The sequence below is a fragment of the Mesorhizobium waimense genome (assembly GCF_003601975.1).
In the GTDB taxonomy this organism is placed as follows: Bacteria; Pseudomonadota; Alphaproteobacteria; order Rhizobiales; family Rhizobiaceae; genus Mesorhizobium; species Mesorhizobium waimense.
In genome coordinates this window covers 1-57,625 of record NZ_QZWZ01000037.1, presented here as the reverse complement: position 1 = coordinate 57,625, position 57,625 = coordinate 1, and the positions used below count along the sequence as shown (strand labels likewise).

The 57,625-nt window shown below is 62.4% G+C and carries 43 protein-coding genes and 4 pseudogenes; 23 read left to right on the top strand and 24 right to left on the bottom strand.

Annotated elements, in window-relative coordinates; translation table 11 throughout:
• Nucleotides 1–239: 239 nt before the first annotated feature.
• Both D3227_RS30830 and D3227_RS43070 read left to right on the top strand, forming a co-directional pair.
• Nucleotides 240–2,243 (top strand): PhoX family protein, encoded by a 2,004-nt coding sequence (locus D3227_RS30830; protein WP_120017978.1) that lies wholly within the window; start codon nucleotides 240–242, stop codon nucleotides 2,241–2,243.
• Between the two features lie 19 nt (nucleotides 2,244–2,262).
• Nucleotides 2,263–2,613, top strand: a complete 351-nt coding sequence (locus D3227_RS43070) for a hypothetical protein (protein WP_245451937.1) — start codon at nucleotides 2,263–2,265, stop codon at nucleotides 2,611–2,613.
• A gap of 19 nt (nucleotides 2,614–2,632) precedes the next feature.
• Here D3227_RS43070 and D3227_RS30820 read toward each other — a convergent pair whose 3' ends face one another.
• Both D3227_RS30820 and D3227_RS30815 read right to left on the bottom strand, forming a co-directional pair.
• Nucleotides 2,633–3,322 (bottom strand): GNAT family N-acetyltransferase, encoded by a 690-nt coding sequence (locus D3227_RS30820; protein ID WP_120017976.1) that lies wholly within the window; start codon nucleotides 3,320–3,322, stop codon nucleotides 2,633–2,635.
• Nucleotides 3,319–3,810 (bottom strand): MarR family winged helix-turn-helix transcriptional regulator, encoded by a 492-nt coding sequence (locus tag D3227_RS30815; protein WP_120017983.1) that lies wholly within the window; start codon nucleotides 3,808–3,810, stop codon nucleotides 3,319–3,321. Before D3227_RS30815 ends, D3227_RS30820 begins: the two co-directional genes overlap by 4 nt.
• A gap of 272 nt (nucleotides 3,811–4,082) precedes the next feature.
• On the opposite strand from D3227_RS30815, the gene D3227_RS30810 reads away from it, so the two are divergent.
• Entirely contained in the window at nucleotides 4,083–5,120 is a 1,038-nt protein-coding gene (locus D3227_RS30810; protein ID WP_120017975.1) for a phosphatidylglycerol lysyltransferase domain-containing protein, read from the top strand.
• A 13-nt stretch (nucleotides 5,121–5,133) separates the two neighbouring features.
• On the opposite strand, the gene D3227_RS30805 is transcribed toward D3227_RS30810, so the two are convergent.
• Nucleotides 5,134–5,895 (bottom strand): ABC transporter permease, encoded by a 762-nt coding sequence (locus tag D3227_RS30805; protein WP_120017974.1) that lies wholly within the window; start codon nucleotides 5,893–5,895, stop codon nucleotides 5,134–5,136.
• Complete coding sequence (locus D3227_RS30800; protein WP_120017973.1) at nucleotides 5,892–6,818, bottom strand: ABC transporter ATP-binding protein; 927 nt, start codon at nucleotides 6,816–6,818, stop codon at nucleotides 5,892–5,894. Before D3227_RS30800 ends, D3227_RS30805 begins: the two co-directional genes overlap by 4 nt.
• A 228-nt stretch (nucleotides 6,819–7,046) precedes the next feature.
• On the opposite strand from D3227_RS30800, the gene D3227_RS30795 reads away from it, so the two are divergent.
• Both D3227_RS30795 and D3227_RS30790 read left to right on the top strand, forming a co-directional pair.
• Nucleotides 7,047–8,408: a cytochrome ubiquinol oxidase subunit I gene (locus tag D3227_RS30795; protein WP_120017972.1), complete on the top strand. Its 1,362-nt coding sequence runs from the start codon at nucleotides 7,047–7,049 to the stop codon at nucleotides 8,406–8,408.
• A 12-nt stretch (nucleotides 8,409–8,420) separates the two neighbouring features.
• On the top strand, nucleotides 8,421–9,425 hold the full coding sequence (locus tag D3227_RS30790; protein WP_120017971.1) for a cytochrome d ubiquinol oxidase subunit II: 1,005 nt from the start codon (nucleotides 8,421–8,423) through the stop codon (nucleotides 9,423–9,425).
• A gap of 95 nt (nucleotides 9,426–9,520) precedes the next feature.
• Here D3227_RS30790 and msrA read toward each other — a convergent pair whose 3' ends face one another.
• The 4 genes from msrA to D3227_RS30770 all read right to left on the bottom strand — a co-directional run bounded on the left by msrA (nucleotide 9,521) and on the right by D3227_RS30770 (nucleotide 13,039).
• Entirely contained in the window at nucleotides 9,521–10,261 is a 741-nt protein-coding gene (msrA, locus tag D3227_RS30785) for a peptide-methionine (S)-S-oxide reductase MsrA (protein WP_120017970.1), read from the bottom strand.
• A 159-nt stretch (nucleotides 10,262–10,420) separates the two neighbouring features.
• On the bottom strand, nucleotides 10,421–10,765 hold the full coding sequence (locus tag D3227_RS30780) for a hypothetical protein (RefSeq protein ID WP_120017969.1): 345 nt from the start codon (nucleotides 10,763–10,765) through the stop codon (nucleotides 10,421–10,423).
• An 83-nt stretch (nucleotides 10,766–10,848) separates the two neighbouring features.
• Entirely contained in the window at nucleotides 10,849–11,556 is a 708-nt protein-coding gene (locus D3227_RS30775; protein ID WP_120017968.1) for a DUF1223 domain-containing protein, read from the bottom strand.
• Between the two features lie 394 nt (nucleotides 11,557–11,950).
• Nucleotides 11,951–13,039, bottom strand: a complete 1,089-nt coding sequence (locus tag D3227_RS30770) for a TadE/TadG family type IV pilus assembly protein (protein ID WP_120017967.1) — start codon at nucleotides 13,037–13,039, stop codon at nucleotides 11,951–11,953.
• A gap of 285 nt (nucleotides 13,040–13,324) precedes the next feature.
• Between D3227_RS30770 and lepA the strand changes: the two genes are divergently transcribed.
• The 8 genes from lepA (at nucleotide 13,325) to D3227_RS30725 (ending at nucleotide 24,054) form a co-directional block, all read left to right on the top strand.
• Nucleotides 13,325–15,130, top strand: a complete 1,806-nt coding sequence (gene lepA, locus D3227_RS30765) for a translation elongation factor 4 (protein WP_120017966.1) — start codon at nucleotides 13,325–13,327, stop codon at nucleotides 15,128–15,130.
• 403 nt (nucleotides 15,131–15,533) lie between these two features.
• Nucleotides 15,534–16,049, top strand: a complete 516-nt coding sequence (locus D3227_RS41880; RefSeq protein ID WP_167480923.1) for a hypothetical protein — start codon at nucleotides 15,534–15,536, stop codon at nucleotides 16,047–16,049.
• Between the two features lie 10 nt (nucleotides 16,050–16,059).
• Nucleotides 16,060–16,569 (top strand): hypothetical protein, encoded by a 510-nt coding sequence (locus D3227_RS30750; RefSeq protein ID WP_120017965.1) that lies wholly within the window; start codon nucleotides 16,060–16,062, stop codon nucleotides 16,567–16,569.
• 69 nt (nucleotides 16,570–16,638) lie between these two features.
• Complete coding sequence (locus D3227_RS30745) at nucleotides 16,639–16,986, top strand: hypothetical protein (RefSeq protein ID WP_120017964.1); 348 nt, start codon at nucleotides 16,639–16,641, stop codon at nucleotides 16,984–16,986.
• A 123-nt stretch (nucleotides 16,987–17,109) separates the two neighbouring features.
• Nucleotides 17,110–17,481, top strand: coding sequence for a hypothetical protein (locus tag D3227_RS30740; protein WP_120017963.1), 372 nt, complete (start codon nucleotides 17,110–17,112; stop codon nucleotides 17,479–17,481).
• A gap of 353 nt (nucleotides 17,482–17,834) precedes the next feature.
• Nucleotides 17,835–19,862 carry a hydantoinase/oxoprolinase family protein gene (locus D3227_RS30735; RefSeq protein ID WP_120017962.1) on the top strand — a complete coding sequence of 676 codons (2,028 nt, stop codon included), beginning with the start codon at nucleotides 17,835–17,837 and terminating at the stop codon, nucleotides 19,860–19,862.
• 223 nt (nucleotides 19,863–20,085) lie between these two features.
• Entirely contained in the window at nucleotides 20,086–22,260 is a 2,175-nt protein-coding gene (locus tag D3227_RS30730; protein WP_120017961.1) for a malate synthase G, read from the top strand.
• Nucleotides 22,261–22,593: 333 nt separating this feature from the next.
• Nucleotides 22,594–24,054 carry an FAD-dependent monooxygenase gene (locus D3227_RS30725; protein WP_208646491.1) on the top strand — a complete coding sequence of 487 codons (1,461 nt, stop codon included), beginning with the start codon at nucleotides 22,594–22,596 and terminating at the stop codon, nucleotides 24,052–24,054.
• Between the two features lie 88 nt (nucleotides 24,055–24,142).
• Here the strand turns inward: D3227_RS30725 and D3227_RS30720 are convergent.
• From D3227_RS30720 to D3227_RS30690, 7 genes and pseudogenes are all read right to left on the bottom strand, one after another.
• Nucleotides 24,143–24,714 (bottom strand): annotated as a pseudogene (locus D3227_RS30720) (magnesium chelatase subunit ChlI family protein); the annotation flags it as partial.
• A pseudogene (locus D3227_RS30715) lies at nucleotides 24,701–24,880 on the bottom strand (adenylate/guanylate cyclase domain-containing protein); the annotation flags it as partial. The pseudogenes D3227_RS30715 and D3227_RS30720, both read right to left, overlap by 14 nt.
• A 113-nt stretch (nucleotides 24,881–24,993) precedes the next feature.
• Entirely contained in the window at nucleotides 24,994–25,803 is an 810-nt protein-coding gene (locus D3227_RS30710) for a DUF2182 domain-containing protein (protein WP_245451936.1), read from the bottom strand.
• A 60-nt stretch (nucleotides 25,804–25,863) separates the two neighbouring features.
• Nucleotides 25,864–26,502 carry a DUF1326 domain-containing protein gene (locus tag D3227_RS30705; protein ID WP_120017959.1) on the bottom strand — a complete coding sequence of 213 codons (639 nt, stop codon included), beginning with the start codon at nucleotides 26,500–26,502 and terminating at the stop codon, nucleotides 25,864–25,866.
• A 416-nt stretch (nucleotides 26,503–26,918) separates the two neighbouring features.
• Nucleotides 26,919–28,172 carry an adenylate/guanylate cyclase domain-containing protein gene (locus tag D3227_RS30700; protein WP_120017958.1) on the bottom strand — a complete coding sequence of 418 codons (1,254 nt, stop codon included), beginning with the start codon at nucleotides 28,170–28,172 and terminating at the stop codon, nucleotides 26,919–26,921.
• Nucleotides 28,169–28,558, bottom strand: a complete 390-nt coding sequence (locus D3227_RS30695) for a response regulator (RefSeq protein WP_120017957.1) — start codon at nucleotides 28,556–28,558, stop codon at nucleotides 28,169–28,171. The genes D3227_RS30700 and D3227_RS30695 overlap by 4 nt, the downstream gene beginning before the upstream one ends.
• Entirely contained in the window at nucleotides 28,555–33,756 is a 5,202-nt protein-coding gene (locus D3227_RS30690; protein ID WP_167480922.1) for a GAF domain-containing protein, read from the bottom strand. The genes D3227_RS30695 and D3227_RS30690 overlap by 4 nt, the downstream gene beginning before the upstream one ends.
• 607 nt (nucleotides 33,757–34,363) lie before the next feature.
• Here D3227_RS30690 and D3227_RS30685 point away from each other — a divergent pair.
• The 3 genes from D3227_RS30685 (at nucleotide 34,364) to D3227_RS30675 (ending at nucleotide 38,513) form a co-directional block, all read left to right on the top strand.
• Complete coding sequence (locus D3227_RS30685) at nucleotides 34,364–35,785, top strand: alpha/beta fold hydrolase (RefSeq protein WP_120017955.1); 1,422 nt, start codon at nucleotides 34,364–34,366, stop codon at nucleotides 35,783–35,785.
• A gap of 403 nt (nucleotides 35,786–36,188) precedes the next feature.
• Nucleotides 36,189–36,737 carry a dihydrofolate reductase family protein gene (locus tag D3227_RS30680; protein WP_120017954.1) on the top strand — a complete coding sequence of 183 codons (549 nt, stop codon included), beginning with the start codon at nucleotides 36,189–36,191 and terminating at the stop codon, nucleotides 36,735–36,737.
• Nucleotides 36,738–37,604: 867 nt separating this feature from the next.
• On the top strand, nucleotides 37,605–38,513 hold the full coding sequence (locus D3227_RS30675) for a LysR family transcriptional regulator (RefSeq protein ID WP_120017953.1): 909 nt from the start codon (nucleotides 37,605–37,607) through the stop codon (nucleotides 38,511–38,513).
• Between the two features lie 494 nt (nucleotides 38,514–39,007).
• Here D3227_RS30675 and D3227_RS30670 read toward each other — a convergent pair whose 3' ends face one another.
• The 4 genes from D3227_RS30670 to D3227_RS30655 all read right to left on the bottom strand — a co-directional run bounded on the left by D3227_RS30670 (nucleotide 39,008) and on the right by D3227_RS30655 (nucleotide 46,033).
• Nucleotides 39,008–41,056 (bottom strand): family 16 glycosylhydrolase, encoded by a 2,049-nt coding sequence (locus tag D3227_RS30670; protein WP_167480921.1) that lies wholly within the window; start codon nucleotides 41,054–41,056, stop codon nucleotides 39,008–39,010.
• A gap of 867 nt (nucleotides 41,057–41,923) precedes the next feature.
• Nucleotides 41,924–42,979, bottom strand: a complete 1,056-nt coding sequence (locus tag D3227_RS30665; RefSeq protein WP_120017951.1) for a lipocalin-like domain-containing protein — start codon at nucleotides 42,977–42,979, stop codon at nucleotides 41,924–41,926.
• Nucleotides 42,969–45,377: an ABC transporter permease gene (locus tag D3227_RS30660; protein WP_208646493.1), complete on the bottom strand. Its 2,409-nt coding sequence runs from the start codon at nucleotides 45,375–45,377 to the stop codon at nucleotides 42,969–42,971. The genes D3227_RS30665 and D3227_RS30660 overlap by 11 nt, the downstream gene beginning before the upstream one ends.
• The gene (locus tag D3227_RS30655) at nucleotides 45,377–46,033 is read right to left on the bottom strand and encodes an ABC transporter ATP-binding protein (RefSeq protein ID WP_120017950.1); all 657 of its coding nucleotides are present in this window, start codon (nucleotides 46,031–46,033) and stop codon (nucleotides 45,377–45,379) included. The genes D3227_RS30660 and D3227_RS30655 overlap by 1 nt, the downstream gene beginning before the upstream one ends.
• Nucleotides 46,034–46,184: 151 nt before the next feature.
• On the opposite strand from D3227_RS30655, the pseudogene D3227_RS43065 reads away from it, so the two are divergent.
• Nucleotides 46,185–46,343 (top strand): annotated as a pseudogene (locus tag D3227_RS43065) (protein-L-isoaspartate(D-aspartate) O-methyltransferase); the annotation flags it as partial.
• 168 nt (nucleotides 46,344–46,511) lie between these two features.
• Here D3227_RS43065 and D3227_RS30645 read toward each other — a convergent pair.
• A pseudogene (locus D3227_RS30645) lies at nucleotides 46,512–46,699 on the bottom strand (IS110 family transposase); the annotation flags it as partial.
• 45 nt (nucleotides 46,700–46,744) lie between these two features.
• Nucleotides 46,745–47,113 (bottom strand): DNA-binding transcriptional response regulator, encoded by a 369-nt coding sequence (locus tag D3227_RS41875; RefSeq protein ID WP_167480919.1) that lies wholly within the window; start codon nucleotides 47,111–47,113, stop codon nucleotides 46,745–46,747.
• Nucleotides 47,114–47,604: 491 nt separating this feature from the next.
• Here D3227_RS41875 and D3227_RS43060 point away from each other — a divergent pair, with 491 nt between their 5' ends.
• From D3227_RS43060 to D3227_RS30630, 4 genes are all read left to right on the top strand, one after another.
• A complete protein-coding gene (locus D3227_RS43060; RefSeq protein WP_245451935.1) occupies nucleotides 47,605–47,811 on the top strand; it encodes a recombinase zinc ribbon domain-containing protein in 207 nt (68 codons plus the stop codon).
• Nucleotides 47,812–47,813: 2 nt separating this feature from the next.
• Nucleotides 47,814–48,053: a hypothetical protein gene (locus D3227_RS43055; protein ID WP_245451934.1), complete on the top strand. Its 240-nt coding sequence runs from the start codon at nucleotides 47,814–47,816 to the stop codon at nucleotides 48,051–48,053.
• Complete coding sequence (locus tag D3227_RS30635; RefSeq protein WP_120017949.1) at nucleotides 48,053–48,469, top strand: hypothetical protein; 417 nt, start codon at nucleotides 48,053–48,055, stop codon at nucleotides 48,467–48,469. Before D3227_RS43055 ends, D3227_RS30635 begins: the two co-directional genes overlap by 1 nt.
• Nucleotides 48,470–48,912: 443 nt before the next feature.
• On the top strand, nucleotides 48,913–49,557 hold the full coding sequence (locus tag D3227_RS30630) for a peroxiredoxin-like family protein (protein WP_120017948.1): 645 nt from the start codon (nucleotides 48,913–48,915) through the stop codon (nucleotides 49,555–49,557).
• A 971-nt stretch (nucleotides 49,558–50,528) separates the two neighbouring features.
• Here D3227_RS30630 and D3227_RS30625 read toward each other — a convergent pair.
• Both D3227_RS30625 and D3227_RS30620 read right to left on the bottom strand, forming a co-directional pair.
• Nucleotides 50,529–50,945 (bottom strand): DsrE family protein, encoded by a 417-nt coding sequence (locus D3227_RS30625; RefSeq protein ID WP_095494527.1) that lies wholly within the window; start codon nucleotides 50,943–50,945, stop codon nucleotides 50,529–50,531.
• Nucleotides 50,946–51,052: 107 nt separating this feature from the next.
• Nucleotides 51,053–52,390: a tetratricopeptide repeat protein gene (locus D3227_RS30620; RefSeq protein ID WP_120017947.1), complete on the bottom strand. Its 1,338-nt coding sequence runs from the start codon at nucleotides 52,388–52,390 to the stop codon at nucleotides 51,053–51,055.
• Between the two features lie 192 nt (nucleotides 52,391–52,582).
• On the opposite strand from D3227_RS30620, the gene D3227_RS30615 reads away from it, so the two are divergent.
• Complete coding sequence (locus D3227_RS30615; protein WP_120017980.1) at nucleotides 52,583–53,524, top strand: AraC family transcriptional regulator; 942 nt, start codon at nucleotides 52,583–52,585, stop codon at nucleotides 53,522–53,524.
• 513 nt (nucleotides 53,525–54,037) lie between these two features.
• On the opposite strand, the gene D3227_RS30610 is transcribed toward D3227_RS30615, so the two are convergent.
• A complete protein-coding gene (locus D3227_RS30610) occupies nucleotides 54,038–54,817 on the bottom strand; it encodes a transporter substrate-binding domain-containing protein (RefSeq protein ID WP_167480920.1) in 780 nt (259 codons plus the stop codon).
• A gap of 198 nt (nucleotides 54,818–55,015) precedes the next feature.
• Here D3227_RS30610 and D3227_RS43050 point away from each other — a divergent pair, with 198 nt between their 5' ends.
• Nucleotides 55,016–57,415, top strand: coding sequence for an adenylate/guanylate cyclase domain-containing protein (locus tag D3227_RS43050; RefSeq protein WP_245451933.1), 2,400 nt, complete (start codon nucleotides 55,016–55,018; stop codon nucleotides 57,413–57,415).
• The last annotated feature ends 210 nt before the right edge of the window (nucleotides 57,416–57,625 follow it).

Here is a 57,625-nt window from a genome sequence, read left to right as displayed (position 1 = left end):
CGAGATAATCCTGCTCGTCTGCGCTCAGAACCAACGGCGCGGTTGGGCGGCCATTCGCGTTCGCCATAATGCGCTCCTCTCCAGAAGCGACGTAGCATACAATGTAACGAACTTCAGTTCCAGATGACTAGGTCCAGGTCGTGATTGAAACCGGCTTACAATGTCACGAAAGTGTGATCAGCCGACTGTAAGGGTCGAGTACCCGCTCCAGCCACTCCAAGAAGCCAGAGGCAAGTCCCATGACCGACCATCGCTCCCCCGACGCCCGTTTCCGCACCAGCCTGCTCGAGGAAAATGACGGCCCGGCCACCAATCCCACCGACAACCGCACCATGGGCGAGATCATCGCCTCGCGCTTCTCGCGCCGCGGTTTTCTGAAAGGTTCGCTCGCCGTCTCGGCCATCGCCGCCACCGTCAGCCCGCTGGCATTGGTCAGCGCCGACAATGCCCGCGCCGCCGAGGGTTCGGCCTTCTCCTTCGACGAGCTTGAAGCCGGCATCGACGACAAGCATCACGTCGCACCCGGTTACGATGCCGATGTGCTGTTGCGCTGGGGCGATCCGCTGTTTGCCGATTCGCCTGAATTCGACCCGACGAAACAGTCGGCCGAGGCCCAGCTGAAACAGTTCGGCTACAACAACGACTATGTCGGCTATATCCCGATCGACGGCTCTGCCGAGCACGGCCTGCTGGTCGTCAACCACGAATACACCAACTCGCACCTGATGTTTCCGGGCATCGTGAAAATCGTCGACAAGGACGGCAAGAAGGCGCTCGAAGTCGCACCGCTGAGCAAAGAACAGGTCGATGTCGAGATGGCAGCACACGGCGGCACCATCGTCGAGATCCGCAAGGACGGCGGCAAATGGCAGGTCGTGCGCGACGGCAAGCTCAACCGCCGCATCAGCTCCAACACCGAAATGGCACTGTCCGGCCCTGTTGCCGGCCATGACCGCCTCAAGACCAGCGCCGACCCGTCCGGCACCAAGGTCATCGGCACCCTCAACAATTGTGCCGGCGGCGTCACGCCCTGGGGCACCTATGTCATGGCCGAGGAGAACATCCACGGCTATTTCTCCGGCGAACTGCCGGCCGACCACAAGGAAGCCGCCAACTACAAGCGCCTCGGCATTCCCGAAGGTGCCTATGAATGGGGTGCGCACTACGACCGTTTCGATCTCGCCAAGGAGCCGAACGAGGCCAATCGCTTCGGCTGGATCGTCGAGGTCGACGTCAACGATCCGACCTCAACGCCGCGGAAGCGCACCGCCATGGGCCGCTTCAAGCATGAGGGTGCCGAATCGATCGTCGCCAAGGATGGCCGCGTCGTCTTCTATCTCGGCGACGACGAGCGCTTCGACTATGTCTACAAATTCGCCACCAAAGGCACGTTCAACCCGAACGACCGCGCCGCCAACATGAACCTGCTCGACGACGGCACGCTGCATGTCGCCAAGTTCGCCGAGGACGGCTCGGTCGAATGGCTGCCGATCGTCTTTGGCCAGGGCCCGTTGACCGCCGAGAACGGTTTTGCCGATCAGGCCGACGTGCTGATCGAGACGCGCCGCGCCGCCGACCTGCTCGGCGCCACCAAGATGGACCGCCCCGAGGACATCCAGCCCAATGCCGGCAACGGCAAGGTCTATGTCATGCTGACCAACAATTCCAAGCGCAAGGCCGAGCAGGTCGACGCTGCCAACCCGCGCGCGGAGAATGCCTTCGGCCACATCATCGAGATCGTCGAGGACGGCGGCGATTTCACTGCCACCAAGGGCAAGTGGGAAGTGCTGCTGAAGTGCGGCGATCCCTCGGTGGCCGAAGTCGGCGCCACCTTCTCGACGGCGACGACAGCCAATGGCTGGTTCGGCATGCCGGACAATTGCGCCGTCGATTCAGCCGGGCGCCTGTGGGTCGCCACCGATGGCCAGGGCCCGAAGGCCACCGGCCGCACCGATGGCCTGTGGGCGGTCGACACCGAAGGCTCGGCACGGGCGACGTCAAAGCTGTTCTTCCGCGTGCCGATCGGCGCCGAAATGTGCGGCCCGCTGTTTGCGCCGGACGACCAGACCGCTTTCGTCGCCGTCCAGCATCCGGGCGACGGTGGCGAGGACTGGGAGCCCTTCGGCCGGCCCTCCTACTATGAGGACCTGTCGACCCGCTGGCCCGATTTCAAGCCCGACATGCCGGTACGCCCGTCGGTGGTCGCCATCACCAAGCAGGGCGGCGGCAAGATCGCGGTCTGACACGGCCAGTCTGGAGAGATTGAACAATCGCAGGAGGGATTTCGGCAACCCGAAATCCCTCCTTTTTCTATTCAGGAATCTATCAAGCCTCGGGAAAGATTGGCAATTTAAGCGTGGCGCCCTAGGTCTTTATCAGGAGATCGCCATGCCGAAATCCATTTATGATCGTGGCCTGCTCAAGCCTCCTGATATCGCCAGGCTGCAGCGCGTCTTTGATGAAGCCTGCCAGCGGCGCGAAGCGCATCCCGAGTCAGCCGAGGCGCGGGAAATCGCCCTGACCCTGCTTGCACTGCATAATGCCGGCATGGTCGAGGAGGACATGCTAATGGAAGCCGTTGGTTTCCGACGGCTTGATTCAAAGTCGGCTTGATGTCCACGGGAACAGCCGCTCACGCGCCCCTATGAGCATGTTGGACCACGGCCATATTCAGCGTGCTTCTCAGCTTGAAGCCAATGGACTCGTACAGTCCTATGGCCGCGGAGTTGCTGGCGTAGGCGTGAAGGTAGGGTATTTCGCCGCGCGCCTCTATCTGGTTTGCCACGAACAGGGTCAGCAGCCTGCCCAGGCCGCGGCCGCGAAAGTCCGGATGCGAGCACACCCCGCTGAGTTCGGCATAGCCAGGTTGCTTCATGCGCTCGCCAGCCATCGCCGCAAGTCGGCCGTCGATCTTCACGCCCCAGAAATCGCCGAGGCTCAACGCCTCCAGCGTGAACGGGCCAGGCTTGGTGACCGATGCCAGGGCGAGCATGTCGGCCGCATCGTTTCGCGTCAGACGTTGCACGCGCTCGTCGGACACGATCAGCAACGGCTGTTCGGCTGTCATCTGTACCAGGCACGCGGTCGAAATCGTTGAAAGCTCCGCAGGCAAGACGATTGCATCCGCCTGGACCAGGATGGTGCTCTCGAGTGGGGGAATGAGACGACTGAGCGCCTGCAAGCTTTGCGCGTCGTCCGCGGCTGTGGCGGCGAAAGGAACGATCGACGATCGGTATCGCTTGGCGAGGTTGTCACCTTGCGCGAACATCCGATGGCGCGTCGCTAGTGCGCTCCAAATGGGACGGTCAAGCAGGTGCTTCATTGCACGACTGCCCCAGCCTTCTCGACACGACGGTCGATGGGAGCCGCCGCAAGGCCGTCCTCGATTGCGGCCAGTTGATCCAGAAGCGGCCCCGAAAGGTCTGCGCACAAATCCGCGACGGCTTTCTCGATGCGTGGCCAGACGTCGCGCTTGGCAACATCGACCAGCCGTCGACCGTTCCGGGTGAGCGAGACAATCCTGCGTCGCTGGTCATTGTTTGACTGGCTGACTTCGACCAGTCCCAGTTCGGCCAGAAGCGCCACGCTTCGCGTGACGCCCGGCTGCGCAATCCCAAGAGCCTGCGCCAGTTCACCGACCGGCAGGGCGCCGAGCCTGTCGAGCGCGGCAAGGAGCGGATACTGGCTCGACTGAACCGGCACATCCAGGCGATCGAGCACGCGCTGCGTATCCGCCTGCAACTGCTCGCCTATACGCTTCAACCTGCTGCCCAGGCACAAGAAGCCAAGAGATCGAATGACGTCTTCCATGATCAACCGGTCTACACGAAACAATAACATGATATATAACAATGCATGGAAAGTCAAAGGCCACTGCCGTAAGGCGCAACTCGAGCGAGTGATGACCCAGGGAATAGGGCCGCTGCCATCCGCCGCCTTTTGGCCGAGATTCCCCTGCAGATGGCGCCGATAGCGCCCTCTATGGCGCATGCGCGATATGATCGATAAATCAGGTCGCGTCAGTGCGACTGATTCGAGGCCCGTGGGCTGGCGGGTCTCCCTTTTCGACACGCGGATCGGCCATGCCCTCCTTGCGCATCACCATCGACAGGCTTCTTGAAGGCGCAGCACCCAAGGTTCCGCGCCAGGAGTTGTCGCATGTCGAGCGCCTGGCGCTGGTTCGCCGATATGGCGATTTCTCGCTCGCCTACTCGACCGCCGTGCAGCAGAAACTGTCCTATTTCGGTGACAGCGACGGCTACATCGCCTTCGGTACCAAGATGAAGCACCATTTCGCGCTCGGCGACCCGGTGGTGCATCCGCCTGAACGGCCCGCCTACATCAGACGTTTCGTCGAAGCCGCCGGCGGCCCATGGTTCGTGCAGATCGGCGCCGAGACCGCGCGCGTGCTGGCCTCGCTCGGCTATCAGGTCAACCGCCTGGGCATCGACACCAGGCTGCCGCTGCCCGATCATGATTTCTCCGGCAAGCGCAACGAAACGGTGCGCTATTCCGAGCGTTGGTTGCTGAAAAAGGGCTATTCCTTCGAGGAAGACAAGCGCAGCATCTTCCTCGACGAGATTGCCAGGCTCTCCGAGAACTGGCGCAGCGAGCGCATCGTCAAGCGCTGGGAGATGGGCTTCCTCAACCGGCCCTTCGCCGACCATCTCGGCGCCGACATGCGCCGTTTCGTGCTGCGCGGCCCCGATGGCGAGCTGGTCGCCCTGCTCGACTTCGATCCCCTGTTCAGCGACGGAAAGGTCATCGGCTACACCACGGCCTTCAAGCGCAAGCATGTCGACGTCACCCCGCATGCCGAGATCGGCCTGACCAAATTCGCCGTCGACCGCTTTCGCGAGGAAGGCATTTCCGTCGTCACGCTGGGTCTGTCGCCGCTGGTCGACATCGAAGCCAGCGGCTTTGCCGAATCGAGTTTTTGGCGCGGCACCTTCCAGCGCGCCTATGGTTCCGCATGGGTCAATCGCTCGAAGTTCAATTTGCAGGGCCAGGCGGCATTCAAGCGCCGCTTCCACGGCCAGGAGCAGCCGACCTATATCGCCTTCCGCAAGGGGACGCTGGTCGAGATGCTCGGCCTGCTGCGGCTGGTGAAGGCGATCTGAAGCGGCCGCCCGCTCAGTTGCGCAGCCGGTAGCCCGTCCTGAAGATCCAGGCGACGATCGCGATGCAGATCAGCAGAAAGACGACCGTCATGCCGAGGCTGATGCCGACCGAGACATCCGACTTGCCGTAAAAGCTCCAGCGGAAACCGCTGATCAGATAGACGACCGGGTTGAACAGCGTCACCGTGCGCCAGATGTCGGGCAACATGTTGATCGAATAGAAGCTGCCGCCCAGGAAGGTCAGCGGCGTGATGATCAGCAGAGGCACCAGCTGCAGTTGCTCGAAGCTCTTGGCCCAGATGCCGATGATGAAGCCGAACAGGCTGAAGGTCACGGCAGTCAGCACCAGGAAGGCGAGCATCCAGATCGGATGCTCGATGTGAAGCGGCACGAACAGCGATGCCGTTGCCAGGATGATCAGGCCGAGGATGATCGACTTGGTCGCCGCTCCACCGACATAGGCGATGACGATCTCGAGATAGGAGACCGGCGCCGACAGCAGCTCGTAGATCGAGCCGACGAATTTCGGGAAATAGATGGCGAAGGAGGCATTCGAGATCGACTGAGTCAAAAGCGACAGCATGATCAGCCCGGGCACGATGAAAGCGCCGTAGCTGATGCCGTCGATCTCGGTGATGCGCGAGCCGATGGCCGAGCCGAAGACGACGAAATAGAGCGATGTCGAGATGACCGGCGAAATGATGCTCTGCAGCGCTGTGCGAAAGGCGCGCGCCATTTCCACCCGGTAGATTGCCCAGACGGCGCGCAGGTTCATGGCTCTTGCCTCAAAAGATTGACGAAGATCTCCTCGAGCGAGCTGTTTTCCGTGTCCATGTCGCGGAAATGGATGCCGGCGGTCTCGAGGTCGCGCAGCAGCGAGGCGACGCCTGGTCGGTCGCTCTGGTTGTCATAGGTGTAGGTCAGTTGCTGGCCGTCCGGCGACAGCTCGAGCGCGTAGCGCGACAGTTTCTCGGGGATGGTGTCGAGCGGATTGCGCAGTTCCACCAACAGACGCTTGCGGCCGAGCTTGCGCATCAATTCGGCCTTGTCGTCGACCAGTATGATCTCGCCGCGGTTGATGACGCCGACACGGTCGGCCATCGCCTCGGCCTCCTCGATGTAATGCGTGGTCAGGATAATGGTGACGCCGTCCTCGCGCAGCCGCCGCACCATCTCCCACATGTCCTGCCGCAGCTCGACGTCGACGCCGGCCGTCGGCTCGTCGAGGAACAGCACGCGCGGCTCGTGCGACAGCGCCTTGGCGATCATCAGCCGGCGCTTCATGCCGCCCGACAGCGTGATCGCCTTGGCATCCTTCTTGTCCCACAGCGAGAGGTCGCGCAGCACCTTCTCGACAAATGCCGGGTTGGCCGGCTTGCCGAACAGGCCGCGGCTGTAATTCACCGTCGCCCACACGCTCTCGAAGGCGTCGATGGTCAGCTCCTGCGGCACCAGCCCGATCAGGCTGCGCGCGGCGCGATAGTCCCGGTTGATATCGTTCCCGTCGACTGTGACGGTACCGGACGAGCGGTTGACGATGCCGCAGACGATTGAGATCAGCGTCGTCTTGCCGGCACCGTTCGGCCCGAGCAGCGCGAAGATTTCGCCGCGCTTGATGTGGAGGTTGATTTCCTTGAGCGCCTGGAAACCGGTGGCGTAGGTCTTGGTGACCCCAGAAATCGATATGATTGATGGCATGGCTGAAAACGGCTGCCTGAAACGCGTTGTTGAGCGGAATCCGGTGAATGTCGGTGCGCGCGACCGGAAGTCAATGCCGCTCCTGACAGTTCTGGCCATTGCCAGTGTGTACAACTGACGATTTGCAGCCGGATGCTGCAACAACGCGCCCCGCGTGACGCCAAGCCGCTTTGACCCAGTCGGGCTTGCGCCTTATTCTCTGACAATAAGCAGCAGCCGGAGCCCGCCATGGACCCGCTCATTCTGTCGCGCATCCAGTTCGGCGCGAATATTTCGTTCCATATCCTGTTTCCGGCGATCACCATCGCGCTTGGCTGGGTGCTCTTGTTCTTCAAGCTGCGTTACAATGCGACCGGCGATTCCGCGTGGATGCGGGCCTATTTCACCTGGGTGAAGGTGTTCGCACTGTCCTTCGCCATGGGCGTGGTCTCCGGCGTCACCATGAGCTTCCAGTTCGGCACCAACTGGCCGGGCTACATGAAAACTGTCGGCAACATCGCCGGCCCGCTGCTCGCCTATGAGATCCTGACCGCCTTCTTCCTCGAGGCGGCCTTCCTCGGCATCATGCTGTTCGGCTTCCGCCGCGTCTCCAACCGCATCCATACGCTGGCAACGGTGCTGGTGGCCGGCGGCACCACGGTCTCCGCCTTCTGGATCATCGCGCTGAATTCCTGGATGCAGACGCCAGCCGGCTTCGAGATGCGCGACGGCGTCGCGCACGCCGTCGACTGGTGGGCGATCGTCTTCAATCCGTCCATGCCGTACCGGCTCGTCCACATGCTGTTAGCCTCCGGCCTGACGGTGTCCTTCCTGATCGCCGGCCTGTCGGCGCTGCGCTATCTCTACGGCGACCGTTCCGAATCGATGTGGAAGGCGCTGCGCACCGGCGTCTTCACCGCCGCGATGCTCATTCCGATCCAGATCTTCGCCGGCGACCAGCACGGCCTCAACACGCTGGAGCACCAGCCGCAGAAGATAGCCGCCATGGAGGCCAACTGGAACACCGGCCCCAACGTGCCGCTGGTCCTGTTCGCGCTCCCCGACGAAGCGGCCAGGGAAAACAGGTTCGAGATCGCCATCCCCGACGGCGCCAGCCTTGTCCTCCGCCACAGCACCAGTGGCGTGGTGCCGGGCCTCAACGACTATCCCGGCAACCATCCGCCGGTCTTCCCGGTGTTCTGGGGCTTTCGCATCATGGTCGGCACCGGCGTCCTGATGCTGATCGTCTCCTGGTCGGCCGCCTTCTTCCTCAAGCGCCGTCACAGCCTGCCGAAGCCGCTGGCCCTGATCATGGTGCCGATGGGGCTGTCCGGCTGGTTGGCCACACTTGCCGGCTGGTACACGACCGAGATCGGCCGCCAGCCCTGGCTGGTCACCGGAGTCCTGAAGACCGCCGACGCCGTCGGCCCGGTCGCCGGCAGCCATGTCGCGCTGACGCTGGCCGTCTATCTCATCCTCTATGTGCTGCTTCTGATCGCCTATCTCGGCGTGCTGGTGCACCTGGCGCTGAAGGCGGCCAAGGATGGCGACGCCTCGCCGCTGCCCGGCGTCATGAATGCGGCATTGTCGCAACCGGCAGTCAGTGAATAAGGGGACAGACCAATGACCTTCGACTGGCCAACCGCGCTCCCCCTGATCTTCGCCAGCCTGATGGGCCTCGCCATCCTGATCTACGTCATCCTTGACGGCTTCGACCTCGGCATCGGCATTCTGTTCGCGGCCGCCGAGGATGCCGAGCAGGACACGATGATCGCCGCCATCGGTCCGTTCTGGGACGCCAACGAGACCTGGCTGGTGCTGGCCGTCGGCCTGCTGCTGGTCGCCTTCCCGCTGGCGCACGGCACCATCCTCACCGCGCTCTACATTCCGGTGTTCCTGCTGCTTCTCGGCCTCATCCTGCGCGGCGTCGCCTTCGATTTCCGCGCCAAGGTGCCGGCCGGCAGGAAGCACCGCTGGAACCGCATCTTCTTCCTCGGCTCGATCATCGCCTCGCTGGCGCAGGGCTATATGCTGGGCGTCTATGTGCTCGGCCTCGATGTCGGCTTTGGCGGCATGGCCTTCGGCGCGCTGGTCGCGCTCTGCCTCGCCGCCGCCTATGCCGCGATGGGCGCCGCCTGGCTGATCTACAAGACCGAAGGCGAATTGCAGAAGAAGGCGGTGGTCTGGCTGCGCACCGCACTTGTGCTGGCGGCGCTCGGCATGCTTGCGGTGTCGCTGGCGACGCCCTTCGCCAGCCCGCGCATCTTCGACAAATGGTTCGTCTGGCCGCAAATGCTCTATCTGTCGCCGCTGCCGATCCTGTCGGCGCTGCTGTTCGTCTGGCTGTGGCGGCAGACCTTCCATCTGCCCAGGCCCGACGACCGCCACGCGCTGACGCCGTTCCTGACTCTGGCCGCCATCTTCGCGCTCGGCTTTGCCGGGCTTGCCTGGTCGTTCTACCCCTTCGTCGTGCCCGACAAGCTGACCATCTGGCAGGCGGCGTCCGCGCCCGAAAGCCTCGCCATCATCCTCGCCGGCACCGTCGTCGTGCTGCCGATCATCATCTTCTATTCTTTCTATGCGTACCGCGTGTTTGGCGGCAAGGCGACGGATTTGACGTATGATTGAGAGGGTCGGTTACTGACAGTAGTTGGCGCTAGGCCGGGAGATGTTGGCGATCCTTCGCGCCGACATCTCTAAGCGAGCATCGCCCACCTCTAACCTCAGCTCTTGCTGCTTGCCAGCACCAGCACCGGCTTCTCGCTGTACAGCGCCGGGAACAGCGCCTTCAAATTCGCCACCTTGGGCAGGTCGTTGTAGACGATGTAGGGATAGGTCGGGTTCAGCGTCAAAAAATCCTGGTGGTAGGTCTCGGCCGGATAGAAGGCCTTGCCGGTCTCCAGCGTGGTGACGATCGGCTTCGAAAACACCTTGGCCTTGTCGAGCTGGGCGATGTAGCTTTCGGCGATCCTCTTCTGCGCGTCGTTCTCGGCAAAGATGGTCGAGCGGTACTGGGTGCCGCTGTCCGGGCCCTGGTAGTTCAGCTGCGTCGGATTGTGCGCCACCGAGAAATACACCTGCAGCAGCTGGCCATAGGTCACCTTGGACGGATCGTAGGTGATCTCGACCGATTCCGCGTGGCCGGTGCGGCCAGTGCCGACCGTCTCGTAGACGGCGTTCTCCTGACTGCCGCCGGCATAGCCGGAGACGGCGCTGCTGACACCTTTGACGTGCTGGAACACACCCTGCACGCCCCAGAAGCAGCCGCCGGCGAAGACCGCCTTCTCACTGCCTGCCGATGCCTTCTCGTCTAGCGCCGGCGGCGGGATCACCACCGCGTCCTCGGCCGAGACGGCCGGGCTCTGCCACAGCGCGGCACCCGCCGCCGCCAGGATGAGGGCGGCCAGCGCGCCCCTGGCGAAATTGGCCGATCGCCGCGCGGTTTTTTCGTGAATGCCGGTCATGTCTGATCTCCCATGATGGTGTCCTATTATATGGCGGATGGTCCGCCCTTGTCTCACATTGCCGTGCGCGGTGCGCGTTCCAGCTCGGGGCCGGACCAAAAGGACCGTCCCTGACCTGGACAGGGAACGGCCATGGCCAGGGGCGGAGGCGAGCCGAAGCTAGTTGGCTGCCCCCATCGCGTCGCAGGCCTTGGTCGCCTCGTCCTTCTTCATGGCGTCGGTTGCCATGGCTGCCTTGTCCATGCAGTCCTTCTTCATCGCATCGGTCGCTATCGCCGGCTTCATCGCATTTGTGCTCATCGCATCCGGCGCCATGGCGTCCGCGGGCTTCATGGCATCGGTCGCCGGTTTCATTGCGTCCGTCGCCGGCTTCATGGCGTCGGTCGCCATGGCGTTGGCCGGCTTCATCGCATCCTCGGCGCGCGCGATGCCGCCGGCAAACAGCGTCGTCGAGCAGAGCGCGAAGGCGAGCGCCGGCAGCGTCAGGCGAGAGAAATAGGTCATGATGGTCTCCTCTGGAGGGTTGATGGCACTCGGGCCGGGAAGTGCGCCGCCGCTCCATGCGGCGCCGCGAAACTTTTGAACGGTTAATTGGTGACGGCGGCCAGGATTGGCCCGCCGCCGGGGGATTGCACCAGCACCGCGGTGCTGAGGCCGCCTGAATCGGCGGGCAGGGAAATCGTCGTCGCCTCGCCGGTCCAGCTGCCGAGCTTCTTCAGCGCATGCACGACATTGGCGTGCGGCAAGGTGCGGCCGGTGTTTTCGCCTCGAGCCACCGGCACCTCGACGACGCCCTGGCGGTAGCGCACCAGCCAGACATCGGCGCGGCCGGCAGGCGCCTTGCCGGCGCCGATGGCGATCTTGCCGTCGTCGAGCGACAGCGACGGGCCCTTTATGCGGCCGCTGCGGGCAATCAGCTGTTCGATCTCGCCGGGACGGGCGCCGACCGTGTCGGCATCGCCATTGACCACCACTTGCGGCGTGAACGGGCCGGAGCGGCCGAGCGCCGGCTCATAGTTCACCTGGCGCTGCGTGAATTCTTCTCTGCCGAACGTGTCCTTCCAGCCGAGATAGTCCCAGTAGGTGACGTTGAACGACAGCGCCAAGACGCCGGAACGGTCCTTGACCTTGATCAGATTGGCGTTGGCCGGCGGGCATGACGAGCAGCCCTGGCTGGTGAACAGCTCGACCACGGTGAGCGGTTGGGCAGAGGCGGCACCCGTTGCGGCGAGAGCCAGCAGCGCCGCACCGGCGCCAAGCCGCATCGCGCCCCTTTTCGCCTTTGATCCAGTCATTTTGGGTCTCCGTTGCAAGCTGGGGCCATGACAACGGTTTCGCCGGCGCGCGGAGCTTCGTTACATCGTTCACCGCTTCGTGATTGAGTGCGTTCTTACGTGTGCAACGCTGGAGGTTGGCGAAAGCCGAGGCGACATCCGATCTCCCCACCTGTAGGGGAGATGTCCGGCAGGACAGAGGGAGGCGCCGTAGAGCGCCAACCGCCGCACGATTGAACGACCGTGATCGTGCAACGGTGGAAGGATTTTCAGATGGTCGAAGAAACTTTGGGCCTCCGGATATCGAAGGCGGAGATCATGGACACTGGCAAAGTCGGCGGGACGGCGCCCCCCTCTGGCCTGCCGGCCATCTCCCCCACGAGGGGGGAGATCGGCAGTTCAGGCAGCCGCCCCCCTACTGCGTCAGCACCGTATCCGAAGGTCGCTGGTTGAAGTCGCACTTGCCGGTCACGGTGTAGAAGAAGTCGGCGTTGCTGACCGGTGCCGGAACCGTGTTGCCGCCGTCCTCCCAGGCCTGGTAGCCCGGCTGGCCGCAGGGCACGGCGGTGAAGATGTCGACGGTCTTGCCGGTTGCGATCTCGGGCATGTCGGTCGGGCTTGTGCCGATATAGAGCCGGTTGGAGGTGGCCGGATCGTTCGACTTCAGGATCTTCGGCGAGCCGGACGGCACGTCCATCTGCAGATAGAGGCTGCTCATCTGGCTGACGTCGACCACGGCGCCGGCGCCATTGGCGGGATACATGGTATCGACACAGCCATATTTGGTGCCGCTCGAATCCGTCTGGATGGCCGTTCCGGCGGGCAGGGTCTTCTGGAGGTCCTTCGTCTTGCCGACCACGCAGACCTGTTTCTGGACCGTCGTGGTGATGTCGGCGCCGCCTGAGTTGGTGATGGTGTCCACGATGGTCGTGCCGTAGCCTTTGGGATCGCCGGTCTTGTCATAGGTATAGGTGATCGTCATCAGCGGCTTGGCGTCGGTCGCACCGAACTTCGTGCCGTAGAGCGTCATTGTCTTGTTCCAGTAGCCCGACACCTTTGTGACCTTGAACGTGGTCTGCACCAGCGCCGGCCGCTTGCGCACCGCCGCCCCGACGGCGACCGGCACCGTGTCGATCCTGGCGATCTGCATGAAGTTGGTCGGCATCGGATAGCTGGCCGACGCCCTGGCGGTGGCGGTGCCGTTGGCGGCGATGTCGAAGCTGTCGAGCTTGGCGGTGCCTTGGCCGCCATTGGCGGCGAAGGCCTGCTCCAGCGCCGTCTGGCGATCGCCATTAGAGGTGCCGGACGGCATCGTGATGATCGACAGGATCGCCGCATCCAGCGCGTTCTGCATGTTGCCCCGTGTCTGCACGGCCGAGGTGTAGTCGACCGAAAAGCCGACAGCGAGCGCCAGCGGGATCAAGGCCATGATGAAGACGGGCACGAGCGAGCCGCTGGTCGAGCGGAAAAAGCGTATTGCTGATCTGAATGGGTGGACGAACATTTGAAGGCCCCCGAAACCACGGCAGCATGCCGGGCTGTCACGCAAGGCGCGGATCATGCCCTAAAGGAGTGGATTAAAGTTTAAGCAGTTCCGCATGTTCGCAGCGGGCGCATTGCTGGTAGCGTCGGCGATCCGTCCAACACCCCTCATCCGTCTCGGCGCTGCGCGCCGACCCACCGCCCTGGGCGAGTCACGGGCCGCGCCCGCCCTTCGGGCCCCACAAGGGGAGAAGGGAAAGGGCCGCCCCGCTTGCCCCTGCAACCCGCCCCTGCTAAAGGCCGCCGCATGACCACCCCTCTCGACCACATCCGCAATTTCTCCATCGTCGCCCACATCGACCATGGCAAATCCACGCTTGCCGACCGGCTGATCCAGTCCACCGGCGGGCTGGAGCTGCGCGACATGAAGGAGCAGGTGCTGGACTCGATGGACATCGAGCGCGAGCGCGGCATCACCATCAAGGCGCAGACGGTGCGGCTGAAATACCGCGCCAACAATGGCGAGGACTATATCCTCAACCTGATCGACACGCCCGGCCATGTCGACTTCGCCTATGAAGTGTCGCGTTCGCTGGCCGCCTGCGAGGGCTCGCTGCTGGTGGTTGACGCGAGCCAAGGCGTCGAGGCGCAGACGCTGGCCAATGTCTATCAGGCGATCGACAACAACCACGAGATCGTCGTGGTGCTGAACAAGGTCGACCTGCCGGCCGCCGAGCCCGAGCGCATCCGCGAGCAGGTCGAGGAGGTGATCGGCATCGACGCCTCCAACGCCGTGCTGATCTCGGCCAAGACCGGGCTGGGCATTCCCGACGTGCTCGAGGCCATCGTCCACCAATTGCCGCCTCCGCGCGAAGGCGATGTTGCCGCACCGCTGAAGGCGATGCTGGTCGACAGCTGGTACGACGCCTATCTCGGCGTCATCGTGCTGGTGCGCATCATCGACGGCGTGCTGAAGAAGGGCCAGACCATCCGCATGATGGGCACCGGCGCGAAATACCTGGTCGAGCGCACCGGCGTCTTCACCCCTGCCCGCATCAATGTCGACGAGCTCGGCCCCGGCGAGTTCGGCTTCTTCACCGGCTCGATCAAGGAAGTGGCCGACACCCGCGTCGGCGACACCATCACCGAGGACAGGCGCTCCACAGCGCAGGCGCTGCCCGGCTTCAAGCCGGCGCAGCCGGTGGTGTTCTGCGGCCTGTTCCCGGTCGACGCCGCCGATTTCGAGGATCTGCGCGCCGCCGTCGGCAAGCTGCGCCTCAACGACGCCTCCTTCTCCTACGAAATGGAAACCAGCGCCGCGCTCGGCTTCGGCTATCGCTGCGGCTTCCTTGGCCTATTGCATCTCGAGATCATCCAGGAGCGGCTGGAGCGCGAGTTCAACCTCGACCTCATCGCCACCGCGCCGAGCGTCGTCTACCGCCTGGCTCTCAATGACGGTTCGGTCAAGGAACTGCACAACCCGGCCGACATGCCCGACGTGGTGAAAATCTCGGCCATCGAGGAGCCGTGGATCCGCGCCACCATTTTGACGCCCGACGATTATCTCGGCGGCATTCTAAAGCTCTGCCAGGACCGGCGCGGCATCCAGGCCGACCTATCTTATGTCGGCAAGCGCGCCATGCTGACCTACGACCTGCCGCTCAACGAAGTCGTGTTCGATTTCTATGACCGGCTGAAGTCGATCTCCAAGGGCTACGCCTCCTTCGACTATCATTTGACCGACTACAAGGAAGGCGACCTGGTGAAAATGTCGATCCTGGTCAATGAGGAGCCGGTCGACGCGCTGTCCATGCTGGTCCACCGCACGGCGGCGGAAAAGCGCGGCCGCCAGATGTGCGAGAAGCTGAAGGAGCTGATCCCGCACCATTTGTTCAAGATCCCGATCCAGGCCGCAATAGGCGGCAAGGTCATCGCCCGCGAAACCATCTCGGCGTTGCGCAAGGATGTCACCGCCAAGTGCTACGGCGGCGACGTCTCGCGCAAGCGCAAGCTGCTCGACAAGCAGAAAGAGGGCAAGAAGCGCATGCGCCAGTTCGGCAAGGTGGATATCCCGCAGGAGGCGTTTATCCAGGCGCTGAAGATGGGGGATTGAGAAGCCGGTTGGCGCGCGCAGCGCGCCAAGCCATCGATCCAGTGAATCGATAGCAGGCTTCGAAAGCGGGGAAGCTGCCGGAGGCAGCGGGCCCCCCCGCCAGCGCGGCGCTGACGCTGCACGGTGGAGATTAGCCGCTCGGCTGTCGTTCCACGTCATTCGGACGAAGCTTCCGAGGACTTGCGTTCCATGTACTGGTCGGTTCGCTCGTCACAGTTTTGCCAGACCCGGGCGAACCCGTAGCGGCTCGGTAGGTCACTGTCCCCGTTCCGTGCCACATAATGAACGGCGCATCCCTGACGGTGATGTCCTTCACCGTCTTCAAAAATGATCTGGACGACGACCCACCCTTGGAGAACACCGCACGTTGGCGTATCCTCGCCCCGGCTTGGGGAGACATCAAATGCGCTCCAATCCTCTGGATACAGTTGCCGCGATTGGCCTCGCCATCGGCGGCGCTTTTGGCCTTGCCGGCACCTTCGTGGAAAGTGCTCCGCTGCGCGAAACACTCTGGACGATCGACGGCGTGGCGCTCGTGGTGGCGACGGCACTGCTGACGATGAAATACCAGCGGCTGAGCAATGACCTCGTCGCGGCCGGCTTCCTGACCTTCGTCGCCGGCGAGAGCCTGCTGCTGGCAGGCAATGCGGCGGGCCTCCAGGCCAGCGTTCCTTCCTATGTCGGCGGCATCTCGCTCTGGGCGGCCGCCCTCGTCTTGATCAGCGCGCCGAAGACCTTTGCCCTGTGGATGCGTCTCACCGGCTTTATTGCCGCCATTCTGTTTGCCGTGACTGTGGGCATGGTCCTCTGGGGCGCGCCCTTGCTGCCGACCTCGTCACCCCTGCCCGCCGCCGGCTATCCGTTCTTGGTGCTGACCTTCATCGGCTGGATCTTGACGCTGATGAAGACTGAGCGGTGAGCGGCAAAAAATGTCCGCGCCGCTCGAACTCCGCAACAGCGTAACGGGAAAGATCTTTCCTGCCATCGGGCCGTTCATCATCGGCGCGATGTTCGGCCTCGGCGCGCTGCAGGGGCTGGCGTCGGGCGCCGATGGCGGTCACGTGCTGGTCATCGCGCTGCTGGCGCTGGCTTGCCTGGGGCTCGGCTTCTTCATCGCGCGCGGCGCCTTCGACACTTCGGTCAAGGTCGTGCTCGACGAAGAGGGCTTTCGCGACCGCCGCGCCGGCGACGTGCTGGTGCCCTGGCACAAGGTGCACAGCGTGCGCCTCACCTCCGGCAAGGGCTCGGCGATGCTCAATTTCGAACTGACCGAGGAGCCGCCCGACGCAATCAAATACGCGCCGACCAATGCGCTGAACCGGATCCTGCCCTTCGGCAAGACCACCGTGCACATGGAGGTCTCCTCGCTCGATGTCCGTGGCGATGATATGATCGACGCGATCCGGCAACTGGCGCCGCATGTGGTGGTGATGCGGTAGGGCGCCCCGCATGTGGCAGTCGGCCGCCGATCGTGCGAGCTTGTGTCTCCCTCCCCGGAACCCACCGCCATGATTCGCCTCGCCCTTCTTGCCCTTCTCCTTGCCACCCCGGCGCATGCCGCCGAGATGGCGTTCTTCGTCAAGAACCTGCGCCAGCAGGCGGTGGCGGTCGAGCTGTTCAGCCGCGACCGCGAGACGGTCTGGCCGGGCGGCGACAGCGTGTTCCTGATCCAGCCGGGCTCGCAGAAGTCGATGCCGATCTCCTGCAATCCCGGCGAAAACATCTGCTACGGCGCCTGGGTCAACGGCAACGACCAGGTCTCCGCCGGCGTCGGCCCGGACAATGACCTATCCTGCGACAATTGCTGCTTCATCTGCGTGGAGAAGACCACGGAAACGATCGATTTGGTGGAGTAGCGCCGACCGCTATCCCCAAAATCACCCCGGGGATTACTCCAATCCCTCCCTTCCTCACCCCCACATCGCATGCGATGATTCACCCCTCGGCCGTGGGGGCCGATTCTCATCCCAGGGGGTTTTATGTCTTTCGCCTTTCCGCGCCGCATCGTCGTCGCACTCTCGCTCGCGTCCCTGTTCGCGCCCGCCGCCCATGCCGGCGATGTCACCTTCGAGATCAAGAACAGCCATCCCAACGCCATGCGCGTCGAGCTCTACAGCCAGGACCGCGACTATGTCTGGCCGGGCGATGGCAAAGATTTCTATCTCGACGACGGAGAGACCAAGCAGCTGCCGATCTCCTGCGAGGAGGGCGAGTCGATCTGCTACGGCGCCTGGGTCGATGGCGACGAGGCGACCTATTGGGGCGTCGGCCCCAACAACAAGGAAAAATGCGACGACTGCTGCTACACCTGCAGCGGCGGCGAGACCGAGGAAATCGACCTGGTGGAATAGGGCTGGTCTTCCCTTCTCCCCCTGTGGGAGAAGTCGGATGAGGGGTGAGTGACGGATCGCGGCACTGAAGGCGTAAGCACCTCACTTCCTTCGATTTCTAGCGTTGAGTTTCTTCCAACACCCCTCGTCTCGGCGCTGCGCGCCGATCCACCTTCCCCCACAAGGGGGAAGGTAAACGCGCCTAGCCGCTTGACGCTTTTCGCTCCTCAGTCCCAGCCTGCCTTCCCATCGCGGACACATGACGCGAAACGACCCCCTCTGTCCTGCCGACTTTCGTGGCCCAGCGCTCGCTTCTTTATCGACCGGCCCGTATCGGCTAAGGGGCGGGGAAAGAGAATTCCCCGGACCTGCTCATGACCGCCAAGCCAAAACCCCTCCCCTTGTTCCTCGGCATCGATACCGGCGGCACCTATACCGATGCCGTGCTGTGGTCGGAAAGCGGCAGCCCGCGCGGCAGGGTACTGGCCAAGGCCAAGGCGCTGACGACGCGGCATGATCTGGCGGTCGGCATTTCCGGCGCGGTCGATGCGGTGCTGCAGAAGGCCGGCACCAATCCTGCGGCGATAAAACTGGTGTCGATGTCGACGACGCTTGCCACCAACGCGCTGGTCGAAGGCCAGGGCGGGCGCGTGGCGCTGGTGATGATCGGATTTTCCGAGACCGACCTCGCCCGCGACGGTCTGAAGACGGCTTTAGGCACCGACCCCGTGGTGTTCTGCCCCGGCGGCCATGATGTCCACGGCAACGCCGCCAAGCTCGATTTGTCCGGCCTCGAGGCGGCCTTGCCCGAGCTCGGCGGTTCGGTGTCGGGCTTTGCCGTCTGCGCCTACTTCGCCACCCGCAACCCGGCGCATGAGATCGCCGCCCGCGAGTTGATCCGCGAGAAGACCGGCCTGCCGGTCACCGCCAGCCATGAGTTGTCGGCCAAGCTCGGCGGCCCGCGCCGGGCGCTGACCACACTGCTCAACGCCAGGCTAATCTCGATGATCGACCGGCTGGTGGCGGCGACCGAAGGCTTTCTCGAGGCGCGCAAGATCGCGGCACCTTTGATGGTGGTGCGCGGCGACGGCGCGCTGGTGTCGGCGGCGTTCGCCCGCCAGCGGCCGATCGAAACCATTTTGTCCGGCCCGGCCGCCAGCCTCGTCGGCGCCCGCCACATGACCGGCCTCGACGATGCCGTCGTCTCCGACATTGGCGGCACCACCACCGACGTCGCGGTGCTCGACAGCGGCCGTCCAAGGCTCGACCCGGAAGGCGCCACCGTCGGCGGCTTCCGCACCATGGTCGAGGCGGTGGCGATGCGCACCTACGGCCTCGGCGGCGATTCCGAAGTGGCGCTGGAGGAGGGCGCGCTCAACCCAAAAATCCTGCTCGGGCCGCGCCGCCTGGTGCCGCTGGCGCTGGCCGGCATGGTACATGGCGAGGCGGTGATGGTGGAGCTGGAACGCCAGCTGCGCGCGCCGAACTCCGGCCGCATGGATGGCCGCTTCGCGGTGCGCACCGGGGTGCCGGAGCGGCTGGCGGCCGGCCTGACCGGCGCCGAGGCCAAGCTCTATGACCTGATTGGCGCCACCCCGCTGCCGCTCGACAGGCTGCTTACCTCGAACGCCCAGAACGCCACACTGAACCGGCTGGTGTCGCGTGGGCTGGTGCATATTTCGGGCTTCACGCCGTCGGATGCCGCCCATGTGCTGGGCAAGCAGGCCAATTGGGATGCGGCCCCGGCCCGTCTCGGCGCCGAACTCTTCGCCCGCAAGCGCGACGGCAGGGGCCAGGCGATCGCCGCCACGCCGGAGGCGGTTTCCGAACGCGTGCTGGTGACGCTGACCCGCTGGTCGGCCGAATACATTCTTGAAACCGCCTTTGCCGAGGATGGGCTCGATGGCGCCGCCACTGTGGCGCATGCGCTGGTGCAGCGCGCCGTCGATTCGCATCCCGGCATCGCCCGCCTCAGCGTCGCGCTCGATCGTCCGGTCATCGGCCTCGGCGCCTCGGCGCCGCTGCATTATGCCGGGCTGCCGCCGCTCATCGGCAATGGCTGCATCGTGCCCGACGATACCGACGTCGCCAACGCGCTCGGCGCCGTCGTCGGCCAGGTCCGCGTCTCGGCCGAGGCGCGCGTCAGCCAGCCCATGGAAGGCCTGTTCCGCCTCGCGTCGGGCGAAAGCGTGCGCGACTTCACCGACGAGGCGGCAGCGGTCGCGGCAGCCGAGGCCGATGTGCGGGCCATCGCCGCCAAACGGGCGAAAGACGCCGGCACCGACAGTGCCGAAATCGAAGTCGCCACCGAATTCAACGTCTCCACCGTCGAAAGCCAGCGCATGTTCATCGAAGCGCATGTGGTGGCGGTGGCGTCTGGAAGGCCAAGGATTGCGGTGTAGATTCAGGTGAGGCCGGCCTGCAAATGGCGGCGTCCTGCGCTTCCGGTGCTCACATACCCAAAAGTACGCTCCGCTCCGGTTCTCGAACGCCACCATTTTCGACTCGGCCTGACCTGAATCCGTCCTTCGAACCAAATACGCCCACCTTCACCCTAAGCTGAATTGACCGTACCACCTCGACATGCCAAAGGCCCGGCCTAGCCTTTCATCTGGAGACGCCCTGATGACCGATCGCATTGAGATCGCCGGATTGCGGATTGCCCGCGACCTGCATGACTTCGTCGTCAGCGAGGCGCTGCCCGGCACCGGCATTGCCGCCGACGCGTTCTGGAACGGTTTTTCGGCTATCGTCCACGACCTCGCACCGAAGAACCGGGCGCTGCTGGCAAAGCGCGACGCCATGCAGGAGCAGCTCGATGGCTGGTACCGCGACAATGGCGCGCCGCTCGATATGGAGGCCTACAAAGGCTTCCTGAAGGAGATCGGCTATCTCGTCCCTGAGGGACCCGCCTTCAGGGTCTCCACCGACAATGTCGATCCCGAGATCGCGGTGGTCGCCGGGCCGCAGCTGGTCGTGCCGGTGATGAATGCGCGCTATGCGCTCAACGCCGCCAATGCGCGCTGGGGTTCGCTCTATGATGCGCTCTACGGCACCGATGCCATCCCCGAAACGGGCGGCGCGGAAAAAGGCAAGGGGTTCAACCCCGTGCGCGGCGCCAAGGTGGTTGCCTGGGCCAAGGATTTCCTCGACCAGTCGGTGCCACTCACCTCCGGCAAATGGGCCGGGGTCAACGGCCTGTCGGTGGCGAATGGCGCGCTGAAACTCAGCGCCGGCGCCGGCGGCACCACGCTGGCCGATCCGAAACAGTTTGCCGGCTATTGCGGCGATGCCGCTACGCCTGAGGCCGTGTTGCTGGCCAAAAATGGCCTGCATATCGAGATATCGATTGACCGCGCCAATCAGATCGGCCGCACCGACCCGGCAGGCATTGCCGATATCATCCTGGAATCGGCGCTCACCACCATCCAGGACTGCGAGGATTCGGTCGCGGCGGTCGATGCCGAAGACAAGGTCGTCGTCTACCGCAACTGGCTCGGCCTGATGAAGGGCGATTTGGCGGAAGAGATCAGCAAGGGCGGCATGACGTTTGTCCGCAAGCTCAATCCCGACCGCAGCTACTCGGCGCCGGCCGGCGGCCAGCTTGCGCTGCCCGGCCGCTCGCTGATGCTGGTGCGCAATGTCGGCCACCTGATGACCAACCCGGCAATAACAGACCGCGACGGAAATGAAGTGCCGGAAGGCATCATGGACGCGGCGATGACGGCGCTGATCGCGCTGCACGATGTCGGCGCGAACGGGCGGCGGATGAATTCCCGCGCCGGCTCGATGTATATCGTGAAACCCAAGATGCACGGGCCGGAGGAGGTAGGCTTCGCCGTCGAGATTTTCGATCGCGTCGAGGTGCTGCTCGGCATGGCCAAGAACACCATCAAGATGGGTATCATGGACGAGGAGCGGCGCACCACCGTCAACCTCAAGGAGGCGATCCGCTCGGCAAAAGAGCGCGTGGTGTTCATCAACACCGGCTTCCTCGACCGCACCGGCGACGAGATCCACACCTCGATGGAGGCCGGCCCGATGATCCGCAAGGGCGACATGAAGCAGGCCGCCTGGATTTCCGCTTATGAGGCCTGGAACGTCGATACGGGCCTCGAATGTGGGTTGGCCGGCCACGCCCAGATCGGCAAGGGCATGTGGGCCATGCCCGATTTGATGGCGGCGATGCTGGAGCAGAAGATCGCCCATCCCAAGGCCGGCGCCAACACCGCCTGGGTGCCGTCGCCGACGGCGGCGACGCTGCATGCCACGCACTACCACAAGGTCGATGTGCACGCCGTGCAGGCGGCGCTGAAAAGCCGGCCGAAGGCGAAGCTCGACGACATATTGTCGGTGCCGGTGGCGGTGCGGCCGAACTGGACTCCGGACGAGATCCAGCGCGAGCTCGACAACAACGCGCAGGGCATTCTCGGCTATGTCGTGCGCTGGGTCGACCAGGGCGTCGGCTGCTCGAAAGTGCCTGACATCAACGACGTCGGCCTGATGGAGGACCGCGCCACGCTGCGCATCTCCTCGCAGCACATCGCCAACTGGCTGCGCCACGATGTCTGCTCGAAGATCCAGGTCATGGATGCCTTGCAGCGCATGGCGGCCATCGTCGACCGGCAGAATGTCGGCGATCGGCTCTACCAGCCAATGGCACCCGACTTCGACAACTCCATCGCCTTCCAGGCCGCCTGCGACCTGGTCTTCAAGGCCAGCGTTCAGCCCAATGGCTACACCGAGCCGGTGCTGCACGCGCGGCGGCTGGAGCTGAAGGCGAAGCAGGCGCAGAGCTAGACCCTTTGTTTTTACGCAATTCCGGACGGAAAACCGCTACGCACTTTTCCTGGAATTGCTCTCAGCATGGGCGGCGAATCGACCGTCGACCCGCGCCGTGTTGATACGCCTCAGTTGAGGCCGAGCGTGCCGCGCAATTTTGGAAAGAGCTTCGGCCAGCGCGCCTTGCGGTCGCGGTCCAACAGCTTGTCGTAGGTCTCGAAGCCGTTGGCGGCCTCGCGAGCACAAGCGAGCGCCGATCACACAAACGAGATGTCGAGGTGATCGGTGATCGGGTTATGACGAGCCGGGCCACGGTCGAGGCTTGGGGGTTTGACTTGAGGAAAGCAACTCATGCAGACCGACCTTACCGATGTGCTGATCGCTGGGGCGGGCCCTACCGGGCTCACGCTTGCTTGTCTGCTCGCGCGAAGCGGTGTCAACTTCCGCCTCATCGACGCTTCCCCGACGCCACCCGTCGGCTCACGCGGCAAGGGCCTGCAGCCGCGCAGCCTCGAATTGTTCGATGATCTCGGCATTCGGGACCGGATCATCGCCAATGGTGTCTTCGGGCTTCCGGTCTCGTTCTACGACGAGACGGGCAATGCGCGCGTCGAGAACCTGTACGAAGAACGCACGCCGCGGCCCGATGTGCCCTATCTGAAGCCGCTGCTCATCCCGCACTTTCGGGTCGAGGAAGTCTTGCGCGGCAAGCTCGCCGACTCCGGCGGTCGCGTCGAATTCGGCATGGACCTGAGCGGCTTTGTCCAGGACGAAGACGGTGTGACCGCCGAAATCATGGGTCCGGCAGGACCGGCGACCATTCGCGCGCGCTGGCTCGTCGGCTGCGACGGCGGCAAGAGCATGGTCCGTCATCTGGCCGGCATCGACTTTTTGGGCGAGACGCTGGAAACGCACCGCATGCTGGTCGGCGATGTCAGGGTGACGGGTCTCGACCGCGCCCATTGGCATATCTGGCGCAGCGCCGAGGGTTTTCTGGCGCTCTGCCCCTTGCCGTCGACCGACATGTTCCAGTTGCAGGCGTCGGTCACGCCCGGCCAGGAAAGTGAGACGACGCTCGTCAACTTCCAGGCTCTGGTGGAGCGGCGCGCGAGGCGCGGCGACATCAAACTGTCCGACGCGGGCTGGATGTCGCTCTGGCGGGCCAATATTCGCATGGTCGATCGCTACAGGACAGGCCGGATCTTCCTCGCCGGAGACGCGGCCCATGTCCATTCGCCGGCCGGCGGCCAGGGCATGAACACCGGCATTCAGGACGCCTGCAATCTTGCCTGGAAACTGGCGGCGGTTATCGGCGGCGCCGATCCCGCCTTGCTCGATACCTACCAGGAGGAGCGCCTGCGGGTCGCGGCCTGGGTGCTCGGAATATCGAACGAGTTGATGGCGTCGGCCGCCACCACCGGAACCATAGCCTTTCGTCGCGATGAAGAGACGCTGCAACTGGGGCTCGGCTATCGCGGCTCCAGCCTGTCGAGGGATTTGCGGCCTGATGGCGAAGGGCTGCGTGCCGGAGACCGTGCTCCCGATGCGCCGGGCCTGATCGGGCCTGACGGACGGCGCAACATGTTCGACCTGTTGCGCGGGCCGCAGGTAACCGTGCTCGGCTTTGGGGCCTGGTGGCAGCCATTGATCGACGACTGCGAGGCGCGCTTCGTGGGAAAGCTGAAAGGATATGTCCTGAAGGGAGCTCCCGGCGAACCACGCCACTATGTCGATGCCAACGGACATGCACGCACTGCCATCGCGACGATACCCTTTTCATCGTCCGCCCCGACAACTATGTCGGGCTGGTGACGGAAGTGGCCGATCTCGGAGTGGTTGCGGACTATCTGGGCCATAGCTTGGAGCGGTTCACCTTTTGACAGCACTTTCCTGAATTGCTCTACGCCGCTTGCGCCATCCGCTCCGACATCATGCGGCAGGAAATCGCCTCGGCCAGATGAATGCGGCCGACGGTTTTGCTGGTGTCGAGATCGGCCAGTGTCCGCGCCACCTTCAGCACGCGGTGGTAGGCGCGCGGAAAAGCCGAGCTTTTCGCTGGCGTCCTTGAGCAGCGCCAGGCCGGCAGCATCCGGCACGGCGATCTCCTCGATGACCGAGGGCGAGCAATGCGCGTTGGTTGTGGCACTGGTGACGCCAAGCTTTTCGAAACGCTCGCGCTGGATGGTCCGGGCCCGCGCCACGCGCAGTGCCACGTAGGCACTCTTCTCCGCCCGGTCCGGCCGGATCGATGCGATCGAGCAGCGGACCGAAAATTCGCGCCTGGTAGTCGGTGCGGCAGCGCTCACCGCGCAGGCAGCGATAGCCGGGCTCGCCGGCCATGCCGCAGCGGCACGGGTTCATCGCCGCCACTAGCTGGATGCGCGCCGGATAGGTGACGCGGTGGTTGGCGCGCGCGATCATGCAGTCGCCGGTCTCGAGCGGCTGGCGCAGCGCATCGTTCAGGCGCGGCGATTGCGCGGTCGCGAGCAAAGGTCAGCGGATTAACGCGATAGAGTGAGTGGTCGTCGGCGCTCTTGATCAGCGTCTCGAATTTCGAGATGACGCGTGGGCTCCAGACTCGCGCCTGCTCCACCTTGGTCATCTTGCTTTCGAGAAGACGATCGTCGACTACCGTCACACCGGATCCTCAACCTTGCCTCGCGACAGCGTACTAAAAAACCAGCGCGATGCGAATGGATTGCCGTCGAAAGCGTCTGCCGGCACAGCAGAGATGCTTATGCTCCTGCTCGTCTAGCCGCCCATCCAAGGCATATCGATCGCCCCGAGCGATACAACGATCCCGAGGGCCACTAGCGCAACGCCCAAACTACCTTCGAAGCGGCGGCCACGGGGCAGCAGCTTCTCGACGAAGACGACCAGCGTCAAAAGCAGCATCCAGGCGACGCTCATGACGCCGGCGGCGACCAGCACGGCGAACAGCGCCCAGCAGCAGCCGAAGCAATACAGCCCGTGGCGCAGCCCCATCTTGAGCGCGCCAACCCGCCCGTCGCGCCAGTGCTGCGCAACGAAAGCGAGCGGCGAACGGCAATGGCTGAGGCAAATGTGCTTGAGGGTCGTGAATTGGTAGAGTCCGGCGACGCCAAGCGTGACACCGAGCGCGAGCGGCGCCCATTTCGAACGCTGAGGCGGATCGAGGCTCGTCGCAAACTCGCTGCCGAACTGGACCACGACATACACGAGAAGGCCCGCCACCGCCCAGACGAGCATGTAGCCTGCGACGAAGATCCATGTCGGGACGGCCACCTGCTGTTCGCGCCTAGCCTGCGCCGCCGCGAACATAAAGATCATGGGCGCTGCGGCCGGCAGCATCATAGCCGCCATCATCACAGTCCATACAGAGAGAAAGGCGGTAGCGCCGGCGAGTGACCAGCCGTCGGCGGCAATCCCGGCCATCGCCATGCCGGCCATGCCTTCCATACCCTCCATCCCGCCGCGCACAGCTATGCCCATATGCATATCCATGCTGAAGGTCTGGTAGAGGGTGAGCGCCCACGCCGCCGCTGTCAGCACGACGAGGGATGCGAGAAGGCCGAGCGGCATGCCACGCATATTCCGGAGCCGCCACGTTTTCCTGGGGAACGCGTCAGGCATCGGCACGCCCTAGTTCGGGCCGGTCCAGTCGAATGGAATGTGCTTGCTCGAGCGGGCAGTGCCCGTCCAATCTAGTCCGAAGCCTTTGGTGCTCACCTCGACAGAACGCCCCCAGGTGGCAACCTGGCCCGGGCCGACCTCCGAGCCCGGCGGGTTGATTGTCTGCACCCGCTTGCCGGGCGGTGTTGTGGGACCGGAAAGCGCTTCCGCACGGCCGACGACGAGGCCAGGAATCTCGACTCGCCATGTGGCGAGGTCGCCCGCCACCTCGAAAGTGATTGGCACGAATTCCATGCCACGCATCTCGCCGATATTGGCGGCAAAGCCCGCCGGCCAGCCGCCGGCGTGGCCGCCGAAGATCGCCTGCAGGGCTTCGCGCTGCCGCTCGTTCGCCTTCTCGTCGAGGTACATGCCCATCACGGCCTTTGCCTCGCCGGCCCACAGATTGCCTTCGAACTCGCCGAGCGCCACCAGAGTCAGGCCGTCGAGCTTCAGGTCGCCATACTGACCCTCGCGCACATGCCAGGCGAGCACGCCCTGGCAGTGATTGCCGGTCGGCCGCTGGGCGAACTCACAAGGGCAAGGGATGTCGCAGCTGCAGATGTCGAACCAGTCGCCTGCGAGCCGCCATTGAGGCACTGCATTCATGGCTCTTTCTCCCGAAAACTGAGGACCGTATCATACGTCGAAGGCTGGTCGCACTCCAGTAGTTCGTGCGTCGCTCGCTGATTTTGATGGACGGGCCCCCACATTAGTGGTCGAGGGGGTGCACACCAAGCCCGCAGCTAGGCCCCTTCAGGTCCTGATATCGGCGACGACCGCTTCCGATGCTTAACGGTCCTTCTGAGCCGCGACCACCGCACGCCGATTAATTAGCCACAATGTTAGCATGGATCGTCCGCCGGCAATGGTCGCCTTTTGACGCGGATCCGTTCAGTTTCGCGCGCGGAAGGAAAGGCAGCTTTGCGCCGCATACCGGCCGTTGAGGACGCCTTTGCCACCTCGTGAAAGCAGACTTTGCCGGCGACGAGGCTTGACAGTCGCGGTCGCGACAGGCGCAAAGATCAGTCGAGGCTGATCCGCGTTCCCTTGGCGCCGTTGAGCAGCCGCTTGAGATGGAAGCTGGCGAGCTGGTCGTCCGGACATTTGCCGATCTGCGCGGCGAAAGCCGTAAGCGCGTTTGCATCGCCGGCCTCCAATCTGCCGAAGGCTTCGAGATAGCTCGCCGTCGAAGGATCATCATACTGCTTTGACGACAAAGGCTCGAACGCGCGCAGCGCCTCGGCCCTGCCGCGCAGCATCAGATCGCCGACCGGCCGTCCGCGGAAGCCGTCGACCCTTGCAGCCGCGCTCCCGCTGACGCAGATACGCGTGCCCAGCTGCTTGTTGGCGCTTTCCAGCCGCGCCGCGATATTGATGGTGTCGCCATAGGCCGTGTAGTCGAAGAAGCGGCCTCCGCCGAAATTTCCGACCAGCGCCGGACCTGCATGGACGCCGATGCGGGTCGTACCGACCGCGACGCCCTTGTCGCGCCAGCTATCGCGGAACGATTGCGACAGCGCGTCGAGCTCGAGCGCGCAGGCAACCGCGCGCGCCGCATGGTCCTGCTGCTCGCCAGGCGCGCCGAACAGCACATGCAGCGCATCGCCGACGATCTTGGCGACGGTGCCTTCATGCGCGAACACGACGTCGGTCATGCCGGCCAAATAGTCGTTGAGGAGCGCGCCTAGCGTGGCAGGGTCGATCGTTTCCACCAGTGTGGTGAAGCTGGTAATGTCGGTGAACAGCGAGGCGACCTCGCGCCACTGCCCGGCTAGCGCCAACCCGTCGGCGTCGCCGGCCAGCCGCTCGGCCAGATTGGGCGAGAAGTAGCGCGACAGCGATGCATGCGCGCGCTCCGCGACCGCTTGCCGCCGATGCGCCTCGTGCAGCATCTCGCGATGCTTCAAGGTCTTGGCGATCGTGGTCTCCAGGTCGGCAAAGTCGATCGGCTTAGTGATGAAGTCGAAGGCGCCGCGGTTCATCGCAGTGCGGATGTTGGCCATGTCACCGTAAGCGGAGACGATGACCGTCGAAAGCTGCTGCCCCTCGGCCTGCTGCAGCTTCTCCAGCAGCGACAGGCCGTCCATACGGGGCATGTTGATGTCGCACAGCACCATGTCGATGTCGCTGTTGCCGTCGATGACGGACAGGGCGTCCACACCATCGCTGGCAAACAGGAAAATGACCGCGCCGTCGCGGATCTGACGCCGGAACTTCTGGACGATCAAGACCTCAAGGTCGGGCTCGTCGTCGACCACGAGGATGCGCGCCGTCACGCCACCATTCCCAGCCGCGTTTCGATCTGTTGCCTGAGCGCCGCAAAGTCGATCGGCTTGGTCAGCAGCGCTTCGGCGCCGTTCTCCAACGCCTTGCGCTTGGTTTCGGCGTCGCCATAGGCGGTGATCATGATGACCGGGACGTCGGGCCGCAGCACCTTGATCTTCGGCAGCAGCTCGAGCCCGCTCACGCCGGGCATGTTGATGTCGGACAGCACCAGGATCAGTGTCACCCCTTCGGCGTGGTCGATCTGCTCCAACGCATCGACCGCCGATTGCGCGAACTCCATGGTGAAGCGGCTGGCTCGGATGTCGCGGCGGAACTGCTGGCGAAACAGCGGCTCGACGTCGGGCTCGTCGTCGACGACCAGGATGAGGAGGCTCATGCTTCAGCTCCCGATTTTGCGAGCGAGGCCGCAGCGCGCGGCAGCACAATCCGGAACTCGGTGAACTCGCCTGGCTGGCTGTCGACGTCGATCGTGCCGGCATGCTGTTTGACGACGATGTCGTGGCTGAGCGACAGGCCGAGCCCGGTGCCCTCGCCGGCTGGCTTGGTCGTGAAGAATGGATTGAACATCTTCTCCTTCACCTCCGGCGGAATGCCGGTGCCGTTGTCGCGGATCCTGATTTCGACACGGTCGCCGAGACTCCTGGTGGTGGCGGAGAGCGTCGGCTCATAGCCCGCGCCATTCGCCGCGGCGCTGCGCTTGGCCGCTGCATAAAAGCCGTTGGAGATGAGGTTGAGAAGCACCCGCGTGATCTCCTGCGGGTAGAGATCGACATCCCCCGCCTGCGGGTCGAAATTCCGCGTCAGCGTGACGTTGAATCCCGGCTTTTCGGCGCGCGCCCCGTGATAGGCAAGGTTCAGGCTCTCCTCCACGACGGCATTGATGTCGATCGGACGATGCTCTCCTGAACCCGCGCGCGAATGCAGCAGCATGTTCCTGACGATGGAATCGGCCCGCTTGCCGTGCTGGACCACCTTGTCGAGATTGCTCTTGAGCATGCCTGTTAGCTCGGCGACCTCTTCGCGCACGGGTGCCTCCAAAGGCGCTCCGGCCAGCACACTGCTCAAATCATCGATGAGTTCGCCGGAGAGCGCTGAGAAGTTGTTGACGAAGTTGAGCGGGTTCTTGATCTCGTGGGCGATACCGGCGGTCAACTGGCCGAGTGAGGCGAGCTTCTCCGTTTGCACGAGGCGGTCCTGCGCGGTCCTCAGATCTTCGAGCGAGCGTGACAATTCGCGGGTACGCGCCTGCACCTCATCGAACAGCCGGACGTTCTCGATCGCTATGCCGGACTGGTCGGCAAACGTCTCGACGAGCTCGATCTGCCTCGGCGTGAAGTCCCGCACCTGTGACCGCGTCAGCGCGAACACGCCGACCGGCGCGCCTTCGCGCAAGATCGGAACGCATAGAATGGTCCGGTAGCCGCCGAGCTTCTGAAGCTGCGTTGCCCCGTAGTCCGGGTCGGCGAGCACGTCCGAAACGTGGACGGCGCGGGCTTCGAGGGCCACCCTTCCGGTGACGCTGTCGCGACTGGCGGCGAAGGGATTGGCTTTGGCGAAAACCGCGGCTTCAGGCAAATTGCCGTAGTTGGCCGACCACCGGTAGAGATCGCCGTCGCGCTTGAAGATGACGCTCGTGTCCGCGTCGCACAGCTTGGCCGCTGATTCCACCAGCGTGTCGAGAACCGGCTGCAGGTCGAACGTAGAGCGGCTGATCGCCTTCAGGACGTCGGCCGTCGCCGTCTGCTGCTGCAGCGACTCGCTCAATTCCGCCGTGCGGGCCTGTACCTCGTCGAACAAGCGGACATTTTCGATGGCGATCACAGCCTGGTCGGCAAAGGTCTGCACTAGCTCACTCTGTCGTTTCGTGAACAGGCCGGCCTCAGTGCGGCCGATGAAGAACACTCCGTCTACCTTCCCATCCCTGAGCAATGGCACGCCGAGAGCTGCGCGGACCGTGCCGTGTTCGTCCAGGGTCGGGAAATCGTATTCAGGATCGGACAGCACATCCGGGTTGTTCTGAACGCGACCCGAAAGTGCGACCCGACCCGAGATGGTCTTGCGATCGAACGCAAGAAGCTGGTTCCTGATGATACTCGCTTCCTGAGGGTTGGCACCGAAAGTAGCGCCGGCACGCAGCATGTCGCCCTCCCGCAAGTAAATCACGCATTGGCTGGCATCGCAGAGCTTTGCAGCCGAATCCACCAGCGTGTCGAGAACCGGCTGCAGGTCGAATGTGGAACGGCTGATCGCCTTCAGAACATCCGCCGTTGCCGTCTGTTGCTGCAGCGCCTCTCCGAGTTCGGCCGTCCGCGCCTGCACCTCGTCGAACAGCCGGACATTTTCGATGGCGATCACTGCCTGGTCGGCAAAGGTTTCGACGAGTTCGATCTGCCTTTCGGTGAAGGGCCGCACCGTCGAGCGGGTGAGCGAGAAAACGCCGATTGGAACCCCCTCGCGCAGCAGCGGCACGGCCAGCACCGTGCGGTATCCGCCGAGCCGCTGTCCTTCCCACAGCGTGTAGTCGGCGTCTGCCAGCACGTCCGGAATCTGGACGGCCTTGCCTTCGAGCAGGACTCGCCCGACCCCGGTGCCGCGCCCCGGGACGTGCACAAAGCCGCTGAAATATTCCTCGAGCTCGGCCGGATAGCCGTAACTCGCAGCCTCGACGAATTTGCCGTCCGTCTCACGCACGATCGAGGCGTTGTCCGCTTCGCACAGCCGGGTCACCGATTCGGCCAGAGCGTCGAGCACTGCCCGGAGGTCGAACGTCGAGCGGCTGATCGCCTTCAGGACGTCGGCCGTCGCCGTCTGCTGCTGCAGCGACTCGCTCAATTCCGCCGTGCGCGCCTGCACTTCTTCGAACAGGCGAGCATTTTCGATGGCGATGACGGCCTGGTCGGCGAAGGTCTGGATCAGATCGATTTGTTTCTCGGTGAAAGGTTGGACTTTCTGACGAGCCAGCACGAGCACGCCGATCGGATTTCCCTCGCGCATCAACGGCACACCCAACACCGTCCGGAACCAAACCTTGCTGGTCGATTCCAGGAACGTGTATTCCGGATCGGCCAGAACATCGGCCACATGCACGATCTTGCGGTCGAGCAATGCCCGCCCGACCACGGTGCCGCGTCCGGGCGCCAGGCGCTTGTCCTTCACGTACTCCTGCCAATCCGACGAGAGATTGTAGTTGGTGGCGTAGTAGAAGCCTTCCGCCTCCTGCCGGGTGATTCCCGCCATATCCGCCTCGCAAAGCTGTGCGGCCGATTGCGTCAGCGTATCGAGCACCGCCTGCAGGTCGAACGTCGAGCGGCTGATCACCTTGAGCACATCGGCGGTCGCCGTCTGCTGCTGCAGCGATTCGCTGAGTTCGGCGGTACGCGCCTGCACCGCTTCGAAGAGCCGCACATTGCCGATTGCGATGACGGCCTGGTTGGCGAAAGTTTTGAGGAGGTCGATTTGATTGTCGCTAAAAAGCCGCGCCTCGATGCGCCGGATCATAAGCGCTCCGATTGCTTTTCCTTCCTGCAACAGCGGAGTGGCGAGAATCGCGCGAAAACCAAGCCGTTGAGCCATCATTCGGCCAGTTGCAAACTCCTCTCCAGCGATCGTCAAGTCATGAACGTGGACCGGTACCCGATCCAATACGGCGCGGCCGGTAACGATGTCGCGCGCGACCGGCAAGCCAGTGCCGTCAATCGGAATCGGTCCGTGATGCGCTCCCACAGCCAGCCTGTCGGAGCGCAGCAGATAGATCGTTGCGTCATAGGCGTCGCAGAGCCGAGCGGCACTTTCAGCGACGGCGTCCAGCACAGGCTGAATGTCCGTAGGAGACCCGGCGATCACTTGCAGTATCGCGCCGGTCGCCGTCTGCTTCTCTAGCGCGTCGGTCAGGTCACGGCCACGCGACTCGACCTCTTCGAACAGCCGGACGTTCTCGATGGCTATGACCGCCTGGTCGGCGAAGGTCTTGAGCAGTTCGACCTGCCGATCGGGAAAATCGCCGGCTTCAAGCCGGTCGACCGTCATCACGCCGATCGGAACGCCATCCTTGAGCATCGGCACCGCGACGGTGCTTCGCGAATGCAAGAAATCGGCAAGCGCGCCCATCTTATGATCCGGATCGGCCTGATAATCCGGATCGGCCTGTATGTCGGGGATTTGCACAACGGTGCCGCTGCTCACCGCCCGCGCTGCAGCGCTGCCACGTCCTGGTGCCATTGGGAAGCTCCGATCGATCGTCTCGATTGCTTCGGGCGGCACCCCGTAATGGGCCATGAAGTGCAGGAGCGTTCCATCGAACCGGTCGACAAAGCAGAATTGCGCCCCGCAGAGCTTGGCGGCGCTCTGGGCGATCGTGTCGAAGACCGGCTGCGCATCAGTCGGGGATCTGGAGATCGCGCGCAATATCTCGCCGGTGGCCATCTGCTGTTCCAGCGACTCGGCTAGGTCGCGGTTGCGGGACTCGACCTCTTCGAACAGCCGCACGTTCTCGATAGCGATGACCGCCTGATCCGAAAATGTCTGCACCAGTTCGATTTCGCGTGTACTGAACGGCGAGACCGACGAGCGAGCGAGGACGAAGACGCCGGTCACGGCGCCGTCACGCATCAGCGGAACGCCCAGCAGGGTGCGGAAGCCGCCGAGCCGCTGGCCTTCGATGTTGGTATACTCCGGATCGTCGAGAACGTCGGCAATCTGCTCCACGGACCCGCTCTGGGCAACGCGGGCGGCGATGCTGCCCCGGCCCGGCGTGACCGGGAGGTTGTTCATGTGTTCCTGGAATTCTTGGCTCCATCCGATCTGTACCGTCGGCTGCAACACTTCGCCCTGGCGCAGATAGATGTAGCCCATCCCGGAATGACAGAGGTCGGACGCGGACTTCACAAGCGTATGCAGCACGGAATCGAGATCGAACGCCGAACTGCTGATCGTCTTCAACACTTCGGCCGTCGCCGTCTGCTGATCCAGCGACTCGGCCAGTTCACGATTGTGCCCCTCGACTTTCTCGAACAGCCGGACATTCTCGATGGCGATCACGGCCTGGTCGGCGAAGGTCTGGACCAGCGCGATCTGGCGTACGGTGAAAAGCCGCGCCTCCGGCCGGGACAATGAAATGACGCCCACGACCTTGCTGTCGCGCTTCAGCGGGACGGCAAGCCCGGCGCGGTAGTCGCCGAGCTCATGAGCGGCGAGCGAGCGGAAGCGCGGATCGTTAGGTACGTCCTCGACATGCACGATCTCTCCGGTGAAGGCGGCGAGCCCCGAGGTCGTCTGCGCGTCGGCGGCCGGCGTGAGTGGGTTGTCGCGCACGGCAGCCACCCACTCGTCGGAATAGTTGACTTGCGCGGCAAGAAACAGCTGTTCGCCCCTGCGCAGCCAGATGACACCTCGCGTCGCCTGACAGAGCTGGATGCTCGTCTGGATAAGGGTGGTTAAGACCGTGTCCAGATCAAAGGCGGAGCGGCTGATGACTTTCAGCACCTCGGCCGTCGCCGCCTGATGCTCGCGCGTTTCGTCCAACTGCTGGGTGAGCAGCGCAATCTTCGATTCGCGTTCGGAGTTCGATTTATGCACGCTGCGGTCCGATCCTCGATTGCGGCATCGGCGCCACTCTTTGATCTCTTTCGCCATGAACTTAGACCGGAAAAGCTTGGCGACCGATAGTCCAACTTTTGCCGCCACCAGGTTCGAGCCTGGTGGCTGTGTACCGAAGAGCCGCTCTTTTTGAGCGTACCTGCCGCTTTCGACATAACTCGGTGGAAGCAAAATCCCGCTGATTTGGGAATCCCCAACGATTCCAGGTCAACGCAGAACGCTCAGCGGCCATCGCTCTGCGTTTCTAGAAAGTCAGGAAAGGGTCAGGGTACGACGCTGTTCGCCACACCCGAAAGTCCGCTTTTTCAGGTCCGTGCGCCAGAAGCTGCCGGTCTGCTAACGGCCCAAAAGGTTCCAGTCAGCAGCGCTCCTTATGTCGATAGAGCCAGACTTTGCCTCCACCAAGAGGCAGACATCGCGGGTGACCATGCTGGAGGTCTTGGTCGTGCCATGAACGGACATCTTGCCATGAGTTTGAAGCTCGATCGATCTCGTACGGTCCTGGCATCTGAACGCTGCAGCACATCGAAGCGCGTGGCTAGGAATGTAGCTCGACAAAAGGACTGCTCGACCCGTACGCTGCGGTATGGTTGACGTGGCCGGCCCTTTCGAGCGGAAGCTTGCGGCGATCCTTGCCGCTGATGTTTCCGGCTATAGCCGGATGATGGAGGTGGACGAAGCCGGCACGCTTGCGCGCATGAGGGCACATATTGGTGAGGTCGTCAGGCCCAGGATCGCGGCGCATCGGGGCAATATCGTCAAGACCACGGGCGACGGCCTGCTCGTCGAGTTTGCGAGCGTCGTCGAGGCAGTTGAGAGCGCTGTCGAAATCCAACGATCGATGGCGGAGCGGAACAGCGGTGAGCCTGAGAACACCCAAATCCTTTACCGCGTCGGGATCAATCTCGGTGACGTCATGTTCGAGGACGGAGACGTCTTCGGCGACGGCGTAAACGTGGCCTCGCGGCTAGAGGGGCTCGCCAAGCCGGGCGGCGTGTGCGTCTCGGACATTGTGCATCAGGCAGTCGAGGACCGGATCCAGGTTCCCTTCCGTGACATGGGCAACCAGCGGGTAAAGAACATCTCCCGACCCATCCGTGTCTGGCAGTGGACGCCCGACGCGGCGCTGCAGACGACTCGACCTGTCGAGGCGGCGCTGCACCAGAGGGTGCAGTTCGCGACGGCGTCGGACGGCGTGCAACTGGCTTGGGCCAGCATTGGCCAGGGAGCGCCGGTGCTGAAGGGTCCGAACTGGCTGAACCATCTTGAGTATGAATGGCACAGTCCAATTTGGCGTCCGATGCTCGCGAAGCTCGCCAAGTTTTGCCATCTCGTGCGGTTCGATCAACGCGGAAACGGCCTCTCGGACTGGGAGGTTGAGACTATATCGGAAGATGCAATGGCCGGTGACATGTCCACAGTCGCGACCGCTGCACAGGTGGATCGGTTCGCGCTTCTCGGCATCTCGCAAGCCTGCGCCTTTTCCGTGCGCTATGCTGTGGAGCATCCGGAGCAAGTGACATGTCTCGTCCTGCTGGGTGGTTTTGTCCGAGGTCGGCTAAGGCGACCGGGTCTCGACCAAAGGAAGCTATATGAAGCCGGGGCGATGATGATCCGCGACGGCTGGGGCTCGCCGAATCCTGTTTTCAGGCATTTCTTCACTTCGACGTTCATCCCCGACGCCCCACATGAGATTATGGCGAGCTTTGACGAACTACAGCGCATTGCCACGAGCCCCGAGGCGGCGATGCGACTTTGGCAAATGAACAGCAAAGTTGAGGTGACAGAGCTGGCAAAGAGGGTCCGTGTGCCAACGCTCGTGCTGCATTGCGTGGGCGATCGCGTCGTGCCGATCGAGGAGGGCCGCCTGATGGCAAAACTCATTCCGGGGGCGATGTTCGTCGAACTGCCGGGAAATAACCACGTGCTCATTGAAGGCACGTCAGCCTACGACCAGTTTTTCGAGGAAACGGCTGTCTTCCTGGCGATGCACAATCCGGTCGCGTAGCTTACGACCGGTGATCCACTTTGGAACTGCCAGTTCTACGGCAAGCTTTTGACCCGTTGGAGACCTTCATTTGCGACCATGGAATGGCAGCAATGCGCCCAATGTCGGTCTTAGAGTCAGCCGTTGCCTCTGCCCGAAAGCAGACACCACATTGCTTTCTGTGTGACGGCATCTGTGCGCCGGTAGCGGATGTCTTGTACTCGCCAGCTCTTCCTGTCAGCGGATAGGCCACCAGTCACCCAACTGTTCAGGTGTAAGGTTGATGGGACAACGCAGGGCTCGTTTGCGGCATGAACACTTCCTTCCATACCGCTTGCGATTTGCAAACAGTTGCGATAGCGTTTGACCGCTTGCAAACTACAAGCAGTTTAATCTGTGAACCCACTATGAGAAGGGGCTGGTCATGGGCAAACTTATCTTGGGAATGAACGTCTCCATCGATGGCTATGTCGATGACCTTGCCGGAAATCTGGTCATGGGCGCACCAAGCCAGAAGCACTTCGATTACTGGATCGAGACGATTCGCAACCATGCCGGCGCTGTGTATGGCCGCCGGATGTACGAGGTCATGCGCTACTGGGACGATGATCACGCGGAATGGGATGCTTCGCTTCGCCAGTTCGCGACACTCTGGCGCAAGCTGCCCAAATGGGTCGTTTCGAGCACGCTTTCAGGGGTCGGCCCGAAGGCCACGCTCATCTCCTGCGATATTGAAACGCAGATTCGCGAGATCTCGGCCCGCACGGACGGTACCCTGAGCGTCTCCGGTCCGGAACTGGCCAGCCTTATGACCAGGCTGGGCCTGATCGAGGAATATCACCTGCACGTGAGGCCGTTCGTGCTCGGCAGGGGCAAGCCTTTCTTCCACGAGGCAAGGCCTCCGCTGCAACTGGTGTCGAGCACATTGATCGATGACGATACGGTTCATATGATCTATGTGCCGCGAGACTGAACGATAAGGCGCTTCAGCGCCCACAGGCGAACCAACACGTACGTCCGCCATAGCCCTGCGGCTCAATCAACGCCCCCGAAAAACCTTGGGCTTCGAAACGCCGGCTGATAGATTGCGAGCGGTGTTGCGTTGACCGGTTGAACTCGCCAATCGAAACATGACATTTGGCGTACCAAGCTCTGTTCAAGGACCTTATGCCATATGACCACAGCTAGAAGGCGGCAGCGGTCGGCGGGCGAAACAGTGATGGTAATTTCGGCGCGCATCCGCCCGACTCGCGCACTAAACGCCCAACAAGAATTCCGAACAAAGATTTCAAATGTCAGGTTTTCTCTACTGGCGAATCGTTATTTCCGCACCAAAGACGCATTTCCAAGAACAGGTTTTGTATTCTTGGCGACAGTCTCTACCCCTGCTGGTCTTGCACATACTGTAGACTTGCGCACAATCCGAACCGCAGCTTTTATGCTCGCCGGCGTCTGCTAGGACGCTTTCATCGATATTGATCTTGGAAGTCACACTACATTGATGAGTATAACCTGGTAGGCCGGATGACTCGGCCGTGTCGTTGCATTGCTCGGCGGCAATCGCCGATACATTCACAATGGCAACAAAACCGAGAGAAGCTAAGCTTACAATTGATATGTAGCGCATGGTTTCTCCTTTTTTAATTAATGATTTACTGAAGAAACTGGAACAAATCCATTATCTCACCTTTCATTGATTTTAAATAATCAATGTCGCTTGAAGATACTTCTTCACTCATATGTCGACAGAGTTAATTATGTCGATGACGGTGCTGCTGTCTTGTGCTATGTTTTGTTCAGCCTGCTGCAAGAATTGCAGCGGTCATGCCGGAGGCTGCCGATGCGTTACCTGAACTCCGCTCACTATATCAATGTGGTGGCCAACACCGGTTCGATCCGCGCCGCCGCGGAATTGCTCGCCATAACCTCGACGGCGCTCAACCGGCGTATATTGGCGATGGAGGCCGAACTGGGCGTTGCGATTTTCGAGCGACTGCCTCACGGCGTGCGATTGTCCAGCGCCGGCGAACTTCTAGTGCATCACATGCGCAACCAGTTATCCGATATGGAGCACCTGAAATCGCAGATTGCAGACCTTGCTGGCGCCCGGGCCGGCCATGTGGCGATCGCCTGCAGCCAGGCGCTATTGCCCTACCATCTGCCGATGCAGATCTCACTCTACCGCAAGGAACATCCGAATGTGACCTTCGGAGTGCACCTTCGCGACCGGGAGGAGGCCGAGCGCGCCTTGGTCGATCACACGGCCGACATCGCCATCGTCTACGAGCCAACCCGGCTGGCTGCTTTCATGACGCTGATGCGGGTGCACCAGCCGGTGCATGCGGTTATGCGGCCCGATCATCCGCTGGCTTCTCACGAGACGGTGCGGTTGCGCGCTTGCCTCGACTATCCAATCGCGCTTCCCACATCAAGTTACGGCGTGCGCTACCTGCTCGACATCGGGGCACAATCGTCATCGCTGCAGCTGGAGCCGGTGATTCAGTCGGACAGCTTCGAATTCCTGCGCAACCACGCTATCTCGGAGGATATCATCACCTTCCATTTCCCAATTGGCCTGTCCCACCAAACGATGACCGGTGACATGATCTCCCGGCCGCTCGACCCGCGCGACGTGCCCGCTGGCATGCTCTATGTCGGCCAACTCAAGGGCCGCACCCTACCGGTGGCCGCTGCCCGTTTCGCCGACCAGCTTTTCGCCTCGCTGGCGCAGCAGTATGACGTGTCGTGATGGCACCTTTCCGGCTAGTTCGTTCCAGAACGGGACCGTCTGCTTCCGGTCCAAGCTCCGGTCATTCCGGATCAAACTTCGGACAAAGCCGCTTAGCGCTTTATCGGGCAGTTTTCGCCGCGATGGCGCCGCGTTTAATTAGCCACAATGTCAGCATAGCAAGCCCACCAGATTCTGATCGAACTGCTGTGAACGGCAGCTTTGCGCAGCATGTCGGTCATTCCGACCGACTTGACCGCCTACCACAGGCGGACATTGCTGATGCCACGCTGAGGTCGCGGTTGCGCCAACAGCTGACGTGCGAGGCGACATCTGTGAACGCCCGGTGCCGATGATGCAAAGCGGTCGTTCGTTCTCCACCAGGCGAACCGTCTCTTAGTCTAGAGCAGCGCTCGAAAAGTGGTCACCGGCTTTTCGAACAAAGCGATGCGCAAACAAGAAGCTACAGCGGTGCGCGTGATCTCATTTTCACGCGCACCGCTGTAGGCGCCGGATCAGATCACGAAAAAATCGTCGGCGAGCAGCGTCGGCCTGTTCGTCAGCGTCGCGAGCTGTGTCACGCCACCTGCTGCAATTCCGTTGGAATCGTAAAACAACTCACCCGTAACCTTGTTATAGATGATGTGGTCGTCGGCGTCGTGGGCGCTGGTTCCAGCGAAGAAGTAGTCTGGGTCGAGGGCTCCGGTGGTGGCTCCAAGCGCCTCCATATACGCATTTTGGAGCCTGATTGAGTCGGCCGAATGGTTGAAATCCGTCATGATGTCGCGGTTGGCCACTGAGAGCGGCGCGCTGAAAATGAAGGAATCGTTACCGGCGCCACCAGTAAGCTGGTCAATACCCAGGCCGCCGACTAGTGCATCGTTGCCACCCTGCCCAAGCACGGTATCATTGCCTCGGCCGCCGTCCATCTTGTTGTCGCTGTCGTTGCCATCGAGTACGTTGTCGAGGGAATTTCCCTTGGCTCCGGCGTCGGCATTGCCGGTCAGACGCAGATTTTCTACCTCCCGGCGATCGACCGCCAGTGAGTACGTGACCGAGCTGAAAATCTGGTCGAGGCCCGCTTCGTCGATGACGTTGTCCAGTACATTGTCCACATAATAGGTATCGTTGCCGGCACCGCCATTCAACAGGTCGGCCCCGCTCCTGCCATCGAGCCGGTCCGCGCCATCATAGCTATATAACCGGTTGTTCCCATTGTTCCCGGTCAGCTCGTTGTCGGAAGAATTGCCTTGGGCGTTGATGTTGGCGACGCCCATGAGAGTCATATTTTCGACATGGCGGGGCAGTGAATAGGTGATCGAGCTGAATACCCGGTCGTTGCCCGCCGCGTCGCCCTCGATCACGCGGTCGAGCGCATTGTCAACATAGTAGGTATCGTTGCCTGCGCCGCCCTCCATCTTGTCGATTCCGACTCCGCCGTCGAGCCGATCGGCTCCGGCGCCGCCCCGCAGGGCGTCGTCGCCGGACAAACCGGAGAGCAGGTTCCTGCCGGCGTTGCCGACCAGCGTGTTGTCGAGTTCGTTACCCATCGCGTCGATGTCGGCAACGCCGGTGAGCGTGAGCTGCTCTATTTGCTGGCCGGACAGCGAATACGTCATCGAGGTGATGACCAGATCGATGCCGGCGCCGGCAGCCTCAATGACTACGTCGAATGCGTTGTCGACGCGGTAGGTATCGTTGCCGAAACCGCCGGACATTTTGTCAGCACCAGCTCCCCCGTCCAGAACGTCATCAAAGCTGGCGCCGTTCAGGATATCCGCCGCATCCGTCCCGGTCAGGTGCTGCTCCATCACGTCCGGCGCGGCATAGGCGCGCACGTAGTCGACGACCATGCTGTACGTGCCGGACGCCCGCTCGACCTCAAGGGGATTCATGGCAAGCGAGGCCACCATATAGAGCGGCGTACGGAAGAACTCGCTCATTGGAAAGCGGCTCAGCTCCTTGCCGTCATAGTACACGGTGATCCAGTCCGTCGTGATCCTCGCGCCGTAGGTGTGAAACGCCCCGTCAAACATCGAACCGGCGAGGCCCGTATAGTTGCCTTTCGAAGCGTGGCTTTCCTTATTGCTCAAGTGCACCGCCTGGTGATGACCATCGGGATCGCCGCCATACGCTTCAACGATGTCGACCTCGACGCGTGGCACAGTCTGATCGGGCGACAGCATCCAGAAAGCCGGCCAGGCTCCCGCCCCGCCGTGAAAGGCGGCGCGCATTTCGAAGTACCCGTACTCTTGCGCGAAACCCTGGCCGGCACTGTTGACCGTTTGCATCGTTCCCGACTGCCAGACGCCGTCCACCTGCTTCATGGTAATGGTCAGCTGCCCGTCAGAGACGGAGAACGGGTTCGTTGCTCCCACCGGCGACATGAACGTGGCGGCCCCATAGGGGGCATGCACAGGCGCGAACCACTTGCCGGTGCCGTTGTTCGGCACGACATCCATCGTATTGAACTCGTCGGAAAAGGAGAGCTTGAAACTGGAGAGGTTCAGCTCCGATCCTTTGTACTGTCCGGTCCAATCGCCAGGAAGAGCAATCGCAGCCATTGATGGGGTCCTCGTTCTCGCAACATTTTCGCGGTTGACCCCCCACCAAGGCTTAATCGTGTAGTGGACACCCATTCCGCCGCAAATGGGGCCAGTACGTCATAGGACTCCTCCCAGGATTATTCCCCGGACTTGCAATGTTCGTCCTAAGGCGACCTTCACCGTAGGCTTACGTTTGTCAACTTGTTTAATTCGATATTCCACTGTAGGCCGGCGGAGGCGGCCTACAGTCGGGGTTTCAAGAGGCTCACGGGCGTCTCGCCAATGGGGTGGCGCGACGGTCGGCGCAGATAGCATGGCCGAACGTCCGTTTTCTCAATCTGATTCGGACCTGCAATCTCGCCTCCGGAATGACCATTAGCGGTCAGGTCACGACGATGCCCCAGCCGGCCTGAATGTCGGCTCTTGAAGATCCACAGTTCAAAACTGCCTGGTCAGCTTCCGGCCCAAACGCGACGTCCGAGTAGTGGCTTGGCGATGTCCGTAGTGGCGCAAGCCGGGCGTAGCGAGCGACGACTTAGTTGTGGTCTTTCTTGACAGGCGAGCGAACCGCAAAACTGCCCGCAGCAAGGCCGGCGCTAAGGCATTGATATTGCTGTTGTCAAAACCTGAGGATTTTTGGAGCTACTCCCCAGCTTCGGAGAATGATGGACATTCGGAGAGCAGTTCGGGCAAGAACGGTGTTTCCGCGCTCCCCAGCTTTCGACCGCACATCCCGCAAACGCTGGGCTTTCAGGAAGCCATGAGGGGACCGGAGAATTGTTTGGACTTTGAAGGTGGTAGAGGGAAGGGCGCTGGAAACTAACCTTCTCCATTTTCGGCAATTCGCCAACCGTCGCGATCTCGCGATCGAGCAGCGTCCTCCAGTCACTCATAGCCTGTCATCTCGAGATAGCCGCGCCCGGCATGGGTGCCCTCAAATCGGATCGGGCCTTCCCAATAGGGAAAGCGTGTGTCCATCCAGGCTTGCGGGTTCAGCGCCCGCGTGGTCACATCCACCCCTTTTTCCGGCAATTGCACCCGCCAACGGATCGGCACGCTACGTCCCGCGACTGCCGCCGTTTCGAGCGGCGTCACCCTTAGCGCGCCGGGGCCCTGCGGCTGCGGCCTGCCGTCGGCCTTGATCCATGTGGCCGATGTGAAGCCCGCGCCTCCGTCGCGCAGGCGAAAGCCCATCATCTTTTCGCCGCTGTCGAAATGCAGCGAGAACCAGTCCCACCCGGTTTGATCCTCAGCCAGCGGCTGCGAGGACCATTCGTGGTCCAACCACGCCTGACCGGTCACCGCAATCGCGCCTGCCGAAAGGGTCAGCGTGCCGGTCACGTGGTAGAATGGTTGCGAGTAATAATAGCTCGCCTGCTCCTTCTCGGATTTCACCGAATAGCCTTGCACTCCCTGCGGCACCAGAGGGCCTTTGGCGTCCAGCGCCAGTTCGTAGGAAAACGCCTGCCCCGCCGCACGCAGATCGAGCGCCGACAGCGCATCCGCCTCTGGCAGGGCCCGGCCTGCCATCTGCCAGTTGTCAATCCAGGCCGCAAAGGGCGCAGCCGTAACCCCCGCCTGGCCGATGCCGCCCCGTGCCATCCGTTCGGCCACGAATTGGTGCGTTTGCGTCGTCAGCCCCGCATGGCCCATCCAAAGCTGCGGACTGGACCAGCCGGACCGCTCCACCGGGGCAAGGGCGGATCGGAAAAGAGTCCATTGCACGCCATAGTCCGCTCCATCCGCAGCTTGCAGGTTGGCGGTCAAATACCACCATTCGATCCGGTAACCGGGGTGCGGACCGTGGTCTGCCGGAAAGTTGAATACAGTCCCCGGCTGCGGCACTGAAAACCCGTCAGCCTCAGTGCCAAGCCCAGCAAAACCCTGGCCAAAGGCAGGTGCGGCCAAGCACATGTAGATCAGCAATGCTCTAACGCTCATGTGCAAATACCTTCAGCAAATCCGATGGCGAAAGACGCGCCAGCCGCCAGGCAGGCACGGCGGCTGCAAGTCCGGCCGCCAGCAACGCGAGCGCCGCCAGCCGCGCCCAGTCACCAGGAAAAAGATGCATCGGCAGGCGCCAGCCAAAAGCCTCGACATTCACCACCGCCAGTAGAACAAAGGCGAGCGCAATACCCACAGGCACGGCGGCCAGCATTGTCAAGGCTGCCAACAGCAAGCCGCGCGAAAGCTCCAACCATGCGAGGTGGCGGCGGGTCAGACCCATTGCCCAGACCGGCGCCAGTTGGGGCAGGCGCATCCCCGACAGGGTTATGAGGCTCGCAAACATCGCCAGCCCCGCGACTCCCAGCGTCAGAAAATTCAGCGCGGCTGTCACTCTGAATGTGCGCTCAAACACTTTGAGCGAAAAGGCCTTGATCCCGGCCTGGTCAATCACGTTCTGCGCTGGCAGCCTGAATTCCGCCCGCAAATCCCTTCCCAGTGCTTCGGCCTTGCCGGGGGCAATTCGAATGGCATAGCGCAGGCGGGGGACGTCAGGGTAGTGCTGGACCAGTGTGTCGATCCCGATGATTATCTGGCCAATCGGGTTGCCATAGTCGGCATAGACGCCGGCGATGCTGGCCCGCCAGCCACCGGGCAGCGTGATCTGGTCTCCCAGGCCCAACCCTCGGCGCCGCGCCAGTTGTTCGTTGATCAGGGCGCCGTCGCCTGTGGCGATTCGGTCCCACACATCCGGGACTGCAGTTAGGATCGGCCAGTTGTCGCGATAGGTGGCATGATCGGCCACGCCGTATATTGCTGCGGGCTGGCCTGCGACCCGGCCCTCAATGCTCCAAATCGGCAGGACCGCGTCGCTGCGCTGGGCCAGCCAGTCGTGTATCAGCGTGGCCTCTGTTTCAGTGCGCGCGGTCACGTAAAGCTCGGAGGCGAGACGCTGATCGAGCCAGCCGATGAAGGTCAACCGAAAGCTCCCCACCATCGTGCTGACGCCCACATTGGCGGCCAGCGCAAGCAGCAGTGCCATTAGCGCCAATGACAGGCCGGGAAGCTGTTGACGCGTATCGGCCCAAAACCATTCGGCCAGTGGACCACGTGCCATGCGGCTGCCAAGGTGCAATATCCCCGTCAGCACGAGCGGCAGCATCAGTGCCGCCCCCAACAGCAGTGCCGCCAGAAGCGCAAAGCCCGCCTCGAGGCCGGATCCGAACTGTGCAATTCCCGCCGCCGTCAACAGGAGCACCATCGCAGCCACGCCTTGCGCGCGCAGTGCCCGTTCCGAAGCCCGCGCCCAGGCCCGAGGCTGGGCCGGTGCAAGCAGTGGCAGGTGCCATAAGCGCCTGAGGCTCTGCGCGGCCGCTACCAGCGTGCCGATTACCGCGATGGCCAGCCCCGCTGCCCACACTGCGGGGCGGATCGACAGCGTTCCCGGCACATCGGCTCCGTAGAGCCCGCGCAGGGTGGCGGCGACGTCGGGCAAAAGGGCCGAGGCGACTACATAGCCAAGTGCCACGCCCACCAGCCCCGCGAGGAGGGCGAAGAACAGCAGCTCGGCGATCAGCAAAAGGACCAGCACGCGGGCCGGCAAGCCCAGTGCGCGCAGCGTACGAAATACCGGGCGGCGCTGTTCAAATGCCAGACCGATGGCGGAATGCTCGATGAAGAGCCCTACTGCAAAGGCAAGAAAACCGAAAGCCGTCAGGTTCAGGTGAAAACTGTCGGTCAGCCTGGCGAGATCCCCCGTTTCGCTCGGCTCGCGCAGGGTCAGGCCGGGAACTGTCACCTTTAGAGGGGCACGGCCAATCGGTTGGTCCGGCCAGAGCAAAAGACGAGAGATCTTGTCCTTTGCCCCAAGCAGGACCTGCGCCTGCCCGATGTCGGTGAGGACTGTGCCAGGCGGCAAACCCTCGGCCACGCGCACGGGAGGTGTTGCTTGCTCGGTTAGTCGTGCCGCGGTTTCCGGAGCTGCATAGAGCACACCGGGCGCCGTGATGAACGGCAATAGCTCATCACCCACCGCAACATCCACCTGCTGCGCCTGCGGCGGCAAAGTCAGTGGGTCAATGCCAAGGACGCGCAACCGCACATCCCCAAACCGCATTTCACCTTCAATCACCGGCGAAACCAGCCAGCCTGCTCGCCGCAGTCTCACAAACACCTGTTGATCCATCCGGGCCCCGTCCTCACGCACCAGTTGCGCGAGCCGGTCCTGCCCTAGGATCGCCGCTGCACGGTCATAGCTCGCCCGCGCCTCACCGTTGATCGCCTGAACCGCTGACCACAGCGCCGTTGCCAGCGATAGCCCCAAAAGCAGCATCGCCAGTTGGACAGGCCGCCTGCGCCAATGCGACAAGAGCGCTGACAACCCGGTCCACACCATCAAGCCAGCCGTCCCGCGTGCAGGTGAACGCAGGCGTCCAGTCGAGTTGCCAGACGGTTGGAATGGGTAACCATCAACAGCGCGGCACCCGTTTCGGTCACCAGCGATAGTATCAGATCGAGGACGGCATCCCCTGTTGCTTCATCGAGATTGCCCGTGGGCTCATCGGCCAAGACCAGCCGGGGCCGAGCGGCTAGGGTCCGCCCAATCGCCACCCGCTGTTGTTGCCCACTCGACAGCTGTTCAGGGTAGCGCGTTAGGACCTTGGCCAGGCCCAGCCGTTCAGCAAGGACCTTCAGCCACGCCGGATCAGGACGGCCGGCAAGTCGAGCCTGAAAGGCAAGGTTGGCTGCCACATTAAGCGAAGGGATCAGGTTGAACTGCTGGAACACAAGTCCGACTGTTCCCCGCCGCAGGGCGGCAAGGGCCGTATCGTCCAGCCCCACGATATTGGTACCGCCAAGGTGGATTTCTCCCGCATCAGGGCTGTCGAGCCCTGCAACGAGGTGCAAAAGCGTGCTCTTGCCGCTGCCCGACTCGCCGGTCAGCGCAAGGCTCTTGCCCGCATCCAGCGAAAGATCGATCCCATGCAGAACATGCAACGGCCCCTCGCCAGTGGAGTAGAATTTGTCGATCTGGTGCAGCCTCAGCAGCATGTTACTATGTTACTCCCCGGAGGTCCGCGTGCATCTGACACGGCGGATGGATCGAGTGAGTGGTCGAACCACGGTGGCGGGCGTTACTGTGACAGACGAACAAGGCATAAAGCTATCTGGCAGCAGACTGGTTGAGGAAAGCCCCACCGTCATGAAGCCGATGAAAGAAGAGCACCTCGCGGTTCTACGCAGGCACATGGTCGAGGTGATTGCAATCCATGCCGACCTTGCAAGCGAAGAACTCGGCAAGGCGACGCTCGATGAGCGGGTGATGACAGCGATGCGGTGGGTGCCGCGGCATCGCTTCGTGCTCATAGGGCACTTGATGGGGTTAGCTGGGTATGGAGCGGCTTGGTTGAAATCGCATCGGTCGACGGATCGACCGCATGCTACAGAATCGGCGCCGTCATCCGCTCCCTCCCTCGGGCGCCCCTCCCGCTCGGGAGCTCGTTTCGGTCCCCTATCCAGTGCCGATCGGCTACGCCGGTCTGAACTTGTGCTGTGCCCCAGCATCGCATGCATGATGATGGCCAGCCGCCGGGCAAGTGCGACTCTGTACCTTCGCATCGTGAAGCGCTTGGCGATGGCCAATGCCCAGTCCTTCAGCTTCAACGCTCCTCGTAAGCGCGTCAGCATAAGGTTGGCGGCTTTGTCGAACAGGACTCGTCGGCATGTTGGAGCCTTCGCCAGCGACACAACGATCGCCTCCACTCAGGTTGAGTCAGAGAGGACGAGTTTGATCCGTTGGATCAAAACTGAGGATGTGTATGGCTTCTTGAGAAATCTGACCAGTCTTGGGATTCCAAGTACGGGGTTCTCCGGCACCCCCAAGAGGACAATGCCGATATCGGGCCAATGCTGCTCCAGAAAACGCGTCAGATCCAGCCACCCTGAAACGTTTAAGTCGGAGACTACGGCTCGAATATTACTGTAGCATTCGAGGTGGCTGAGAACCTCGTCAACACTTACGGCCTCAAGAACGTTGAAACCGGCATCGGTTAGCAAATCCGCGTCCGCTATCAATGAGTGCCCATTGCTGTTTGCGAGTACGATCGGCCCCAAAAGTCCGCGGCGTTTCATTTGGGGCTCTCCGCGGCTCTTGGATTCAAGAATTCCGAACGAGACAGCACCGCCTAATTCACTGGAGCGGACTCGCCAAGTGGATGCGATGGAGCCAAGGTGGCATCAGTGGCCTACGAGTCAAGAGCGCCTTCGCGCGTCGTCGCGTAGCTTGTGCCAGGCAGGTCATTCTGGAATGCCATCCACCTCGTCTCTCGATCTGTCAGCGACTCCCGCAAGAGGATGTAACTTTAGCTCGTTGGTGGATTCCCCAACGCGTGTCGTCCAGAAACCTGACGGGGCGGATGCCGCGCTTTTCCCACGTGGGAAGAAGCTGGTCTCTAAAGCAGCCCCACACGGCAGCGCCACGATGACAGAGGCAACCGTCGAGCAACACGGATAGTCAAGCGAGCCTGAGGACACTGGCCGAGCGCTACGGGATCAACCAGAAGACGGTCATCGCGGAAAGCCCGAGCAAGCGGGCAGGGCACTGCCGCAGGCAGACGCCGGCATTGCTCAGAGGCCTGATCTACGCACCCAATGGTTATGCCATGACCCCGGCACACACGCGCAAGAAGTGGCGGCTGTACAGGTACTACGTCACCACCAGCGTCCAGAAGCTCGGGCCGGAAACCTGCTCGGTACGGCGCCTGCCTGCCGGCGAGATCGAGGCCGCAGTCATCGATCAGGTCCGCATCCTGCTGCGCTCCCAGAGATGATTGTGAAGACCTGGGCGGTCGCGCGCGAGCACGGCGACGAGATCAGCGAGACCGAGGTGCGCGACGCACTGGTTCAGTTCGATGGAGAACTCTTTCCCGCCGAGCAGGCGCGCATTATCCAGCTATTGGTCGAGCGCATCGACGTCGATGTAAACGGCATCTCCATCCGCCTTCGGACCGAAGGCATAGCCAGTGTCATCGCCGAGCTTCGGCAACGGCCAAACCTGGATAGGGCCGCCTGATGAGCAACCGCGAGATCAGCCGCGACGGCAGTTTGCTAACGGTCTCCATCCCGATGGCGATCCGCAAGCGTGGCGTCCGTAAACTGGTGGTGTCGCCGAACACGACCGAGGGATGGGCACCGACACGTCCGCGCATCGACAACACGCTGCTCCGCGCCGTCGTTCAGGCCTTTGCGTGGAAGCACCAACTGGAAGCAGGCCAGTTCGTCACAATCTCCGAACTCGCCGAGGCCAAGAAACTCGACCGGTCGTTCATATCTCACGTGCTTCGGTTGACGCTGCTGGCACCAGATCTGGTCGAAGCAATCCTCGACGGGCGCCAGCCTGCGACGATGCAATTGCAGCCGCTGGTGCGCGGGTTTCCCGTCGAGTGGGAACGGCAGCGGCGCTTGCCGAACGTGGCCACCTTCTTGTGACCGCTTCGCGCCGCATGTCGGCCGTTGAGGTGATCTTCGCTTTTGCCCGATAGCGGACGTTGCCGGCGACCACCTTGGACATCTTGTTGCGCCATTTCCAGACATTCCCGACGCTTTTCGGGAGCGGACCTTCGCTTATCGTCCGAAACCGACCCGTTGACGACCTTGGGCGAACCTCCAAATCGAGGTCGGGAACCTGACCTTCAGCGCAAGAGCATTCGGGAGTGCGCTCGCGTGAGGTCATTCACCACATTTGGAGGCGACCCGCAGATGCTTTTTCGTGTTATGGTGGGCTTGCAACGCGCGTAATCTCGACCTCGGCAATATGGCAGAGGTCGAAAACTATTGCCTTGGCACAGGGAGCTTTCGCCCCAGCACTTGATCGCCTCCGAAACGCTGGGTGTGCTGCTTTCCCTGACTGACCCGGGGCGAGGAGGTTGTCCATGTCCACGAGTAGTGTTGACCGCCCGCTGCAGCCGGGCGACCGGGCACCGAATGTTGTGCTCAATGCGATCTCACGCGAAGGCAAGATCGCGCTCGATGATTTTCGAGGCCGTAGCCCGTTGTTGATCGGGTTGTTCCGAGGCCTGCACTGTCCGTTCTGCCGGCGCCATGTCGCGGCGATGGCGCAACTCAAGCCGGCCCTGCGTGAGAAAGGCGTCGAATGCCTGGCGGTGGTCAATACGCCGGTCGAGCGGGCGCGGCTCTATTTCCGTTACCACCCGGCACCCGATCTTCTCGCCGCATCCGACCCGGAGCGGGCCTCGCACCGTGCTTTCGGCTTGCGCGAGGTTGGGATGGACACGGTCATGGCGATACGGATCCATCTCCCGGGCGAGTTGCCCAAACCTATGGACGTCATGGCAATGAACGAGTTCCTCAACAAGAAGGAAGGATATGAGATTACGGAAGCCGATCAGCAGGCGATGGTGGCTTCCGGCCAGGGGCAGCTTGTCGGTCAGTTCCTAATCGACCGGGCGGGCATCGTACGCTGGAACTTCACTGAAGTTCTGGAGGATGGCCTCAACACCTTCAGAGCGCCGAATCCCGAGGAATTGATGTCGGCAGCTTCCCAAGTTGCACATTAATAGGCTGCGGAAATGGGCTGCTGAAAACTCGCTCGACGGCCACCATCCTGTGGTGATTCTTTGGATTTAACAATCATCGAAATGCTCAGCGCGGGCGGCTAAGGTCTGCCCGTGGGCTTCGTAGCGATTTCGATTCAACGGTCTGCGGACCGCCCCCGACGCTAGAGTGAGCAAGCCGCAGAGGCGGGGCGACGTCCGCTCCTTGCCGCAATCACGTCGTTACGACAGGCGCGCATACGGCAAGTTTCCACCCAACCTAGTCCTCCAACGGCTTCTTCCGCGTGCAGAGCGGTCAAAAGCACGGATCGCCTCGATTGCGCCACTACTGGTCATTCGCAGCGCGCCTCGTTAGCTGACCTTCAGCCACCGGCCGGAGTCGACCCTCTGCGGTCGTCCACGTATACCGCTCCGGCAATTGCCAACGCAGTGTTCCACGCGACGGGCAAGCGTGTGCGGACATTGCCGATCAAGATTGAGGATGTCCTGACCGCATGAACCACGAGCCGAACGCCGGCCACCCGGACGGAGTTGGACAAGGAACCATGGGTATGACGCCGTCGGGCGAAATGTCTGATTTCGGGATTGAAATCATGTAGGCAGGTCAGGATTGGGTCCAGCGCTGGTTGTGCTCGATGTCCGCTTTCGGGGAGGGATTTCGTGCAGCAAGGTCCGGATAGGGTCACTTCTTCCGGTTCTCGAACAGGAAAGTTGCGCCATCTCCTGACCTTCATTGCCAGCAACGTGAACGTCGCGTCTCTGTCCCCTAAGCGGTCGTTGCAGGAAAAGGGACCGCAAGATGCGGTCCCGTCCGTTTATTGCTGAGCTCCGGAGGTATCCCGGCGCCTCATTGCGCGGTGGTGGCCGAGAAGGACGCTTGCATATCCTCGACAATCTGGTCGATCGAAAAGCTCGAGGGACGTAGTGCAGGCGGGAACTCCTTGAAAGTCTTAAGGTAACTGGCTGACGAGCGCTCAAAAGTACTGACAGTGGTCCGCCTTGACGGCCTTTTCGGTCAGAAACCAACCAGGATCCACGATTCCCTCAGCTTCAGCTATGAGGTCGGCGGGCTCGACCTTGAACGTCTGCGCCGCATAGCGGCAGCCGTAGAGGTTGACATTTCCGGTCTCAGCAAGAAGCTTCAGGAAGTCCTCGATCTCGGTCGGCTCTCCGTCCGCGGCCATCCGGCCGCGAAGCCAATCGGTTTCGCACTTGTGTCGTCCGTCCACCGAAAGGGCAGCCGCCCCTTTGCTGGTCAGCGCCCTTACTGCCCAAAGCAGGAAGAGCATGTCGACCTTCACGCCCTTTCGGGCCTGGGTGTAGGCGAAGGTCAGCGGCGTGAGGATCTTATCGTAGGCGTCATCGCGTACGACGATTGCTAGATGTTTCATGATTGAAACTCCAATGGCGCGGTTGATGGAGCCCCGAGGGGCCGTGTCGAGACTTCAAAATTCCTGCGTTCCGCCGCCGGACTACCGGATGCGAAACGCAGGTTCACTCAGGCTGCTTCCCGGTCCGGCGCTGCATTTGCTCCGGCCCGGGTCAGGAAGCTTCGATTCACCGGGCTGTGGGGTTTCAGCGCAAGGCGCTCGTTCGCGAGGGCTTGAGCCAAGCCTGTCAGACCTCCGCGCACGGCGGCCTCAGCAAGGGTCCAGTCGATGATGTCGCGTTGCGCGTGGCTGCCGCCGAACGAGTTGGCGATGAAGCGTGCGCCAGAGAGGCGTTGCGCCGCGGTGTCATAGTCGCCGTGCCAGAATGCTGTGAACCCTTCAACAAGGGGCATAGCAGTCCATTGCCCCCATTCGGCGACATCGGTGACGTCGGTTCCGTTCCGATAGGATGCGAGGATCCGTTCGACCTCGCTGTTCCGACCGGCGCCAAGATATGCCATCACCGCGTGCCAGTCGTTGAAGGGGTATGTGCGGCCGTCGGCATGATTGTCCCAGGTCGCCGCCAATTCTTGCCAGCGGTCGCCGACATCGTGCCCTGAAAGATGCAGGCGCCAGAGAAGCGCCGAGGCGTCGACCATGTCGAGTGCGACGGTGCTCCGATCCCTGCGGATCGGACCGTCATAGAGCGCGAAGACCTCGTCGACTTGCCCGAGATCTAGATGGTAGAGCGAACGATGCCACCAGTTGTGAACCTTGAAGAAATTGTCGTCGCCGGACCAGTGGGGTTCGCGAGCGATCATCCAGCCGATGCCATCCTCAGCGCGGCCCTGCATCTCCATCACATGGGCGACGGCATGGTGGGCCCAGCTGTCGAGCGGCTGCAGGTCGACCGCGCGGCGGCCAGCTTCTTCCGCTCGCCCATAGTCGCCGGTTTCCTCCAGCCCGAATGAATGCATCCCGAGCAGGATCGAATAGCCCGGCATATCCGCGGACCATTTCGGCAGCACTCGCGCGATCCTGTCGCGCAGGTCCCGGGCGTTGGCGCGGTAGAAATCCATCAGGTGGCCCGACTGAAGCGCGACGAGGTCGTGCGGGTAGTTCGCATTGTGCAGGTCGAGGGCCTCGGCGGCGGCGGTCCAGTGTCCTTCCAGCAGCAGGTCAAGCGCGGCGACATGAGACGCCTCCCGCTCCGAAAGCCGCGATGACTTAACCTTGGCGACGATTGCTTTCGCATCCTTCGTCGCCCCCGGCTCGGTCGCGAGCCCGAACAGGTGCGCCTTCAGGATTTGCGCCATCGCGAATTCCGGGGCCGCCTTGATGGCTTGGTCCAGCATTCCGATGGGGTCACCACGGTAGAGGTTGAAGGCCGCAGCAGCCCGATCGTACAGTCCCGCGGCTTCGAATGTTGCGCCGGAAAGCGCGTGGCCCTGCTGATCGACGATCATAATTGGTTTCCTTCTTGAATAGAGTGAACGCATCACCGACCCCGGCCGGCCGTGAGCTTCCGGCTGCCGGATCAGCGGTTTCAATGCTAAGCTAGACTTGCTGGTCGGGCCGGTTAATGAGCGATGCGCCGGAACTCTTGACCGATCCGCCGTTTTTAATGGAATGCTGTCCCGGTGGATGCTCTTTTGGATATGCTTCGAGCGATGCGCCTTACGGGAGGCATCTTCCTCGACGCTGAACTCACAGCCCCATGGTGCATTTCGGCGAAGGTCGGGCCGGAGGACTGCAGCCCGTTTACGCCCGAGCCTCGTCACATTATCGCGTATCATTACGTCACCGCCGGCCGCTGTGTCTTGAAGGTCGGCGGCCAGCAGCCGGTGCAGATTGAGAGCGGCGAGATCGTGGTTCTGCCACGAAATGACGATCACGTCCTCGGAAGTGCATTAAACCTGCGGCCCGTCAGTGCCGAGCAACTGATCCAGCCGGGACCGGAAGGCGGGCTTGCAAAAATCATTTATGGAGGGAACGGGGAGCGGACGCAGATTTTCTGCGGCTTTCTTGGCAACGATCTTCCGCACAACGCCTTCATCGCAATGCTGCCAAGCGTGCTGAAGCTCGATGTCGCCGAAGGCGGGAGCTGGATAGAAAGCACCTTCCGCTTCGCAACGAAGGAGTTGGCGGGACGCCACGCCACATCGCCAGCAATGCTCGCGAAGCTCGCAGAAGTTCTGTTTATGGAGGCCGTCCGACGCTACTTGTCGTCTCAGCCCCCGGCGGGAAATACCTGGACAGCTGGAATGCGCGATCCGGTCGTCGGACGCGCCCTTGGGCTACTCCATGGCCAGATTGCCAGGCGCTGGACGACGGAAGCTCTTGCACGAGAGATAGCCGTTTCCCGTTCGGCCTTCGCGGAGCGCTTCACGCGCGTGATCGGCGAGCCGCCCATGCGTTATCTGGCGAGACAGCGGTTCGAACAGGCTTCGGCGCAACTGAGGGATTCCGCCGACCCGATCGTGCGGATCGCCTTCGATATCGGCTATGAGTCCGAAGCGGCTTTCAACAGGGCGTTCCGACGCGAATATGGCGTCCCACCAGCGGCCTGGCGGCGAGAGCACATGGTCCGCAAAGCCTGATCTGACGACGAATCGTCGAGGGCACATCGTCGAGGGCACAACTCATCCCGATCGGCGAACGGCAACAAAGGCTGACATAGCTGCCCTTGACCTCCAACCACTGAAGGACCCGAACGGGTCAAAGTCGCTGGTTCCGATGAACGTCAGCTTTCAGGCAGTGTGATCACTCCGGGAAGGGCGGGTTTGAGGGTCAGCCAGAGACATCGGTCCCACCGAGCTGACTGTCCGCTATCGCTTTTGGGACACCAGAAGCTGCCGGTCATATCTCTTTGACGGAACGGCAGCTTTGCGCCGCCATATCCGCCGTTGAGGTCTCCTTCGTTTTTCTCGAAAGCAGACATTCGGCTTGGGCGGTATTATGCCGGACTTGGCCCCGAAGCCGACATCCGGGCAGGTCAACTTTTGACCCGTCTGCGACCTTGGTTGGATGAACGGGGCGTCCCCGCGAGCAGACGTTGGTTGCTTAACCGGGTGACTCCAACGGCTGCCTGATTGCACATCGTTGGCCGGTCGTCATTTTTCCGTTAGGTCGAAATCGAACCACTTCATCGACAGGGTTCGCAAGGTGCCGTCGGCATGCATTTCGTCGACCGTCTTCTTTAGCAGATCGGCTAACTCGGGATCGCCCGGCATGATCGCGACCGACTGCGGCACGCGGTAGAGAGGCTGGCCGATCACCCTGAAAGGCCTGCCGTCCTTGATCAGCGCCATCACGACGGGCAAGTAGTTGACCACGCCGTCCAGTTCCACCCCGTCGCCCTTGGCCAGCGCCTCGAACGCCTCCTCCTCGTGGTCGTAGGTGACGACGATCGGATTGTCGATCTTGTAGACCACCGGCGGCGCGTCGACGATGCCGAACGGCTTGCGCCGAAGGTAGAGTTCGTAGTTCGCCGACTTCAGCGCGCCGATGCGCTTACCGCTGGCGTCCGATGGCTTCTTGATCGTCGTGTTGTCGCGATGCACCGCCAGCACGCCGAGCGCATAGTAATAGGTGACGGGGAAGGCCACGTGCTTGGCGCGTTCGGCCGTCGGTGTCATGCTGTTGACCACGATGTAGTAATTGCCGTTCCACTGACCGGTGGTCTGCTCCTCCCATGTATAGATCGAGCCGTCCTTGCCAGTGACGTACTTGACCTCGACGCCGAGACGCCGGCCGATCTCGCGCAGCACCTCGACATCGAAGCCCATCAGTTCGCCATCCTCGCCTTTGATGACGTAGGGCGGCCAGATATCAGGATAGGGCGACAGAAGCTGACCGCTTTGCTTGATCCTGTCCAGAGTTTCCCCGGCCAAGGAAGGGGTCGAGAAAGCTGCCAGCACCGCGCAGGCGAAGGAAACAAGTGGCCACGCCCTGTTCGAGCCCATGCCATATCCCCCCGCTAGGAGGCTTTCAGCAAGATTGACCTTGCGTTATGCTAAATTAGCATTGTCTCGAGGAACATTCCACCATGATCGGTGACGGCCTCAAAAGGCCCATGCCTGGCGTTTGACATGTTGCTTGCGCTTGCAAGGCACGGCGTTGCGCTGAAGATCCTCACCGGGCTGGCGCTTCTGGTGCTGCTTACCGTTTTGGGCGGCGTCGTCGCGATATACTCGTTCCGGGAAGCAAACAACGTCTTCACTACGGTTGCTTCGACGCAGATCGACACCATGTCGGACGCGGCCGAGCTCAGGGAACACACGCAGGCCATCGCCTCGCTGGCGCCCGGCCTTTTCGCACGCGAGCTCAACGAGGGGTCGTTGCTCGATTTCACGACCAAGGCGTTCAACCAGCAGAACCAGCTCCAGGCCCTGATCGACAAGTTGTCGAGCCAAGTCAAGGACAGCCAGGGCCTGGCCTCGATCAACGCCGAAGCTTCGGCCCTGTTCGACAATGCCGACAGCCTGTCTACAGCGATCTACGAGAAGGCGGCGCTGCAGGACAGCATCGACAAGGCTATCGGCGAGCTTGTCGCCATCAGGGACAACGCAACGGGTGCGCTGGAGCACAAGGCCTTCGGCAAAGCGGCGGTTGCCATTGCGATACGGTCGTGGATCGCCGCCTTCAACGCCTTGAATTCGACGGCCCTGGAGTCGTTGGCCACCACGCAGCCCAACGCACTCTCGGTGATGGCAGCAGACATGGCGTGGCATCTGCGCGAGGCAGAGAACGCCGTGCAAAGCGCGACCGGCGCTGAGCCCCTGCTCGGCGCATTGCAGAAGAGTCTGGCGGCAATCGCGGGCGGGCCGCAGGGCTTCATTGTCCAACGCCAGAAGCTACTTTTGGCCGAGCGGGAGATCGAAGACCTGTTCCAGAAGAACGAGCAGATCTCGGGCCGCTTGGCCGCAGCGGTAGATCTGGTGGTCGAGAGCATCCGCAACGACGTCGCCGCGCAGAACCAGACGTTGAACGCCACGCTCGCCGGCCGGTCCCGCCTCCTGCTGATCATGGGATGCCTGGGGCTCACCGGCGCGCTGGCCGTCGGCGCATTCACGCAGATGTCCGTGGTCGGCCGGCTCAACAGGCTCCGCAGGGCGATGACCGGAGGCCACGCGTCCGAAGACGCGCTCGATCTCACCAGGGGCAGCGATGAGATAGCCGAGATGGCGCAGTCCGTCGTCAACTACGTCAACGAGATCAACCGGCGCGAGGAGGACATCAAGCGCAGCAGCTTGCGGCTCACTTCCGCGATCGAGACGCTGCCCACCGGCTTTTCGTTGTACGACGCGGAGGACCATCTCGTGGTCTGCAATACTCGCTACAGGGAGCTTCTATACCCCGGGATTGAGGATTTCGTGCAGCCCGGACAGTCGTTCGAAATGGTCGTACGCAAGTCGATCGAACGAGGACTCATCCTCATTCCGCACGGCGGCATCGACGAATGGGTCGCCGAACGGATCGAGCATCACCGCAATCCGCATGGCCTCACAGTTCAGCAGCGTGCTAACGGCGTCTGGGTAGAGATTGGGGAACGACGCGCCGAGAACGGCGACATTGTCGCCATTTACACGGACATCACCGAGCACAGGAACTTCGAGGCGCAAATCATCGCGGCCCGCGAGAACGCAGAGCGGGCCAAAGATGTCGCCGACGAGAAGAGCCGGACGCTCGAGCGGCTGTCCGAGCGGCTGTCGAAATATCTCTCGCCACAGGTCTTCGCCTCGATCTTCACCGGCAAGAACGACATCACGATATCCTCGTCACGCAAGAAGCTGACGATCTTCTTTGCGGATGTGGCCGACTTCACCGAAACCACGGATAGCATGGAGTCGGAAGAGCTCACCGCCCTGCTTAACCATTACCTGACCGAGATGTCCCGGATTGCGCTGAGCCATGGGGCGACGATCGACAAGTATATCGGTGACGCAATCATGATCTTCTTCGGCGATCCCGAGACGCGCGGCGTCAAGGAGGATGCTGTCGCCTGCGTAAAAATGGCGGTTGCCATGCAGCGGCGCATGCGCGAGCTGGAAGCCGATTGGCGCGGGCGCGGCATCCAGCGCCCCTTCCGCATGCGGGTGGGCATCAACACCGGCTTCTGCACGGTCGGCAATTTCGGAAGCGAAGACCGGATGGATTATACCATCATCGGCAGCGAGGTTAATCTTGCGTCGAGACTGCAGTTCCATGCAGAACTTGGCGGCATTCTACTCGCCCACGAGACCTACGCTCTGGTCAAAGACTTATTCCCCACCGAAGAGCAGAACCCGATCGTCGCCAAAGGCTTTGCCGACCCAATTAGGGTCCATAAGGTGCTGGGAGTGCACGATCAGGTTAACGGCACCAATGGCGTCATATCCGCGCACATGGACGGCGCCGAGATGCATATCGACATCGAAAAGCTGTCCGAGGCCGATCGTGCGGCCCTCAGAAATCTCGCGCAGGACCTCGTCCTGAAGCTTCAGCCGTAGAAATCTGCAGTATTTGACGCCTTCCATTCAGGGACCGGCATTATTGCCTTCGCCATAAATCCGCATCTGCGGTTTGGCCCTAGTCATCTGGAACTGAAGTTCGTTACATTGTATGCTACGTCGCTTCTGGAGAGGAGCGCATTATGGCGAACGCGAATGGCCGCCCAACCGCGCCGTTGGTTCTGAGCGCAGACGAGCAGGATTATCTCG

Coding starts and splice junctions, on each gene's coding strand:
- D3227_RS30780 (WP_120017969.1), bottom strand. CDS start 10,765: ATGACCTATTTCTCTCGCCTGACGCTGCCGGCGCTCGCCTTCGCGCTC.
- D3227_RS30740 (WP_120017963.1), top strand. CDS start 17,110: ATGTCTTTCGCCTTTCCGCGCCGCATCGTCGTCGCACTCTCGCTCGCG.
- D3227_RS30695 (WP_120017957.1), bottom strand. CDS start 28,558: ATGAGCCTCCTCATCCTGGTCGTCGACGACGAGCCCGACGTCGAGCCG.
- D3227_RS30830 (WP_120017978.1), top strand. CDS start 240: ATGACCGACCATCGCTCCCCCGACGCCCGTTTCCGCACCAGCCTGCTC.
- D3227_RS30770 (WP_120017967.1), bottom strand. CDS start 13,039: ATGTTCGTCCACCCATTCAGATCAGCAATACGCTTTTTCCGCTCGACC.
- D3227_RS30680 (WP_120017954.1), top strand. CDS start 36,189: ATGGGCAAACTTATCTTGGGAATGAACGTCTCCATCGATGGCTATGTC.
- D3227_RS30820 (WP_120017976.1), bottom strand. CDS start 3,322: ATGAAGCACCTGCTTGACCGTCCCATTTGGAGCGCACTAGCGACGCGC.
- D3227_RS30730 (WP_120017961.1), top strand. CDS start 20,086: ATGACCGATCGCATTGAGATCGCCGGATTGCGGATTGCCCGCGACCTG.
- D3227_RS30815 (WP_120017983.1), bottom strand. CDS start 3,810: ATGGAAGACGTCATTCGATCTCTTGGCTTCTTGTGCCTGGGCAGCAGG.
- D3227_RS30685 (WP_120017955.1), top strand. CDS start 34,364: ATGGTTGACGTGGCCGGCCCTTTCGAGCGGAAGCTTGCGGCGATCCTT.
- D3227_RS30790 (WP_120017971.1), top strand. CDS start 8,421: ATGACCTTCGACTGGCCAACCGCGCTCCCCCTGATCTTCGCCAGCCTG.
- D3227_RS30710 (WP_245451936.1), bottom strand. CDS start 25,803: ATGCCGCTCGGCCTTCTCGCATCCCTCGTCGTGCTGACAGCGGCGGCG.
- D3227_RS30625 (WP_095494527.1), bottom strand. CDS start 50,945: ATGAAACATCTAGCAATCGTCGTACGCGATGACGCCTACGATAAGATC.
- D3227_RS30630 (WP_120017948.1), top strand. CDS start 48,913: ATGTCCACGAGTAGTGTTGACCGCCCGCTGCAGCCGGGCGACCGGGCA.
- D3227_RS43050 (WP_245451933.1), top strand. CDS start 55,016: ATGTTGCTTGCGCTTGCAAGGCACGGCGTTGCGCTGAAGATCCTCACC.
- D3227_RS30725 (WP_208646491.1), top strand. CDS start 22,594: ATGCAGACCGACCTTACCGATGTGCTGATCGCTGGGGCGGGCCCTACC.
- D3227_RS30810 (WP_120017975.1), top strand. CDS start 4,083: ATGCCCTCCTTGCGCATCACCATCGACAGGCTTCTTGAAGGCGCAGCA.
- D3227_RS30735 (WP_120017962.1), top strand. CDS start 17,835: ATGACCGCCAAGCCAAAACCCCTCCCCTTGTTCCTCGGCATCGATACC.
- D3227_RS30665 (WP_120017951.1), bottom strand. CDS start 42,979: ATGAGCGTTAGAGCATTGCTGATCTACATGTGCTTGGCCGCACCTGCC.
- msrA (WP_120017970.1), bottom strand. CDS start 10,261: ATGACCGGCATTCACGAAAAAACCGCGCGGCGATCGGCCAATTTCGCC.
- D3227_RS30675 (WP_120017953.1), top strand. CDS start 37,605: ATGCGTTACCTGAACTCCGCTCACTATATCAATGTGGTGGCCAACACC.
- D3227_RS30635 (WP_120017949.1), top strand. CDS start 48,053: ATGAGCAACCGCGAGATCAGCCGCGACGGCAGTTTGCTAACGGTCTCC.
- D3227_RS30775 (WP_120017968.1), bottom strand. CDS start 11,556: ATGACTGGATCAAAGGCGAAAAGGGGCGCGATGCGGCTTGGCGCCGGT.
- D3227_RS30670 (WP_167480921.1), bottom strand. CDS start 41,056: ATGGCTGCGATTGCTCTTCCTGGCGATTGGACCGGACAGTACAAAGGA.
- D3227_RS30805 (WP_120017974.1), bottom strand. CDS start 5,895: ATGAACCTGCGCGCCGTCTGGGCAATCTACCGGGTGGAAATGGCGCGC.
- lepA (WP_120017966.1), top strand. CDS start 13,325: ATGACCACCCCTCTCGACCACATCCGCAATTTCTCCATCGTCGCCCAC.
- D3227_RS30660 (WP_208646493.1), bottom strand. CDS start 45,377: ATGGTGTGGACCGGGTTGTCAGCGCTCTTGTCGCATTGGCGCAGGCGG.
- D3227_RS30795 (WP_120017972.1), top strand. CDS start 7,047: ATGGACCCGCTCATTCTGTCGCGCATCCAGTTCGGCGCGAATATTTCG.
- D3227_RS30800 (WP_120017973.1), bottom strand. CDS start 6,818: ATGCCATCAATCATATCGATTTCTGGGGTCACCAAGACCTACGCCACC.
- D3227_RS30655 (WP_120017950.1), bottom strand. CDS start 46,033: ATGCTGCTGAGGCTGCACCAGATCGACAAATTCTACTCCACTGGCGAG.
- D3227_RS41880 (WP_167480923.1), top strand. CDS start 15,534: ATGCGCTCCAATCCTCTGGATACAGTTGCCGCGATTGGCCTCGCCATC.
- D3227_RS30705 (WP_120017959.1), bottom strand. CDS start 26,502: ATGAATGCAGTGCCTCAATGGCGGCTCGCAGGCGACTGGTTCGACATC.
- D3227_RS30750 (WP_120017965.1), top strand. CDS start 16,060: ATGTCCGCGCCGCTCGAACTCCGCAACAGCGTAACGGGAAAGATCTTT.
- D3227_RS30745 (WP_120017964.1), top strand. CDS start 16,639: ATGATTCGCCTCGCCCTTCTTGCCCTTCTCCTTGCCACCCCGGCGCAT.
- D3227_RS41875 (WP_167480919.1), bottom strand. CDS start 47,113: ATGAAACGCCGCGGACTTTTGGGGCCGATCGTACTCGCAAACAGCAAT.
- D3227_RS30615 (WP_120017980.1), top strand. CDS start 52,583: ATGCTTCGAGCGATGCGCCTTACGGGAGGCATCTTCCTCGACGCTGAA.
- D3227_RS30620 (WP_120017947.1), bottom strand. CDS start 52,390: ATGATCGTCGATCAGCAGGGCCACGCGCTTTCCGGCGCAACATTCGAA.